The sequence below is a fragment of the Mesorhizobium sp. Mes31 genome, assembly GCF_024519675.1.
GTDB lineage: Bacteria > Pseudomonadota > Alphaproteobacteria > Rhizobiales > Rhizobiaceae > Mesorhizobium.
In genome coordinates this window covers 168139-225377 of record NZ_JALJRL010000002.1, presented here as the reverse complement: position 1 = coordinate 225377, position 57239 = coordinate 168139, and the positions used below count along the sequence as shown (strand labels likewise).

53 protein-coding genes (2 of these 53 only partly in view) are annotated in these 57239 nt (G+C 63.0%); 34 read left to right on the top strand and 19 right to left on the bottom strand.

The features are described 5' to 3' along the window. Together NR193_RS03715 and NR193_RS03710 are read right to left on the bottom strand one after the other, a co-directional pair. A protein-coding gene (locus tag NR193_RS03715) for an ABC transporter ATP-binding protein (protein ID WP_256749529.1) crosses the window boundary here: on the bottom strand, window positions 1–510 show its 5' portion. 585 nt of this gene lie to the left of the window's left edge; only the first 510 of its 1095 coding nucleotides appear in the window; it begins with the start codon at window positions 508–510; its stop codon lies beyond the left edge, outside the window. Between the two features lie 152 nt (window positions 511–662). Further along, the gene (locus NR193_RS03710; protein WP_256749528.1) at window positions 663–1559 is read right to left on the bottom strand and encodes a LysR substrate-binding domain-containing protein; all 897 of its coding nucleotides are present in this window, start codon (window positions 1557–1559) and stop codon (window positions 663–665) included. 83 nt (window positions 1560–1642) lie between these two features. On the opposite strand from NR193_RS03710, the gene NR193_RS03705 reads away from it, so the two are divergent. From NR193_RS03705 to NR193_RS03640, 14 genes are all read left to right on the top strand, one after another. Then, window positions 1643–3289 (top strand): amidohydrolase, encoded by a 1647-nt coding sequence (locus tag NR193_RS03705; protein WP_256749824.1) that lies wholly within the window; start codon window positions 1643–1645, stop codon window positions 3287–3289. Further along, a complete protein-coding gene (locus NR193_RS03700) occupies window positions 3276–4208 on the top strand; it encodes a dimethylarginine dimethylaminohydrolase family protein (RefSeq protein ID WP_256749527.1) in 933 nt (310 codons plus the stop codon). Before NR193_RS03705 ends, NR193_RS03700 begins: the two co-directional genes overlap by 14 nt. 159 nt (window positions 4209–4367) lie before the next feature. Continuing rightward, on the top strand, window positions 4368–4982 hold the full coding sequence (locus NR193_RS03695) for a cupin domain-containing protein (protein ID WP_256749526.1): 615 nt from the start codon (window positions 4368–4370) through the stop codon (window positions 4980–4982). A gap of 140 nt (window positions 4983–5122) precedes the next feature. Beyond that, window positions 5123–6064, top strand: a complete 942-nt coding sequence (locus tag NR193_RS03690) for a substrate-binding domain-containing protein (protein WP_256749525.1) — start codon at window positions 5123–5125, stop codon at window positions 6062–6064. Window positions 6065–6158: 94 nt separating this feature from the next. After that, window positions 6159–6959, top strand: a complete 801-nt coding sequence (locus tag NR193_RS03685; RefSeq protein WP_375162681.1) for an ATP-binding cassette domain-containing protein — start codon at window positions 6159–6161, stop codon at window positions 6957–6959. After that, window positions 6956–7975, top strand: coding sequence for an ABC transporter permease (locus NR193_RS03680; protein WP_256749523.1), 1020 nt, complete (start codon window positions 6956–6958; stop codon window positions 7973–7975). Before NR193_RS03685 ends, NR193_RS03680 begins: the two co-directional genes overlap by 4 nt. Before the next feature lies 1 nt (window position 7976). Beyond that, the gene (locus tag NR193_RS03675) at window positions 7977–9065 is read left to right on the top strand and encodes a phosphotriesterase (RefSeq protein WP_256749522.1); all 1089 of its coding nucleotides are present in this window, start codon (window positions 7977–7979) and stop codon (window positions 9063–9065) included. A gap of 32 nt (window positions 9066–9097) precedes the next feature. Beyond that, complete coding sequence (locus NR193_RS03670) at window positions 9098–9868, top strand: glutamine amidotransferase (protein WP_256749521.1); 771 nt, start codon at window positions 9098–9100, stop codon at window positions 9866–9868. Window positions 9869–9870: 2 nt separating this feature from the next. After that, a complete protein-coding gene (locus NR193_RS03665) occupies window positions 9871–10782 on the top strand; it encodes a ribokinase (protein WP_256749520.1) in 912 nt (303 codons plus the stop codon). Beyond that, on the top strand, window positions 10779–11627 hold the full coding sequence (locus NR193_RS03660) for a BtpA/SgcQ family protein (protein ID WP_256749519.1): 849 nt from the start codon (window positions 10779–10781) through the stop codon (window positions 11625–11627). The genes NR193_RS03665 and NR193_RS03660 overlap by 4 nt, the downstream gene beginning before the upstream one ends. Next, window positions 11624–12868, top strand: a complete 1245-nt coding sequence (locus NR193_RS03655) for a Zn-dependent hydrolase (RefSeq protein WP_256749518.1) — start codon at window positions 11624–11626, stop codon at window positions 12866–12868. Before NR193_RS03660 ends, NR193_RS03655 begins: the two co-directional genes overlap by 4 nt. A 247-nt stretch (window positions 12869–13115) precedes the next feature. Then, on the top strand, window positions 13116–15269 hold the full coding sequence (locus NR193_RS03650; RefSeq protein ID WP_256749517.1) for a transglycosylase domain-containing protein: 2154 nt from the start codon (window positions 13116–13118) through the stop codon (window positions 15267–15269). 109 nt (window positions 15270–15378) lie between these two features. After that, the gene (locus tag NR193_RS03645) at window positions 15379–15963 is read left to right on the top strand and encodes a DUF1214 domain-containing protein (RefSeq protein WP_256749516.1); all 585 of its coding nucleotides are present in this window, start codon (window positions 15379–15381) and stop codon (window positions 15961–15963) included. Then, the gene (locus NR193_RS03640) at window positions 15956–16525 is read left to right on the top strand and encodes a DUF1254 domain-containing protein (RefSeq protein WP_256749515.1); all 570 of its coding nucleotides are present in this window, start codon (window positions 15956–15958) and stop codon (window positions 16523–16525) included. The genes NR193_RS03645 and NR193_RS03640 overlap by 8 nt, the downstream gene beginning before the upstream one ends. Window positions 16526–16622: 97 nt before the next feature. On the opposite strand, the gene NR193_RS03635 is transcribed toward NR193_RS03640, so the two are convergent. Further along, entirely contained in the window at window positions 16623–16811 is a 189-nt protein-coding gene (locus tag NR193_RS03635) for a hypothetical protein (protein ID WP_091577000.1), read from the bottom strand. A 189-nt stretch (window positions 16812–17000) separates the two neighbouring features. Here NR193_RS03635 and NR193_RS03630 point away from each other — a divergent pair, with 189 nt between their 5' ends. Continuing rightward, window positions 17001–18032, top strand: a complete 1032-nt coding sequence (locus NR193_RS03630) for a hypothetical protein (RefSeq protein ID WP_256749514.1) — start codon at window positions 17001–17003, stop codon at window positions 18030–18032. On the opposite strand, the gene NR193_RS03625 is transcribed toward NR193_RS03630, so the two are convergent. The 3 genes from NR193_RS03625 to NR193_RS03615 all read right to left on the bottom strand — a co-directional run bounded on the left by NR193_RS03625 (window position 18010) and on the right by NR193_RS03615 (window position 20943). After that, window positions 18010–18357, bottom strand: coding sequence for a DUF1491 family protein (locus NR193_RS03625; RefSeq protein WP_256749513.1), 348 nt, complete (start codon window positions 18355–18357; stop codon window positions 18010–18012). The genes NR193_RS03630 and NR193_RS03625 overlap by 23 nt on opposite strands. 71 nt (window positions 18358–18428) lie before the next feature. Continuing rightward, window positions 18429–19235 (bottom strand): peptidoglycan-binding protein, encoded by an 807-nt coding sequence (locus tag NR193_RS03620; RefSeq protein ID WP_256749512.1) that lies wholly within the window; start codon window positions 19233–19235, stop codon window positions 18429–18431. Beyond that, window positions 19210–20943: a PAS domain-containing sensor histidine kinase gene (locus tag NR193_RS03615; protein ID WP_256749511.1), complete on the bottom strand. Its 1734-nt coding sequence runs from the start codon at window positions 20941–20943 to the stop codon at window positions 19210–19212. The genes NR193_RS03620 and NR193_RS03615 overlap by 26 nt, the downstream gene beginning before the upstream one ends. Window positions 20944–21476: 533 nt before the next feature. Here NR193_RS03615 and NR193_RS03610 point away from each other — a divergent pair. Further along, window positions 21477–21827 carry a DUF5330 domain-containing protein gene (locus NR193_RS03610; RefSeq protein WP_256749510.1) on the top strand — a complete coding sequence of 117 codons (351 nt, stop codon included), beginning with the start codon at window positions 21477–21479 and terminating at the stop codon, window positions 21825–21827. 100 nt (window positions 21828–21927) lie between these two features. After that, window positions 21928–22356: a SufE family protein gene (locus tag NR193_RS03605; protein WP_256749509.1), complete on the top strand. Its 429-nt coding sequence runs from the start codon at window positions 21928–21930 to the stop codon at window positions 22354–22356. 105 nt (window positions 22357–22461) lie between these two features. Here the strand turns inward: NR193_RS03605 and NR193_RS03600 are convergent, their stop codons facing one another. Both NR193_RS03600 and NR193_RS03595 read right to left on the bottom strand, forming a co-directional pair. After that, window positions 22462–22887 carry a MucR family transcriptional regulator gene (locus NR193_RS03600; RefSeq protein ID WP_256749508.1) on the bottom strand — a complete coding sequence of 142 codons (426 nt, stop codon included), beginning with the start codon at window positions 22885–22887 and terminating at the stop codon, window positions 22462–22464. Between the two features lie 428 nt (window positions 22888–23315). After that, window positions 23316–23684, bottom strand: a complete 369-nt coding sequence (locus NR193_RS03595; protein ID WP_256749823.1) for an SH3 domain-containing protein — start codon at window positions 23682–23684, stop codon at window positions 23316–23318. Window positions 23685–23800: 116 nt separating this feature from the next. Here NR193_RS03595 and NR193_RS03590 point away from each other — a divergent pair, with 116 nt between their 5' ends. The 3 genes from NR193_RS03590 to NR193_RS03580 all read left to right on the top strand — a co-directional run bounded on the left by NR193_RS03590 (window position 23801) and on the right by NR193_RS03580 (window position 27185). Then, on the top strand, window positions 23801–25924 hold the full coding sequence (locus NR193_RS03590) for a S9 family peptidase (protein WP_256749507.1): 2124 nt from the start codon (window positions 23801–23803) through the stop codon (window positions 25922–25924). After that, window positions 25921–26547, top strand: coding sequence for a LysE family translocator (locus tag NR193_RS03585; protein WP_256749506.1), 627 nt, complete (start codon window positions 25921–25923; stop codon window positions 26545–26547). Before NR193_RS03590 ends, NR193_RS03585 begins: the two co-directional genes overlap by 4 nt. 248 nt (window positions 26548–26795) lie before the next feature. After that, a complete protein-coding gene (locus tag NR193_RS03580; protein ID WP_256749505.1) occupies window positions 26796–27185 on the top strand; it encodes an SET domain-containing protein in 390 nt (129 codons plus the stop codon). 7 nt (window positions 27186–27192) lie between these two features. On the opposite strand, the gene NR193_RS03575 is transcribed toward NR193_RS03580, so the two are convergent. The 4 genes from NR193_RS03575 to NR193_RS03560 all read right to left on the bottom strand — a co-directional run bounded on the left by NR193_RS03575 (window position 27193) and on the right by NR193_RS03560 (window position 30405). After that, window positions 27193–28143, bottom strand: coding sequence for a cytochrome c (locus NR193_RS03575; protein WP_256749504.1), 951 nt, complete (start codon window positions 28141–28143; stop codon window positions 27193–27195). Window positions 28144–28152: 9 nt separating this feature from the next. Further along, window positions 28153–28590, bottom strand: coding sequence for a cytochrome c (locus NR193_RS03570; protein WP_256749503.1), 438 nt, complete (start codon window positions 28588–28590; stop codon window positions 28153–28155). 158 nt (window positions 28591–28748) lie between these two features. Beyond that, the gene (locus NR193_RS03565) at window positions 28749–29351 is read right to left on the bottom strand and encodes a superoxide dismutase (protein WP_256749502.1); all 603 of its coding nucleotides are present in this window, start codon (window positions 29349–29351) and stop codon (window positions 28749–28751) included. Window positions 29352–29526: 175 nt separating this feature from the next. Further along, window positions 29527–30405, bottom strand: coding sequence for a branched-chain amino acid aminotransferase (locus NR193_RS03560; protein ID WP_256749501.1), 879 nt, complete (start codon window positions 30403–30405; stop codon window positions 29527–29529). 156 nt (window positions 30406–30561) lie between these two features. Between NR193_RS03560 and NR193_RS03555 the strand changes: the two genes are divergently transcribed. The 4 genes from NR193_RS03555 (at window position 30562) to NR193_RS03540 (ending at window position 34747) form a co-directional block, all read left to right on the top strand. After that, a complete protein-coding gene (locus tag NR193_RS03555; protein WP_256749500.1) occupies window positions 30562–31224 on the top strand; it encodes a haloacid dehalogenase type II in 663 nt (220 codons plus the stop codon). A gap of 165 nt (window positions 31225–31389) precedes the next feature. Further along, on the top strand, window positions 31390–32214 hold the full coding sequence (locus tag NR193_RS03550) for a L,D-transpeptidase (RefSeq protein ID WP_256749499.1): 825 nt from the start codon (window positions 31390–31392) through the stop codon (window positions 32212–32214). Between the two features lie 245 nt (window positions 32215–32459). Beyond that, on the top strand, window positions 32460–33542 hold the full coding sequence (locus tag NR193_RS03545) for an alpha/beta fold hydrolase (RefSeq protein WP_256749498.1): 1083 nt from the start codon (window positions 32460–32462) through the stop codon (window positions 33540–33542). A gap of 155 nt (window positions 33543–33697) precedes the next feature. Then, window positions 33698–34747, top strand: coding sequence for a class I SAM-dependent methyltransferase (locus tag NR193_RS03540; RefSeq protein WP_256749497.1), 1050 nt, complete (start codon window positions 33698–33700; stop codon window positions 34745–34747). 175 nt (window positions 34748–34922) lie between these two features. Here the strand turns inward: NR193_RS03540 and NR193_RS03535 are convergent, their stop codons facing one another. Then, a complete protein-coding gene (locus NR193_RS03535) occupies window positions 34923–36470 on the bottom strand; it encodes a helicase HerA-like C-terminal domain-containing protein (protein WP_256749496.1) in 1548 nt (515 codons plus the stop codon). A 337-nt stretch (window positions 36471–36807) separates the two neighbouring features. On the opposite strand from NR193_RS03535, the gene NR193_RS03530 reads away from it, so the two are divergent. From NR193_RS03530 to NR193_RS03520, 3 genes are all read left to right on the top strand, one after another. Further along, on the top strand, window positions 36808–38250 hold the full coding sequence (locus tag NR193_RS03530) for a methylmalonyl-CoA mutase family protein (protein ID WP_256749495.1): 1443 nt from the start codon (window positions 36808–36810) through the stop codon (window positions 38248–38250). Beyond that, window positions 38247–40367, top strand: coding sequence for a methylmalonyl-CoA mutase (gene scpA, locus NR193_RS03525; RefSeq protein WP_256749494.1), 2121 nt, complete (start codon window positions 38247–38249; stop codon window positions 40365–40367). The genes NR193_RS03530 and scpA overlap by 4 nt, the downstream gene beginning before the upstream one ends. 66 nt (window positions 40368–40433) lie before the next feature. Continuing rightward, on the top strand, window positions 40434–40661 hold the full coding sequence (locus tag NR193_RS03520; RefSeq protein WP_256749493.1) for an AbrB/MazE/SpoVT family DNA-binding domain-containing protein: 228 nt from the start codon (window positions 40434–40436) through the stop codon (window positions 40659–40661). A gap of 16 nt (window positions 40662–40677) precedes the next feature. Here NR193_RS03520 and greA read toward each other — a convergent pair whose 3' ends face one another. Further along, entirely contained in the window at window positions 40678–41151 is a 474-nt protein-coding gene (gene greA / locus NR193_RS03515; protein WP_256749492.1) for a transcription elongation factor GreA, read from the bottom strand. A gap of 118 nt (window positions 41152–41269) precedes the next feature. Here greA and NR193_RS03510 point away from each other — a divergent pair, with 118 nt between their 5' ends. Beyond that, window positions 41270–42646: a TIGR03808 family TAT-translocated repetitive protein gene (locus NR193_RS03510; protein WP_256749491.1), complete on the top strand. Its 1377-nt coding sequence runs from the start codon at window positions 41270–41272 to the stop codon at window positions 42644–42646. Window positions 42647–42658: 12 nt separating this feature from the next. Here NR193_RS03510 and NR193_RS03505 read toward each other — a convergent pair whose 3' ends face one another. Both NR193_RS03505 and NR193_RS03500 read right to left on the bottom strand, forming a co-directional pair. Further along, the gene (locus NR193_RS03505) at window positions 42659–43663 is read right to left on the bottom strand and encodes an asparaginase (RefSeq protein WP_256749490.1); all 1005 of its coding nucleotides are present in this window, start codon (window positions 43661–43663) and stop codon (window positions 42659–42661) included. Between the two features lie 122 nt (window positions 43664–43785). Beyond that, window positions 43786–44952, bottom strand: coding sequence for an acetyl-CoA acetyltransferase (locus NR193_RS03500; RefSeq protein WP_256749489.1), 1167 nt, complete (start codon window positions 44950–44952; stop codon window positions 43786–43788). Between the two features lie 200 nt (window positions 44953–45152). Here NR193_RS03500 and betI point away from each other — a divergent pair, with 200 nt between their 5' ends. The 5 genes from betI to betB are packed head-to-tail and all read left to right on the top strand — an operon-like array spanning window position 45153 to window position 51432. Further along, complete coding sequence (gene betI / locus NR193_RS03495) at window positions 45153–45743, top strand: choline-responsive transcriptional repressor BetI (protein WP_256749488.1); 591 nt, start codon at window positions 45153–45155, stop codon at window positions 45741–45743. Next, entirely contained in the window at window positions 45740–47269 is a 1530-nt protein-coding gene (gene betC / locus NR193_RS03490; protein ID WP_256749487.1) for a choline-sulfatase, read from the top strand. Before betI ends, betC begins: the two co-directional genes overlap by 4 nt. Next, window positions 47269–48270 (top strand): threonine/serine dehydratase, encoded by a 1002-nt coding sequence (locus tag NR193_RS03485; protein ID WP_375162680.1) that lies wholly within the window; start codon window positions 47269–47271, stop codon window positions 48268–48270. The genes betC and NR193_RS03485 overlap by 1 nt, the downstream gene beginning before the upstream one ends. Then, complete coding sequence (betA, locus tag NR193_RS03480) at window positions 48263–49915, top strand: choline dehydrogenase (RefSeq protein WP_256749485.1); 1653 nt, start codon at window positions 48263–48265, stop codon at window positions 49913–49915. Before NR193_RS03485 ends, betA begins: the two co-directional genes overlap by 8 nt. Window positions 49916–49968: 53 nt before the next feature. Then, window positions 49969–51432: a betaine-aldehyde dehydrogenase gene (betB, locus tag NR193_RS03475; protein WP_256749484.1), complete on the top strand. Its 1464-nt coding sequence runs from the start codon at window positions 49969–49971 to the stop codon at window positions 51430–51432. 4 nt (window positions 51433–51436) lie between these two features. On the opposite strand, the gene NR193_RS03470 is transcribed toward betB, so the two are convergent. Both NR193_RS03470 and NR193_RS03465 read right to left on the bottom strand, forming a co-directional pair. Then, the gene (locus NR193_RS03470; protein ID WP_256749483.1) at window positions 51437–53677 is read right to left on the bottom strand and encodes a mannose-1-phosphate guanylyltransferase/mannose-6-phosphate isomerase; all 2241 of its coding nucleotides are present in this window, start codon (window positions 53675–53677) and stop codon (window positions 51437–51439) included. A 53-nt stretch (window positions 53678–53730) separates the two neighbouring features. Then, on the bottom strand, window positions 53731–54630 hold the full coding sequence (locus NR193_RS03465; RefSeq protein WP_256749482.1) for a LysR family transcriptional regulator: 900 nt from the start codon (window positions 54628–54630) through the stop codon (window positions 53731–53733). Window positions 54631–54731: 101 nt separating this feature from the next. Between NR193_RS03465 and NR193_RS03460 the strand changes: the two genes are divergently transcribed. Beyond that, on the top strand, window positions 54732–55625 hold the full coding sequence (locus NR193_RS03460; RefSeq protein ID WP_256749481.1) for an NmrA/HSCARG family protein: 894 nt from the start codon (window positions 54732–54734) through the stop codon (window positions 55623–55625). A gap of 169 nt (window positions 55626–55794) precedes the next feature. Here the strand turns inward: NR193_RS03460 and NR193_RS03455 are convergent, their stop codons facing one another. Then, window positions 55795–57239: the 3' portion of a phosphomannomutase/phosphoglucomutase gene (locus NR193_RS03455; protein ID WP_256749480.1), read on the bottom strand. Its footprint extends 76 nt past the window's final position; 1445 of the gene's 1521 nt are visible here — the last part of the coding sequence; the start codon falls outside the window, past its right edge; it ends in the stop codon at window positions 55795–55797.

The following is a 57239-nucleotide window of genomic DNA, read 5'->3' as shown; positions in this document are numbered from 1 at the left end:
GAGCGCCGAAAACGGCTCGTCGAGCAACAGCACGCCCGGTTCGAACACCAGCGCGCGGGCGAGCGCGACGCGCTGCTGCTGGCCACCTGAAAGCTGCGCCGGGAGTTTCTTCTCGTGGCCGTTCAGCCCGACGCGCTCGATCATCTCGCCGACACGGCGCTTGATGTCGGCCGCCGATTTCTTGCGCACCTTGAGCGGAAAGGCGATGTTGGCTTCGACGCTCATATGCGGGAACAGCGCATAACCCTGGAACACCATGCCGGCTGCACGCTGTTCTGCCGGACGCTCGGTGATGTCGACGCCATCGCTGAAAAGCCGGCCCTCGGTCGGCTGTACGAAGCCAGCAAGGATCATCAGGAAGGTCGTCTTGCCCGAGCCGGACGGCCCGAGCAGTGTCAGGAACTCGCCACGGCCAATATCGAGGCTCAGATTGTCCAGCGCACGGAAGGAGCCGAAGCTCTTGCCGATCCCGATTGCCTTGATCTCCGCGGCTCGTCCGGGTTGTCGCATCCTGCCCTTTCCCTAACGCTCTGCGAAATCGTAGGCAGGGCGTCAGCTCACCGCAACCGAATAGTTTTCGCCGGATCGGCAAATTCCATTCATCTATCGATGCCCGCCGCCGCACAACGTATCCTACATCAACCCACACCGCGCAGCCTACATCAATAAGGGCTGGCCTGGTTCTCCGAGAGTTTGGAGCGGAGCCAGCCGGCAAAGGCTTCGAGCACGGGATGCGTGGCCTTGGCATGCTCGGAAACCAGGAAATAGGAGCGCGGCGATTTGATCGCGATGTCGAAAGGGCGCACCAGCCGGCCTTCGCTCAACGCGCGGCGGCTGGTCAGCTCGTCGCCCATGGCGATGCCCTGGCCGGCGATCGCCGCCGAAAAGACCAGGTTCATGTCGGAAAAGAAGATGCCGCCCTCGGTGTCGGGGTTTTCCACCTTCGACAGGGCCAGCCAGCGCGCCCAGTCCTCGGTGTCGCCGAGATGGAGGAGATTGGCGCGCAAAACGTCGGCGGGCTTCGAAAATCCGCCGACCTTGTTGAGCAACGTCGGACTGCACAGCGGCGTGAAGGAGATTTCGCACAGAAGCTCGACCGCGCGGTTCGGCCAGTTGCCGACGCCAAACGCGATGAACGCGTCGGCCTCGGCATTGCTGACGTCGTCGAGGCGCCGCGGCGTCAGGATACGCAATGCGACATCTGGGTACATCTGCCGGAATTCGCCGATATGGGTGCACAGGAACAGCGAGGCGAAGCCCGGCGTACAGCTGACGCTGAAAGAACCGCCAACGCCGGTGCCGGCATGGCGCGTCACAGCATCGCCAAGCACGGTGAGCGCCTTGCGCACGTCGCTGGCGTAGCGCTGGCCGCGTGGCGTCAGCGCCACGCCCTTGCCAATGCGTTCGAGCAGGTCGAAGCCGAGGTCGCGTTCCAGCAGGCGAAGCTGGTGGCTGACGGCGCTGCGGGTCAGGTGCAGTTCGTCGGCGGCGCGCCAGACGCTGCCATGGCGAGCGAAGCTGTCGAGGGCGCGCAACGCTTGGGTGGACGGTATTCGCAAGAGGCCTCAGGTGAACCGAATTTGCACGAGCCGGGAAAACATATCACTTTTTGGCAAGCCGCTTCACTGCTTTCTTCTCTGCCATGGAGAAAGCGGCCACCACTTCGGCGCAAGCAACCGCACTTGCCTGTCTCGACGGCATCCAGCCGCTACTGTCGGCGTGGACGCGCACCATTTTCGATTTCGGCGAAACCGCATGGCGCGAGTATCAATCCGCTGCCTGGTATGTGGAGCGACTGAAGCGCGAGGGCTTTTCCGTCGAGGAAGGCTCGGGAGGCATGCCAACGGCATTCTGCGCGCATTGGACCAATGGCCCCGGCCCGACCGTTGGCATGTACGCCGAATACGACGCGGTACCGGGCAATTGCCAGGATGCCGCGACGGTCAAGCGTCCGCGCCCAGGTCTCTCCGAACATGCCGGCGGTCATACCGACCCGCATTCCGGACTGGGCATTTCGAGCCTCGGCGGGCTGCTGGCGACCAAGGCGGCCATGCAGCGCCACGGCATATCAGGCACGCTGCGCTTCACCGGTGAGCCGGCGGAAAAGGTGCGCGGGTCAAAGCCGATCCATGCCGCCAAGGGTTATTATGACGACCTTGCCGGCATGATCTCCTTCCACCCCTTCTACATGCTGCCGCTCTGCAACACGGCGCGCTGGGACACGCATTGCGGCGCGGCTTACGCGATGATCTATCGCTTCATCTGCGACGAGCCCGAACACTGGGCACGGGCTGGCGGCGACGGCGCACCGATCCCGCAGGCGCATTCGGCGGTCAGGGCGCCCGGTGCCAATGATGCGCTGATGACGATGTACATGGCCTCCAAGGCGCTGCGCGATTCCATGCTGCCACATCAGGGCGGCTGGTCGATCAGCGAGGCGATCCTCACCGCCGGCCAGGCGACCGCCGACAATCTGCCGGCGGGACTGGCTGAAATCCAGTACATGATCCGCGTGCCGACGCTTGCCATGGCCGAACAGGTCACCGCCGTGCTCGACCGCAATGCCCAGGCCGCTGCCAGCATGAGCGGCTGCCGCACCGAGCGGCACTGGGTGTCGAAGTCACGGCCGGGGCTGGCCAACCACGCCATGGCAACGATCGCCTATGAGGCGCTGTGCACCGTCGGGCCGCCGCGCTGGGACGAGGCGGCGAAAGCAGTCGCCCGCGAAATCCAGGTCAATGCCGGCGGAGCAGCAACCGACGAGCCGTTCCTTGCCGAGATGGAGCAGCTGATCGCGCCGCAAGAGGCCGAAGCCATGCTGCGCCGCGACCTGCCGCCGTCACAGCTCAATTCGACCTCGGACGACTATACCGACATGTCCTGGCATACGCCGACGGCACGGTTCTACGTCGCCCGTCCGGCACTTCGTTCCGGAAATGGCCACGTCTATCCGTCCTGGGTGATGAATGCGTTGGGCGGCATTCCCGCCACCATCGACCCGATGGTGGTCTGCGCCTCCCGCACGATCGCGCTCGCCGCCCTTCGCCTGCTGGAAGACAAGACCGCCCGTGATGCGGCGATGGATGAATTCGTTGCCCGTACCGGTGGCGGTGTCGGCGGCGCGAACTGGATCGCGCCGCTCTGCGACTACGAACCGCCGATCGGATTTCGCTGGCCCGAATATGTCACCACCGCGCGCGGGCGCGACTGGTGGATCCCCAGCCTTCAATCATCAAGCAATCAATCACCCCAAGCCGCGCCATCAGGAGAACCCCATGACCGTTCATGACCGCATTGTCGCCGAGCCGTTTTCGCTGCAGCGCCGCACCCCCGCCGGCGGCACCAATCCGCTGACCGCCTGGGGCTTCGCCAACGAGACCGATGTCTTGACCGACGTGCTGCTCGGCTCGCCCAATTTCCTGCGTCATCTGTCGACCAGTTCGCTGTCGCGCAAGCATCTGCGCGAGGCGCCCTGCAACGTCCAGATCGCGCAGGCGCAGCACAAGGACCTTGTCGCCGCCTACGAGCATTTCGGCGTCAACATCCATTGGCACGAGCCGACGCCGGAACTGCCGATGCAGGTCTACTCGCGCGATTCCAGCGTCATGACGCCGTATGGCGCCATCATCACCGCGATGGCCAACTGGTGGCGGCGCGGTGAGAACTACGCGGCGATCCGCACCTATGAGAAACTAGGCATCCCGATCTACGACATGGTCACGGCCGGCACCTTCGAGGGCGGCGACTTCAACGTCATCGAGGACGGCGTCGTGCTGATCGGCTGCGGCGGTGCCCGCACCCAGGAAGAAGGCGCCCGCCAGGTGCAGGCCTGGTTCGACAAGGAGGGCTGGGAGACCCGCATCGCCTTCATCGACGAATATTACGTCCATATCGACCTGATGGTGGTGCCGATCGCAGAAAAGCTGACCGCCGTCTGCCTCGCCTGCACCGAGCCCGGCATCGTCGACTGGCTGAAGGGCAAAGGCCATGAGATCATCGATGTGCCGTTCCAGGACACGATGGCGCTCGGCTGCAACTTCATGTCGCTCGGCAAGGACCGGGTGATCGCGCCGACCTCCAGCCAGACGCTGATCGGCCAGCTCAAGGCGCGCGGTTTCGAGGTCGCGGCCGTCGACATGAGCGAGATCTCCAAGACCGGCGGCGGCATCCACTGCATGGCGCAGGCGTTGAAGCGCGAACCGGCGTGAGGGCCTGCCGCTCTCGCTAGTGTTGAAAAGGCGGGCGCGGCGCCCCGGACTGGGTCCGTGGTTCCGATCCGAAGCGTTGTCCGATTTTCATGAGGATGGACAACGCTAAGGATCGGTTTTACGAGTCAGCCCAGCCAGCGGAGATGTTCGCGCCCACCAATGAACAAGATCGATACCCACAACAGGAAGGGCGACGAGCGCTCGACCGCCACCAGCCTCTTGCGGCTCGGCACGAGGTTGAAGCTCTCCCGGCAGACGCGGGGCCTGACCCTGAAGGCGCTCGCCGCCGCCGCCAACTGCTCTGAAAGCCTGCTTTCCAAGGTCGAGAACGGCAAGGTCTCGCCCTCGCTTCCCATGCTTCACCGACTTGTCGAGGTGCTCGGAACCAATATCGGCTGGATGTTCGAGGAGGCCGATGGCGAGGAAGGCATCGTCTTTCGGGCTGGAGCGCGGCCGTTGATCGCGCTCGATCCGCTGCGGCGCGGCGAAGGCATTTCGCTCGAGCGCGTCATCCCTTATTCGCCGGGCCATCTCCTGCAGTGCAACATCCACCATATCGAGGCGGGCGGCGAAAGCGCCGGCCCGATCCGGCATGCGGGCGAGGAGGTCGGCTATCTCCTGGAAGGCGCCATCGAACTGATGGTGGGTGAAAAGACGTTTCGCCTGTCCGCCGGCGATTCCTTCGTTTTCAACTCCGAACTGCCGCACTGGTACCGCAATGTCGGCGACGAACGCGCCAGCATTTTCTGGGTGAATACGCCGGCGACATTCTGATCTGGCCAGCCCTCGTTTCCTCTCGTTGACGCTAATTCAAGTCACTTGACAAGAAATCAAGTATCTTGAATTATGCCCGTGCGCTCAGCGCCAGGTGAGCCCGATCAAGGGCCTTTTCCGCAAAACCAAGGGGAACCGGAATGCGTCTTACCAAGATCCTTTCAGGCTGCGCCGCAGCCATCGCCATGACCCTCGCGCTCGGCTCTGCCTCCGCCATGGCCGAGACCTACGCGCTCGTCACCATCAACCAGCAGGCTCTGTTCTTCAACCAGATCAATGACGGTGCCACCGCAGCGGCAAAGGCTGCCGGCGTCGATCTCGTCATCTTCAACGCCAACAACGTGCCGAGCGCGCAGAACGACGCGATCGAGAACTACATCACCCAGAAGGTCGACGGCATCATTCTCGTCGCCATCGATGTCAACGGTGTGAAGCCGGCGATCACCGCGGCCAAGGCCGCCGGCATTCCGGTCATTGCCATTGATGCGCAGATCCCCAATGGCGACAACGTCGCTTTCGTCGGTGTCGACAACACCAAGGCCGGCGAGGATATCGGGAAGTTCTACGCCGAATACGTCAAGACCAAGATGAACGGAACCGCCAAGATCGGCGTCGTCGGCGCGCTCAATTCGTTCATCCAGAACCAGCGCCTCGACGGCTTCAAGAAGGCCGTTACCGATAGCGGCCAGAAAGTCACTTTCCTCGACACGGTCGATGGCCAGAACGTACAGGACGTCGCCCTGTCCGCTTCCGAGAACCTGATGACCGCCAATGCCGACATGACGACGCTTTATGCGACCGGCGAGCCGGCTCTGCTCGGCGCGGTTTCCGCCGTCACCAGCCAGGGCCGCACCGGCGACGTCAAGGTGTTCGGCTGGGACCTGACCAAGTCGGCGGTGCAAGGTCTCGAAGAGGGCTGGGTTGTCGCCGTCGTCCAGCAGGATCCGGCTGGTGAAGGCAAGGCTGCGATCGAAGCCTTCGGCAAGCTCAAGAAGGGCGAGAAGATCGATCCGATCATCAATGTCCCGATCACCATCGTGACCAAGGAAAATGTCGGCCAGTTCAAGGACATGTTCAAGTAATATCCTCCCCAGACCGCCGGGCCGCGCGTTGACCTGATGGGTCGACTGCGCGGCCCGGCGACCGACTGAACATGTCGCCTAGAGAACTGGAACCATGATGAGCGATGGCGAAACCTACCGCGTCAGGATGACCGGTATTTCCAAACGATACGGCCCTATCCAGACGTTGGACGATGTTTCGCTGAACCTGAAGCCTGGCGAGGTGCTCGGCCTGGTCGGCGACAATGGCGCCGGCAAATCCACCCTGAGCAAGGTTCTGTCCGGTGCGGTCATTCCGGATTCCGGGACGATCGAGATCGACGGCAAGGCCGTTACCTTTTCATCGCCGGCGGATGCCCGCGCCGCACGGGTGGAGATGGTCTACCAGGACCTTTCGCTCTGCGACACGGTGGATGTGGCGGGCAATCTCTTCCTCGGCCGCGAACCGCGCCGCCACGTTCTCGGCGTCCCCTTTCTAGACAACAGGCGCATGCATGACGAGACGCGCAATATGCTCGACCGTCTCGGCATCGTCATCGCCGACACCAGGCTCAAGGTCGAAAACCTATCCGGCGGACAGCGCCAGTCCATCGCCATCGGCCGCGCCGCCTCCTTCGATCCGTCGGTGCTGATCATGGACGAACCGACGGCGGCCCTTGCGGTGGCGGAAGTCGAAGCGGTCCTGGAGCTTATCCGCGCCGTCAGCGCCCGTGGCGTCAGCGTCATCCTCATCACCCATCGGCTGCAGGATCTGTTCCTGGTCTGCGACCGCATCCAGGTCATGTACGAAGGCCGCAATGTCGCCGAACGCAGGATCGGCGACACCAGCATCGAGGAGGTCGTGAACCTGATCGTCGGCCGGAAATTCAACGCGCGTTCGGCGCGCGCCAGCCGCGATGAGGGGGTACAGCCATGAACGTCACCTCACCGTCGGCCGATATTGGCGCCTCGCCGTCCAGACGCGCCCGCAAGAGCAGTTGGAGGGATGTAGCGATAGCCAATGGCAGCGTCGTCTCCATTGCGCTGTTCTTCATCGTCGTCTGCGTGGTCTTCTCGCTGATCACCGGTTCCTTCCTGACAACACCCAATCTGCTCAACATCGTGCGCCAGTCGGCGCCGCTGCTGATCGTCGCGGCAGCCATGACCTTCGTCATCACCACCGGCGGCATCGATCTCTCGGTCGGCTCCGTGCTGGCGCTGACGGCGACGCTGTCGGCCGTCCTGCTGCAGGCTGGCCTGCCGTGGCCGCTGGTCGTCATCGCCATGCTGGCGCTTGGGGCCGCGATCGGCGCATTGCAGGGCTTCTTCATCGCCTATGAGCGCATACCGGCCTTCATCGTCACGCTTGCCGGTCTCTCCGTCATCCGCGGCGTGGCGCTGCTGATTACCGGCGGCTATTCGATCCCGGTGGAACCGACGAGCTTCTTCGTCAACATCGGAAGGGCATGGTTCCTCGGGGTACCGGTGCCGGCGCTGCTCGCCCTTGCCGTCCTGATTATCGCCTATCTCGCTTTCAACCAGACGCCGTTCGGCCGCTATGTGACCGGCATCGGCGCTAACGCCGAGGCCGTGCGCCGCGCCGGTGTCGATACGCGCTTCATGACACTCTTCGTCTATATCCTGTCGGGCATGGCGGCTGCGTCGGCCGGCATCATTCTCGCGGCCCGGCTCGGTTCCGGCTCATCCAATGCCGGCCAGGGCTTCGAACTCGATGTCATAGCCGCCGTGGTGCTTGGCGGCACCAGCCTTTTCGGCGGGCGCGGCACGATCATCGGCACCGTGCTCGGCGCGTTGACCGTCGCGGTCATCGGCAACGGCCTGATCCTGGCGCATATGTCGCCCTTCCTGACGCCGATCGTCACCGGCACAATTATCCTCGTTGCCATCTGGCTGAATTTCCGCCTGTTCAAGGGCGCAACGCGGAGCCGCTGACATGGATCATCTGTTCGACGACAAGCCAAGGGAACGGGCGCCGATCGGTGTTCGCTCCGGCACCGTGATGACCGTGACCGGCCCGGTCGCGATCGCCGACATGGGCGTGACGCTTATGCACGAGCATATCCTGCTCGACGGCGCGACATCGTGGAAATGCCCCTGTCATCCCGACGACAGGAAAATCGCCGAGCAGCCTGTCAGCATGGAGATCATCGGCGAGCTGCGGATGAACCCCTACATGAACCGCGACAACGTCTCGCTCGACGACAGCGACCTGGCGCTTTCGGAACTGGCGAAATACCGCGCGCTCGGCGGCCATACCGTGGTCGATGCGACCAACATCGGCATCGGCCGCGATCCGGTGAAGCTGGCGCGCATTGCCCGCGCCTCCGGATTGCGCATCGTCATGGGCACGGGTTTCTACCTGCAGCACACCCATCCCGACTGGCTGAAGGCGATGGACGTCGACGACGTCACCGAATTCCTGGTCAACGATGTCGGCGGCGGGACGACGCAGCCCGAAATCATGGCCGGAATCATCGGCGAGGTCGGCGTCAGCAAGGATTTCACCGACGAGGAGCGCAAGTCGCTGCGGGCTTCGGCGCGCGCGGCCAAAATCACCGGCGTGCCGCTGACCATCCATCTGCCCGGCTGGGAACGGCTGGCACATGACGTGCTTGACGTGGTGGAGGCGGAAGGCGCCGATCTCCGCCATACGGTGCTGTGCCATATGAACCCGAGCCACAACGATCTGGCCTACCAGAGAAGCCTTGCCGAGCGCGGCGCCTTCCTGGAATACGACATGATCGGCATGGATTTCTATTATGCCGACCAGGACGCGCAATCGCCTTCCGACGAACAGAATGCGCAGGCGATCCGCTCGCTGATCGACATGGGGCTGGTCGACCGGATTCTGCTGTCGCAGGACGTCTTCTTGAAGATCATGCTGACGCGCTTCGGCGGCTTTGGCTACGGCTTCATCCTCAAGCATTTCGTGCCGAGGCTGAAGCGCCATGGTGTCGAGCAGTCGGCAATCGACCGCATGCTCATCGACAACCCAAAGACCGTGTTTGCCAAGGGCCTCTGAGCCGCGGCTTCAAGAGCAACAAGGGAGTTTACATGTCCAGGAAGAAGGTTCTTCTCGCAGGCGAGTCCTGGGTCTCGACCGCGACCCACATCAAGGGCTTCGACCAGTTTCCGACCGTGACCTATCACACCGGGGCCGATGAACTGCTGGCCGCGCTGAAGGACAGTCCGTTCGACGTCACTTTCATGCCGGCGCATGAGGCGCAGCGGAGTTTCCCCCAGACCATGGAGACGCTTTCGGCCTATGACGCCGTCGTGCTTTCCGATCTTGGCGCCAACACGCTGCTGCTTCACCCCGACACCTGGGTCCACTCCAAACCGACGCCGAACCGGCTGCGCCTGTTGCGCGACTATGTCGGCAATGGCGGCGGCCTGTTGATGTTCGGCGGCTATTACAGCTTCCAGGGCATCAATGGCGGCGCGCGCTATCACAAGACGCCGGTCGAGGACGTGCTACCGGTCACGTGCCTGCCGGTGGACGACCGCGTCGAGGTTCCGGAGGGCTATGCGCCGGTCGTTGTCGGTCCGCAGAACCATCCAATCCTCAAGGGCCTGGGCAAGGATTGGCCGATCCTGCTCGGCTTCAACGAAGTTATGGTCAAGGACGGTGCGGAAGTTCTCGCCACCGTATCTTCCGACTACCGTTCCCTGCCACTGCTGGTGACCGGCAAATATGGCAAGGGCCGTACCGTCGCCTGGACCTCGGATGTCGGCCCGCACTGGCTGCCGCCGGGCTTCATCGCCTGGAATGGCTACAAGACACTGTTCGAACAGATGCTGGGCTGGGCAACGGCCAGGGATTAGCCATGCGCGTCCATGTCGTCGGCAATGTCTGCGTCGATACGACGTTTCGGCTGGACCGGTTTCCGCAGCCAGGCGAGACGCTGAACGCATCGGAACATGCCGACGGACTTGGCGGCAAGGGTGCGAACCAGGCGGTGGCGGCCGCGCGTACCGGAGCCGATGTCCGCTTCCATGCGGCGATCGGCAACGATGCCGCCGGAGCATGGATAAGGGAGCAGTTGAGCCGCGACCTCGACGCCAGCCATCTGACGATGCTGCCGCTGCCAAGCGACCGGTCGACGGTCATGGTCGATGCGCGGGGCGAGAACCTCATCGTCACCGGCGCCAGTTGCGCCGCCGCCTTCGATCCGCTGGCAGACGGTGGCTTTGTCCGATCAGTCGAACACGGCGACATCGTGGTGATGCAGGGCAACCTTCCTCCCGAGATGACGACGGCCTGCCTCAGCGCGGCGCGCGACGCGGGAGCCGTCACTATCTTCAATCCGAGCCCGCTTGCTGCCGGCCGTGTACCCAGTTTGAGCGCCGTCAGCCTCGCTATCGTCAATGCAGGCGAAGCCGAGCAGCTGACCGGAGCCCGCGATCCTGCCGCGGCAGCTCGCGAATTGATCCGTCAAGGCGCCGGCGCAGCGATCGTGACGCTTGGCGCGCTGGGCTGCCTGGTGGCCAAGGACGAAGGACACGTCGAACGGATCGCTGCGCCCAGGGTGACCGTGCTAGACACCAGCGGCGCGGGCGATGTGTTTTGCGGCTTCCTCGCCGGTTGCCTTGCGGCCGGCATCGGCCTCGCCACGGCGGCGCGGATCGCGGTACGCGCCGCCGCCATCTCGGTCGGACGCGCCGGCACGCTCGGTTCCTGCCCCGACAGGCGGGAGATGAAAACGCTCATGGAAACGACGGAAGCGGAAACCGCATGACAAAATCCCCCAACTCCATCGGCTCCAAACAGGTTGCGAATGACGCGCTGCAGTCGATCTTCGGCAGAAGCAAGGTGGTGATCGGCGTCGTTCACCTGGCCCCCCTGCCGGGCGCGCCGCGCTACGATGGCGAGGCGGTCGAGGCTATCTACCAGCGCGGCCTCGACGACGCCAAGGCCTATCTCAATGGCGGTTGCGACGGCGTGATCGTCGAAAACCACGGCGACGTGCCGTTTGCCAAACCGGATGACATCGGTCCTGAAACCTCCGCCTACATGTCAGTCGTCTCCGACCGTATCCGCAGGGAGCTCGGCCGGCCGATCGGCATCAACGTGCTTGCCAATGCCTCCATCCCGGCGCTGTCGATCGCCAGTGCCTCCGGTGCTTCTTTCGTCCGTGTCAATCAGTGGGCCAACGCCTATGTCGCCAATGAGGGCTTTATCGAAGGCGAAGCGGCGCGCGCCATGCGGTTCCGTGCAAAACTTCGGGCCAACGGCATCCGCGTCTTCGCCGATGCGCATGTCAAGCATGGCGCCCACGCGATCGTCGGCGACCGGCCGATCGAGGAACAGGTCAAGGACCTGGTGTTCTTCGACGCCGATGCGGTGATCGCCACCGGCCAACGCACCGGCCACGCCGCCGACCTCGGCTATATCAGGATGATCAAGGACGCCGCCGGACTGCCAACGCTTGTCGGCAGCGGGGTGACGCCCGACAACGCCAACGACATTCTAGACATCGTCGACGGCGTCATCGTCGCCAGTTCGCTGAAACATGACGGCGTCTGGTGGAACCAGGTCGATCCGCAACGGGTGAAGGCCTTCATACGCGGCCTCAAGCGGTGACTTTGGTGTCGGAGATCAATGGCGAGCGGCTGCTTGGACGGCTCGACGCGTTCGCCCGGATCGGCGCGACGCCCGCCGGGGGGGTCAACCGGCAGGCATTCAGCGTCGAGGATCGTGACGCCCGGCGCCTGCTGGCGGAACTGGCGCTGGAGCGCGGCTTCACGGTTTTTCAGGACGGCATCGCGAACCTCTTCATCCGCCGCGAGGGCACGGATGCCACGCTGCCGCCGCTCCTGATCGGCAGCCACCTCGACAGCCAGCCGAGCGGCGGGCGCTTCGACGGCGCGCTTGGCACGCTTTGCGCCTTCGAGGCGCTCGAATCGCTCGAGGACGCGAGGGCTGAAACCAAAGCACCGATCGAGGTCGTTGCCTGGGCCAATGAAGAAGGCAGCCGCTTCGCGCCCGGTGTCATGGGCTCGATGGCCTTCACTGGCGCCGATACCGCCGCGTGGAAATCGATTGTCGGCAGCGACGGCGCATCCTTCGCAACGGAGCTCGAGGCGACGATCGCCGCCTTGCCGGAGGCAGGCTTTCGTCCAACCGGCATGCCGATATCAGGCTATATCGAGCTGCATATCGAACAGGGACCCTCGCTCGAAAAGGAGCGGGTGCCGATCGGCGTCGTCACCGCCGTTCAGGGCACGCGCTGGCTGGAAGTTTCCATCGAGGGCACTGCTGGTCACGCCGGCACGACGGACCTTGCCTACCGCAGGGATCCGATGGTCGCCGCGATTGCGGCGATACACAGGCTGCAGACGACGATCATGCCGCTCGACCCCAGCGCTCGACTGACGGTCGGGCGGATCGCCGCTCAGCCGGGATCGATCAACGCCATACCGCAATCCGTGAGCTTCACGGTAGACCTGCGGCATCCACAGCCGGAGCGGGTCGATGCCATCGAGGCCGAGGTGCGCGCGGTCTGCGCGGCGGAGGCGGCGGGCCAGCATTGCTCTGCAATGATCAGACGTTCGTTCGACATGCCCGGGGCAGCATTCTCCGCCAATATGGTCAAAATCATCGAGGACGCCGTCAGTTCCCTGCGGCTATCGCACAAACAGATGATATCGGGCGCATTCCATGACGCGCTCTTCATCGCCCGCGTCGCGCCTGCCGCGATGATCTTCGTGCCGTGCCGTGACGGGTTGAGCCACAACGAGGCGGAATATGTGGAGACCGCGGACGCGATCACTGGCGCGCGGGTCCTGTTGCAGGCGGCCATCGCGGCGGCCTCGCCGCGATGATCCTTTAAAAGCGCCGCTCCGGACAGGGCGATCGCGCCGACTTCAAGCCGCCAGCTCAAGGCGCATTGTTGTGGTGGCGGTCGCCATTCATGCTTCCCCCTGCCCTGCCCGCCAACAAACCGTGCAGCTGTGTCCTCGCCGCCCTTGTGGGTGTCCGCAAAATGGATGAATAGTCGTGACGGCGCGCCGCCGTGAAATTGCCGACTTGCGGTTTTCAGGTGGGGCGCCTTGCTCGCCGGGTGTTTGAATGGCCAGTCCTGAACCGCGCAAGAGAAGAGGTCCGATCGCCGCTTGGCTGCTGGCGATCGACGCATGGATCGATTCCTCGCTCTACGAGATCGGTTTCAAGGCGCGCCAGTTCTGGGAAGCCGCGACGATCTTCTCGCGGCGCTTCCGCGTCGCCGGCTGGCGTCGCGGCATCATCGAATTGTTGAGCGAAGGCTTTACGCTGGGCGCCGGCGGCATTGTGGTCATGCTGGCGCTGGCCATCCCGGCCTTCCAGGACACGGCGGGCGACTGGCGCGCCCAGGGAGACTTCGCCGTCACCTTCCTTGACCGCTACGGCAACGAAATCGGCCAGCGCGGCATCATCCAGCGCGATTCGGTGCCGGTCGACGAGATGCCCGATCACGTCATCAAGGCGGTGCTCGCCACTGAGGATCGCCGCTTCTTCGATCACTACGGCATCGATGTTCTGGGGCTTTCACGCGCGATATTCGAGAATGTGCGGGCCAACTCGGTCGTCCAGGGCGGATCGAGCATCACCCAGCAGCTGGCCAAGAACCTGTTCCTCACCAATGAACGCACGTTCGAGCGCAAGATCAAGGAAGCGTTCCTGTCGCTGTGGCTCGAGGCCAATCTGTCGAAAAAGGAAATCCTGCAGCTCTATCTCGACCGCGCCTATATGGGCGGCGGCACGTTCGGCATCGAGGCGGCCGCCGATTTCTATTTCGGCAAGAGCGTCAAGGACCTGAACCTTGCCGAAGCGGCGATGCTGGCCGGCCTGTTCAAGGCGCCGACCAAATACGCCCCCCACATCAACCTGCCGGCCGCGCGTGCCCGCGCCAATGTGGTGCTGTCCAATCTTGTCGATTCCGGCTTCATGACGGAAGGCCAGGTGCTGCAGGCCCGGCTGCATCCGGCCGATGTCGTTGATCGCGGCGAGCAGAAGAGTCCCGACTACTTCCTCGATTGGGCGTTCGACGAGGTCAAGAAGATCGCCAAACCGGGACAGCACTCGCTCGTTGCCCACACCACTTTCGATGCTAACATCCAGAAGGCGGCGGAAGAATCGGTGGAGTTCCACCTGCGCCAGTTCGGCAAGGAGTACAACGTCACCGAGGGCGCGGTCGTCGTCATCGAGACCAACGGCGCCGTCAGGGCCATCGTCGGCGGCCGCGACTACGGCGCCAGCCAGTTCAACCGTGCCACCAAGGCGTTGCGCCAGACCGGCTCGTCGTTCAAACCCTATGTCTATGCAACCGCGATGGAACACGGCTTCACGCCCAACTCCATCATTTCCGGCGGCCCGATCAGCTGGGGCAACTGGTCGCCCCACAATTACAGCGGCGAATCGGCGGGCAACATCACCCTGATCATGGCGATGGCCAAATCGATCAACACCGTGCCGGTGCGGCTGGCCAAGGACCATCTCGGTATCGCGCCGATCAAGGCGATGGCCGAGGCGATGGGCGTGGAGTCACCGCTCGAAGCACACAAGACGATGGTGCTCGGCACCTCGGGCATGACCGTGATGGATCAGGCGACGGGCTACAGCGTGTTCGCCCAGAACGGTTTCGTCGGCTCCCGGCACGGCATCACGCAGCTCGTCACCCGCACCGGCGACGTGGTCTACGACTTCGCCAAGGATGCGCCGCCGCCGCACCGGGTGCTGTCCGAGCAGGCGCTCAAATCGATGAATACCATGCTCGCCGCGGTGCCGGTGATGGGCACCGCGCGGCGGGCTCAAATTCCCAACATCGTCGTCGCCGGCAAGACCGGCACGACGCAGTCCTACCGCGACGCCTGGTTTGTCGGCTTCACCGGCAACTATACGGCGGCCGTATGGCTGGGTAATGACGATTTCACGCCGACCAAGAACATGACCGGCGGCTCGCTGCCGGCGATGGTGTGGCAGCGCCTGATGGTCTACGCGCACCAGAACATAGACCTCAAGCCGATCCCAGGCATCGACAAACCCTTCGTCGACGAGGAGGTCGCTGCCAAGGCCGAGGAAGCGCAGAAGAAGAGCGACGCGCAGGCGGCGGCCGATGCGGCCGCGGAACGGCCAGCGGTGCTGTCCAGCCGGACCACGCAGACATTGAGGGACATGACCAGGCTGTTCCAGTCGGCACCCGTCCTCGCTGCACCGACATCGCCGGAGACGCTGTCGGCGCTGTGACATTGCCCGACGAGCCTCGGGGGATTTGGGCAAATCCATCGGGCCGCTTGCCACAAGGCCCCGCGCCGCGATATCCCCGGGCGGCAACTTTTCGTGTCCCTGGCCCTTCATGCTCAAGAATGCTTTGCTGACGCTGCTTTCGCTTGCCATAGCCATCGGCGGCGGTGGCGGCAGCGTCTGGTATGCGCTCAAAATCCAGGATGGCGTCGGCGCAATCAGGATCGGCCAATGGACGGCCTTTCCCGACATCGGCACGCCGTCCGCCGACCCCTATTCGAAGGCTCGCGTGGCGCGCGAAGGCGTGCTTGCGCTCGGCCGTGCCGAGGGGCTGTCCTTCGTCGCGGAGCACGACGCGAGCGGCGGCGAACTCAAGCGCGAATGCACCTACAAGATCGAGGGCGGATTTCCGACGGCGCGGTTCTGGACACTCTATGCCGCCGACCAGTCGCTCGGCGTGGTCGAAACCGGCAAACCGCGGCTTGCGGCGCTGCAGTCCTACGGGGTGCTGCGCCAACCCGACAATTCGGTGATCATTTTCGCCAGCCATCACCCGATGCCGGGCAACTGGCTGCTGACCGACGGTTTTGGCAGGATGTATTTCGTGCTGACATTCTATGACACGCCGATCGCCAGCAGCACCGGCCTGTCGGACGTTTCGCTGCCGCGTATCGTGAAGGTCGGCTGCGATGCGTAGTTTCCATGCCGCGATGCGCAGGCTTCTGCATGCCGTCCTGCTCGGCCTCGTCGGCGCAGGCATCGTACATATCATCGTGCTGCTGCTGGTGCCTGAATTCTCCGAACGCGACGCCTGGTCGCGCCTGTCCATGGCCTCGGACCTCTACAAGATGACGCGGCTCGATGCCGAAGCCGGCGGCGCGCCGGTGGTGAAATCCGTCGACCCGCTGTTTTATGCCACGGCTTGCCGGTTCGACCTGGGCGAAGGGATGGTCCGGATCAAGGCGCCGGGACACGTCCCATTCTGGTCGGTGTCCGTCTATGACCGCAGCGGCCACAACATCTATTCCTTCAACGACCATACGGCGAACGGCGGCGTGCTGGATGCCGTCGTGCTGACGCCGGCGCAGATGATCGACGTGCGCAAGAACCTTCCCGAGGACCTGCAGGGAGCGATCTTCGTCGAAGCGCCGATCGAGGAAGGCATCTTCGTCATCCGCGCTTTCGTGCCGGACGACAGCTGGAAGCCGATCGTGTCGCGCTTTTTCGAGCAGAGTTCCTGCGAACTGCAGGACTTCTAGTGCGTGCCGCCCGAAGGTGGCCCCGGTTTTGGGGCCTCACATGCGCGAAACAAGCATCCAAAGCGCGGCGCCCGAATCCGTTCGAACGCGACGCGCTTCAATGATGCGGGACCGGCTTCGTCCGCGGCGGGCCCGGCTTGTCGGGATCGACCGGCCGCACTTCGCCGGCATGAGACCGCTCGTAGCGGATGCCGGGAAAGATGATCACCGCCGCCGGCATTTCGGCGGTTTGCTTTATGCGATTGCTTGGTGCCGTTCGCGGCACGAAAGACAGTACCATGCCCATGATTCGCGCATTCCTCTCGGTTTCCCCGGAGCACAACGCAACGCCTCCAAATGTCATTAAGGAGGGCAGAGGGTTAACGGAGCGCTAACGGATCGTCGCTAACTTGATCTTTGTTCTTGGCAATCGCTCGACCGACATAGTCCCGGTCGAGCATGGCCAGGTCTGTGTCTAGTATCGGGCGTATCCTTCGTGTCATCTTCGGACTTCAGGCAAATCGCGGTACGAACGGAATCGGGAAAGGCCGAAAGGCTGTTTCGCGCCGCGGTGTCGGCGTTCTGCTCGCTCACCCGCCCGTCACGCCGAGAGATCGGCCAACTCGAAGACCTGACGCTGCCGCTGTTCGACAATGTGTCCGTCGAATCACGCCGTTATGTCGCAGCCGCCCTTTCCGAATGCGAATACGCTCCCGCCGCGCTGGTGCGTCGTCTCTGCGAGGAACCGGTCGACATTGCCGCCCCCCTGCTCATTCGCTCGCGCGCGGTCAGCGACATCGATCTCATCGCGTTGATCGGTCGGCATGGCCTGCCCCACGCACGCGCCATTGCGCGCCGCAAGGATCTGAACCCGACCATTGCCGATCTGATCAGGGTGCTCGAACGGCCAACCCTGGTGCGGGTGCGGGATCCGGACGCGAACGCCACGAACCAGATCGCGCCGGCGATCACGGAGGCCGCCTCCGGCAGCGCCACGAGAGAACAGTTGCCTGGCATTGCCGCCGAAAATGCACGGCGTAGGCTGCGGTCCATGATGCGCATTGGCGACGAGGCGGCGGCGCCAAAGTCCGACCCTTTCACAGGAACGGACACTTATATGAAATTGCGCGAAACAGCGCTGACGGGAAACGCAGCGTTCTTCCAGACCGCGCTCGCCGACGCGCTCGACATCGATTTCTCGACCGCGCGATCGCTTACCGCCAACCAGAACTACGCGTCGCTGCTCGCGGCACTGCGCTCGCTCGATCTCAGCGAGGACCGGGCATTTCTGATCACGGTTGCCGTCTATCCCAGCCAGTTCCCGCATCCGCAAGCGATCCGCACCTTCCTTGACCGCTACCGCCTGCTGCATCGCGATGCGGCCGTCGACAAGGTTCGGCTCTGGAAGGCCGAAATCCTTTCGAAGGTGGTTCGAGAGGCCGCGCCGGCAAACAACGATAGCCGCAAGTCATCGAACAATGACGATGAGGCGGCCTTGTCCGGCCTCAGGGCGTCTTTACGGAAATAAGCTCCTCGACGGGAACGGCACCGGCCTCGATCTCGACCACCCAGATATCGGGGTCGAACTTCTTTTCCTTTTCCAGTCGAGCGTCGAACACGACGGCATCATCGCCGGTGCCGAGAAGGCTGAAGAAGCGGTCGTCGGGCTTCGCTGAATCGTAACTCGTCTGCGGCGCCGGCCCGAACAGGGCAATGTCTCCCGACCTGCCGCGCGCCAGGACAAAAACAGCGCCGGCCTCGGTTGCGCCGCGTTTGACCACGGCGGCAAATCCGCCGGCGCCGAAAACCCGGCGCAACAGGGCCGAGACCCACAGATCGGATGTGACGCGCATGAGATAACTCCGGAAGGCGTGCGGGCTATCTATCGGTATTTCCGACGCTCGGCGAGCCGTCGTTTCGGCCGTCAGTTGGTCAGGCCGATCTCGCGCATCTTGACGTACACGATCTCATCGGGCTCGCCGGTCTGCGGCAGCCCGAACAGCGACTGGAATTCCTTGATCGCCGCCTTGGTGCGGGCGCCGACGACGCCATCAAGCTGCATGTCGTCATTGCCGAATGCCTTGAGTCCGGCCTGGATCTTGACGATGCGGGGATCGGGTCCCTGCGTTGAGGCATTCGCCTGGGCGGCATTCGTCTGCCCTGTCTGCCCGGTATTCGTCTGCAGGGACACCGGAACGGCGGCCGGCGTATCCGGGCGTGGTTGCGGTCTCGGCACGACGGAAGCAGTTTTCGGCGTCGCGCCCAGTTGATCCAGCAGCAGCGCGTCGATCTCGCCGGACGCGTTGAGCCCGACCTTCTGCTGATAGGCCTGGATGGCCTTGCGCGTGTTGGGTCCGGAAATGCCGTCGACCGTGCCGGAATAGAAATCGAGATCCTTCAGTATGCCCTGCACCTGCTCGACCACCGGATCAGCCTTGACCGGCGCCGGCGAAGCACCTGGCCGCACGATGTTGAATGTCGTCTCCGGTTCGTCGGCAACCGCATGCGGAAAACCCTGGATGCTGCGCGTCGCGAAGAACGCGCCGGCATGCGGGAAAGGCTGGTACCACAACGCATTCGCGGAAACGTAGAACAGCGTCACCAGGAATGCCGTCGACCCGCCCACCAGGACAGGATTGCGCGAAATCATGCCACCGACCGCGACCGCGCCATCCTGAAAGGCGTTGCTGCGGCGCTTGACCGCCTTAGGCTGTTTTGCGGAGCGAGCCATTTCTGTCCTCTTTCCCCATGGCCAACGGCATCGTCAGCACTCCGGCCTTCTCCGCCGGGCGCCCCTTCGGTCCGTTGACCGGCAGGCTGATGGTGACCGTGGTGCCCTCGCCCGGCATGCTCTCGATGGACATCGTGCCGTCGTGCAGCGCCACCAGGCCCTTCACCAACGAAAGGCCGAGACCCGTCCCCTCGAAACGGCGGGTATAGTCGTTCTGGATCTGCATGAACGGCTTGCCGAGATTGGCGAAATCCTCTTCGGCGATGCCGATGCCGGTGTCCCTGACCCAGAAATGCAGACGCGAGCCGATCCGCTTGGCGCCTATGACGACATCGCCGCCCTCGGGAGTGAACTTGATCGCATTGGAGACGAGGTTGATGAGCATCTGCTGCACGGCACGCCGATCAGCATTGATGTCGCCCGCATCCGGCGCGATCTGCGCTTGCAGATCGATGTTTTTGGCCTGCGCCTGCAGCCGCATCATGGACTGGCACATGTCGACCGCTTCCGAGAACCGGAATGGCTCCGGCTCGGTCGCGTAGACGCCCGATTCGATCCTGGACACGTCGAGTATCGAGGTCACGACAGCAAGCAGGTGCTGGCCCGAATCCCTCACCAGGCCGACATATTCCTTCTGGCGCGGATCCTTGAAGGCACCGAACATCTCGTGCAGCAGCATATCCGAGAAGCCGATGATGGCATTCAGCGGCGTGCGCAATTCATGGCTGACCACCGCCAGGAAGCGTCCCTTCGCCACCTCGGCGGACGCGGCCGCCTCATTGGCCGCCGCGAAATCCTCACGCAGCCGGGCGATCTCGTCATTCTCGCGCAGCACAAGCGTGAAGACGTCGACCTCCTCGTCGCCCCGCACCAGTTCAAGCGAGAACGGCCGATAGTTGTCGGCCGCCTGGCCGTTGCCATTCTGAGGCAGCCTGATGCGCAATTCGAGCCGGCGCGACAACGCACCATCGCGCATATCGGCCAATGCGCTGAGATAGGAAACGCGATCCGACAGGTGGATGCGGTCGAAGAGGCCGTTTCCCGACAGCAGTTCAGGCGGCAGCTTCAAGAGCGTGCGCGCCTTCGCGGAAGCGTCCAGCACTTCACCATGACGGGCGACGCGCAGGACCACCGCATCGATGATGTCTTCGAGCCGGTCGGCCGTGTCCACGACATCCGCCGCGCCAGCCGTGTCGCGAAGCGCCGAAATGCGCGGGACCAGCGTGAGCGCCCAGGCCAACGGCACCAGCCAGTGCCATGGGGCGATCTGCGCCCCCGCGAACGGGAACACGGCAACGGCCAGAGGCTGAACCAGAATGGCGACCGCCGCCGACACGGCTCCCCACAGCGCCGCGCGCCGCGAGGCGCCAATCCACCAGGCTTCGAACGGCAGCGCCACGACAAGCATGGCGACAGGAGAGCTCAGTCCACCGGCGGCGGCGATCAGGCTGCCAAGAGCAAGGCCGGCAATCGCCAGGGCGACCTGAGCCGCCACAGCCATCTTGCCGGTCGCCGCCACCAGCAAGGCGATGAACCAGCATAGACCAAAGGCCGCAAAGATGGCGGCTACGGTGACAGCGGCGCCCATGCCCGAAGTGACCAGCGTGACCGCGGCCCCCGCGGCAAAGAAAGGAGAAGCCAGCATGACGCCGATGAAGCGGCGCTGGCGCTCGCGGTCGCTCTGCCCAACAATGGACGGATGGACCATACGTTCGCAACCAGCGGCCATTGCGCCAGGCAATTCAACGTATCTGGCCTTTATTGAACTCAACTCAATGCACTCGCACTCGTCGTGGACAGCTCTGCTTTGCAGATTGTTCTGGTTGGTTCTGAAATTCGCATCCAGCGTTTAAGGAATGGATAAGGCAGGGCCGACCAAGGCCCGGCCTGCGGCAAATATCGGAATGACGGCGGCCGAAAGCCCGGGCAAATGCAGCCATAGTAAACGGAGGGTTATTCGGTGACGCGGCCAGTCCCTCGATGAAAGCTCGCGCCGGCGCCCTGCCATTTTGCAGAAAACCATTATGAAACAGATGGATAGATGGTTTCTGACAGGTGAAGAAGATCATTCGGATCTGAATCAAATCGATTGCAAAACGGTTCGTTTCGAATTTGCCTAAAATTTGAGGAAAATTCTCGCTTTGCCTGCAAGCCGTCCTTTGCGGCTGTGTGCCAATATCCCGCCTACAAAAGAGGTCATGCCATATGGATGCATGATCCGGTCACGACGAGAGGCAAGGCATGTTCTTCCTGATAAGAATGGCTTTCTGGTTTTCGCTGGTGTTGCTGGCGCTGCCACTGAGTGTCGGTTCCGACGAGTCGGGACACGAAAGCGTTGGGCCGATCCAGGCCTTGTTCGCGGCACGTGAGGCAGTTGGCGACATCGCCGGCATTTGCGAGCGCAAGCCCGATGTCTGTGAAACCGGCAAGTCGGCGATGCACACCATCACCGCCCGCGCCAAGGAAACAGCCAAGATCGCGGCCGCGATGCTGGACGACAAATCCGCCGCGGGTCCTGACACGACGACGACCGGCAGCGTGCCGGAGGAAATCGTCCTGCCCGAGACAGTCAACTTGCCTGCGCAGAATTGAGCCGTCTCGACGGCGCACCGCGGGTTGTCTGCCCTCTCGACACCCGCGGTGTTCTTGTTTTTTCCGTGACGCGGCACTGCTGCGTGACTATATCCGAGTGATGACGACCACGATCCAGACGATCCGCGACGACTTCTCGTTCCTTGAGGATTGGGAAGACCGCTACCGCTATGTGATCGAGTTGGGCGAGGCGCTGCCGCCATTTCCGGACGAGGAGCGCAACGCCGCCAACAAGGTGCCGGGCTGCGTCAGCCAGGTCTGGCTGACCACCGAACAGGGGCCGGGAACCGATCCCGTCATCACCTTCACCGGCGATTCCGACGCCCATATCGTGCGCGGACTGGTCGCGATCATGCTGGCGCTGTTTTCCGGAAGGACCGCCAGCGAGATAGAGAAAACCGACGCGGAAGCCACATTGAGGGAACTCGGCCTCGACGAACACCTTTCGCCGCAGCGCGCCAATGGTCTTCGCTCGATGGTCAAGCGCATCAAGCGTGACGCCGAGGCAGCGCTCAAGCAGACCGCCTGACCACCCGCCGGGTTCGGCCCCTTCACCCCGTCCTGCCGACCGCCTTGCAAAATCAAACGGCGCCCGAAGGCGCCGTTGCGATCGATCCTATCTGGCAAGCAGCGATCAGCGCGCTTTGCGCTTGCGGCCGAGACCCATCTTCTTGGCAAGCTGGGACCGGGCTGCGGCGTAATTGGGAGCAACCATCGGATAGGTCGGTTCGAGATTCCACTTCTCGCGATACTGGTCGGGCGTCAGGTCATAGTGGGTCATCAGATGGCGCTTCAGCGACTTGAACTTCTTGCCGTCTTCGAGGCAAACGATGTAGTCGTCATGAACCGAGCGCTTCGGGTTGACGGCCGGCTTTTGCTTGTCGGCAGGCGGCTGTTCGGCGGTTCCGCCCACGCGCCCAAGCGCGGCATGGACATCGGCTATCAGGTTCGGCAATTCTCCGACCGGCACGGGATTGTTGCTGACATAGGCGGCCACCACATCGGCGGTCAACTCGATCAGCGCATCGCTGTTTCTGGACGGTGTTTCGACAATATCCATGGTCTTCAGGCCCCAACAGGAGTTACTTTGGTCCGCGCCCTTTTTTAACAGACAGGGCATAGCACGAATTTTGTGCAGATAGAATTTCTGCGATTCGTGTCGCGGGCACATCAATGAGCCCGCGGACCAAGTAAGTCAATTCTCCTGTTACGATATATTGCACGATGTAGATCAATTATTCGCGGATCAGCTTCAATCTTTCGTGCACCATGTAATTTCTCGATATTTCCCCCGCCAAACGAGCAACGGCTGACGTTAGGTCAGCTATGCGTTACATTCGCGATAACTCACTAAGCAAGTTTCAATGCTTGATTTTGCTTGGTCATCGCGCGGGCAACCTTGGTTGCTCGCAACTCTCGACAAAACCACAGGTTGCCGCACGTCCGTCGCAGGCAGCAACCAGGCGACATGCCTGCGGGGCCAATCAATCAATAAGGGGCGATGTACTTGCCATAGGCCCAGCCGGTCACGAAGTCACCGTTCTTGGCCGGATCATGCCAGACTTCGCACCAGCGATAGCGAACCTTCTGTTCCTGCTGCCACGCGGGTTGATTGGCGATGTCGAGCAGATTTACCCCACCGGTGCATCGTCCAGTCATCTGCAGAACGGTCCCGTTCGGGTATGCCGCCTGTTTCTGGGATGTCCCCGAGGGATATTTGCGCACATTGAGCGTGTCGCCGAACGGCACATTGGCCACTTGCCAACCCGCGAATACGGTCGCATGAGACTGGCCGACAGAAGCCAGAGTCAGCGAAGCAACGGCGAGAGCCGCAGCAATCCGAGAACAAATCGTCATCATCTCTCCTCCCGGCCCATCTCCTGGAGCCTACACGACCGATAGGCTGCGGCTCTTGAACCCGCGCTGATCGACGTGTTCATTCGCCATTCAAGATACTTCCAAAGCGAGACGCAATGACCAAGACTTCCGCATTTCCGATCGTCAGCCCGCCAGCACCCGAGAAACGGCCGGTGTCCGACACCCACCACGGCATCACGCGAACCGATGACTATGCCTGGCTGCGGGCCGACAACTGGCAGGAGATGTTCCGCGATCCGTCCTTGCTCGATGCCGGGATTCGCGCAGAACTCGAGGCCGAGAACGCCTACCAGTCGAAGCTGATGGCCGACACGGTCGAACTGCAAAAGCAGCTTTTCAAGGAAATGAAGGGCCGCATCAAGGAAGACGATTCTTCCGTACCGATGAAGGATGGCCCCTATGCCTATGGTTCATCCTTCAAGCTCGGCGGCGAGCAGCCGCGTTATTTCCGCATGCCGCGCGATGGCGGTGTCGAACAGATCCTGCTCGACGGCGACGCCGAGGCCGAGGGCAAGGCGTATTTCCGTCTCGGTGGCGTCGATCATTCAGCCGACCATCGCAAGCTGCTATGGGCATTCGACGACAAGGGCTCAGAGTTCTACACGCTGCGTGTGCGCGACCTTGCCGCCGGAAAGGAACTTGCGGATCAGATCCCCGACACAGGCGGCTCAGGCGTCTGGAATGCCGGCGATAACGGCTTCTTCTACACCCGCCTCGATCCCAATCATCGCCCGTCAAAGGTGCTGTTCCATGCGCTTGGCGACAGCCCCGACCGCGACCGGCTGATCTACGAGGAGACCGACCCCGGCTTCTTCATGAATGTCGGCGGCACGCGTTCCAACGAATGGATCATGATCGGCATCAACGATCACGAGACTTCGGAATATCGCCTGTTGAGCGCCAGCGATCCGTTTGCGGAACCCAAGCTGGTCTCGCCGCGCGAGATTGGGCTTCAGTACGACCTGGAAGAAGGCGGCGACATCTTCTTCATCCTGACCAATGCCGACGGCGCCAAGGATTTCAAGATCATGACGGCGCCGGCGAGCGATCCGGTCCGCGCCAACTGGCAGGAGCTGGTGCCGCACGAGCCGGGCCGACTGATCCTGTCGGTGATCGGCTTCAGGGACCACATGGTGCGGCTCGAACGCAAGGAGGGCCTGCCGCGCATCGTCGTGCATGACCGCAAAAGCGGCGAGGAGCATCATCTGTCTCTCGACGAGGAGGCCTTCTCGCTCGGCCTGTCGGGCTCCTATGAGTACGACACCGACATCATGCGCTTCTCCTACTCGTCGATGACGACGCCGGCGCAGGTGTTCGACTACAATATGCGCACCCGCGAGCGGGTGCTGCTGAAGACCCAGGAAGTGCCGTCCGGCCACGACCCGGACCACTACGTCACGAGGCGGCTGATGGCGCCTGCCGCCGATGGCGAACTGGTGCCGATCTCGCTTTTGCACCACCGCGACACGCCGCTGGATGGATCCGCCCCTTGCCTGCTCTACGGCTACGGCTCCTATGGCATCACCGTGCCGGCCGCGTTCAACACCAACTGGTTCTCGCTGGTCGACCGTGGTTTTGTCTTTGCCATCGCGCACGTCCGCGGCGGCAAGGACAAGGGCTATGGCTGGTACGACGACGGCAAGCGGGAGAACAAGATGAACACGTTCACCGATTTCATCGCTGTCGCGCGCCATCTGGTCATGGAACGCTACACGTCCCACGACCGCATCATCGCACAAGGCGGTTCGGCCGGCGGCATGCTGATGGGCGCCATCGCCAACATGGCGCCGGAAAGCTTTGGCGGCATCGTCGCCGAGGTGCCCTTCGTCGACGTGCTGACCACCATGCTTGACGCCAGCCTGCCGCTGACGCCGCCGGAATGGCCGGAGTGGGGCAATCCGATCGCGTCAGCCGATGACTACCGGACGATCGCCGCCTATTCGCCCTATGACAATGTCGCGGCGCTCGACTATCCGCCGATCCTGGCGCTGGCTGGCCTCACCGACCCGCGTGTCACCTATTGGGAACCGGCCAAATGGGTAGCGCGGCTGCGCGAGCGCAAAAGCGGCAGCAATCCGGTGCTGTTCAAGATCAACATGGATTCCGGCCATGCCGGCGCATCCGGCCGGTTTTCCAGGCTGGAGGAAATCGCCTATACTTATGCCTTCGCGCTGAAGGTTGCAGGCAGGGCGCATCTTGCAGGAGAAACCCGGAAATGATCGATCTGGCCACCTTGATTGCCTACATCGCCGTTGTGCTTGGCTTTGTCTTCATTCCAGGTCCGGCCACGCTGCTGACGATCGCCCGGGCAACGAGTTCGGGAACGAAGGTGGGGATCGCGACCGGTGCCGGGATCGCCGCCGGCGACGTGTTTCACACCGTCATGGCAATGGTCGGCATCTCGGCGGTCATCGCCACGTCGGCGACGCTGTTCGGCATCATAAAGTACATCGGCGCGGCCTACCTCGTGTATCTCGGCATCCGGGCGATCATCGAGAAAGCGCCGGTCGATCCGGCTGCTGGGTCCCTTGCGATATCCGCGGGCAAGGCATTTCAACAAGCCGTCCTTACCGAGATACTCAACCCCAAGACCGCGCTTTTCTTCCTCGCTTTCCTGCCGCAGTTCGTGCGACCTGAGAACGGATCGGTGATGCTCCAGTTGATGACATTGGGGGCGATCTTCGTTCTGCTGGGTCTTTTCAGCACGGTCGTTTTTGCGATGAGCGCGGGTAGGCTCGGCACGTTCCTGCGTCGAAATCCGACCGTGCTGAAGTGGCAAGGCAAGGTTGTCGGCGGCATCTATTGCGCGTTGGGTGTCCGTCTGGCGCTGCAACAACGCTGATCCGCCGTTTCCTGTCCAAGGTCGCATGGCTGCCGGTCCGGTAGAATGGTTGCAAAGCCGTCCCGCCGTGTTCTTCAGAGGATATATGAGGTCATGAAGTTTTGATTTGCGCATGATCGTTTCCGAAGCTTCAGTTCGGGCCATGCGCCGTGATTTTCCGCTCGCAATTGCGATAGTCGCGCGCTACCCAATGCGCGGTTTTTTTCAAAAGCCGCGCCGCCCAATCATCAATCTCGCAAGGGTCTGCCATGCTGCTCGTCGACGTCTATCTCGACAAATCGCCCATCCAGGGCATCGGTGTCTTTGCCAAGAACCGCATTGCCCGCGGCACGCTGATCTGGAAGCTCGATCCCAGGTTCGACCGGCTCATCAAGGTCGAGACCTACGAAGGCGAGACCGGGCCGGTGAAGGGCTATCTTGACCGCTATTCCTATCCCGACCGGCGCGACCCGAACTACATCGTCTTCGAAGCCGACGATGCGCGTTACATGAACCACGACGACGATCCGAATTGCGATGTCTCCTCGCCCGAGGAGACTTATGCATTGCGCGACATCTTGCCCGGCGAGGAATTGACCTGCGACTACAATCATTTCTTCGAAACCGGCTTCGATTTCCTCGGCGACCGTCACCCGTAATCGAAAATCAGTTCGCCGTCTTCTTGCGAGCCGGGTAGCCGTTGGGATGCGGCGGTATGGCCTTCAGATAGGCGGCGATCGCCGCGCGATCGTCCGGAGTTAGCTCGGCCATGTTCTTTTGCACATCGACCATGGCACCGCTCGCGGAATCGAACTCCGGCGTAAAGCCGGTTTCGAGATAGTTGGCGATGTCGGCTTCAGACCATTTTCCGATGCCGCCCTCGCCCGAAGTGATGTTCGACACGATACCGTTGCCTTCAGCCGCCGCCGCGCCAGCCAGCCACTCGCTCTTCCTGGTGCCGCCGGTGAAGGCGCGCGGCGTGTGGCATTCGCCGCAGTGGCCCGGTCCCTCGACCAGGTAGCGGCCGGCCATCACCGGATCCGGCGTGCCATCAGAGAAAGCGATCACCGGCTCCTTGCTCAAATAGAGCCGTTTCCACAAGCCGAGACCGCGACGGATGTTGAAGGGAAAACTCAACGAGTGACTTGGCGCCTTGCCGGCAACCGCCGGAAGCGTCTTCAGGAAGGCGTAGAGATCGGCAATGTCGGCGGGCCTCATGCGTGCGTAGGACGGGTAGGGAAACGCCGGGTAGAAATGCTCGCCTGAAGGCGAGACGCCCTTCAGCATGGCATTGGCAAGGTCTTCCACCGACCAGGCGCCGATGCCATCCTTGGCGTCCTGCGAAATGTTGGGCGGCACGAAGGTGCCGAACGGCGTCTTGAGTTCGAGGCCGCCGACCAGCTGAAGTCGGGCATCACCCTGGGAACCAGGCTTGGCATGACATGACGTACAGCCGCCGGCATTGAAAATGCGCTTGCCCCTGGCGGCATCGCCGGGGCCGAGTTGCGCCAGGGTTTCAGCGTCGAGCTTGACCGGCGCCGACAGCAGCCATCCGGCAACAGCACCGACGCCACCCAGGATGAGGGCGGCGCCGACGAGTTTTTTCAGCAGGGGCATAGCCCGCGATCAGCCTTTTTTGATCCTGTAGGTCTGATGGCAGGTGCCGCAATCGGAGCCAATGGTGTCGAACTGCGTCTTCAAGGCGTCGACATTCGCTGGCGCGGCAGCGACCGCAGCCTTGACGTCAGCGAGATACTTGGCGTGAACCGTCTTGAAGCCTGCCATGTCTTCCCAGATCTTGGGAGCGGCCGTGGTGTCGCCAGCGTCGCTGCCAGCCGGGAAAAGAGCGTCAATATCCAACTTCTCGGCATTCGCCTGAAGCGCCTGCAACGCCGTCAGCACCGCCGCTGCCTCGAAGGGCTCCTGGCCGTTGACCACTTTCGACAATCCGCCGGCAATCTTTCCACGTTCCTTCATCAGAGCCTGCCGATCGAGGATCGGGTCGGCAAAAGCCGCCGAACCGAAGAGGCCGAGCATAGAGATGGCGATGACAAGCTTTCTCATTCAATTGGCTCCATGATGAAGGGGACAGAACGATAACGGCCAGGACGGCGTGAATATTCCCTATTGATTGCCGGATTTTGCCGGGCGCGATTTTGCGGCGACCGCCCCGACGCTGAAAAAGAAAAGCCCCGGCGTGCCGGGGCTTTTCCGCAAATCGATCAGGCCTTGGCCTTTTCGTAAAGCTCGAGGACATGGTCCCAGTTGATCAGGCTGTCGACGAACGCTTCGAGATATTTCGGGCGGGCGTTGCGATAGTCGATGTAGTAGGAATGTTCCCAGACATCGACGCCGAGGATCGGCGACGCGCCATGAACGAGCGGGTTTTCGCCATTCGGCGTCTTCGAGATCGCCAGCTTGCCGTCCTTGACCGAAACCCAGGCCCAGCCTGAACCGAACTGCGTCGTGCCGGCGGCGATGAAATCGGCTTTGAACTTGTCGTAGCCGCCGAGATCGCTGTCGACCGCCTTCTGCAGGGCACCCGGCAATTTGTTGCCGCCGCCGCCCTTCTTCATCCACTTCCAGAAATGGATATGGTTGTAGTGCTGGGCGGCATTGTTGAACAGGCCGGCATTCTTGCCGAACGACTGCTTGACCACCTCTTCGACCGACAGGTCGCCCATGCCAGCCTCGGCGGCCAGCTTGTTGCCGTTGTCGACATAGGCCTTGTGGTGCTTGTCGTGGTGGTATTCCAGCGTCTCTTTCGACATGTAAGGCTGCAAGGCCTCGTAGTCGTAAGGCAGAGCGGGCAATTCAAAAGCCATGGATGGTACTCCCTCGTGGAAAAATCCGGTGTCGATACCGGATTAAGATAGGTCTGGATTGAGCTGGAACAACTCCGGAATGAAGCGCCGGTTCCCTTTCTAAGCGGGTTGCGGAAAACTGTCACACGGTTTTCCGCAACGAAGCACGCAGCGACAAAAGGCCCAGCCGGACGCGTCAGCCAGTCGGCGTCGAATGCGCCCAATCCCAATAGAGCTCGCGCGCCTTCTTGGCCACCGGCCCCGGCTGCAGATTACGATCCTCGATACGCGTGATCGGCACCACCTTGGAATGGTTTCCGGTCGAAAAAATCTCGTCCGCTTCGAGGAAATCGCGCACCGACAGCGTCTTTTCAGTCGTCTTGAACCCATACTCGCCAAGCAGCGTCATCGTTCGCGAGCGGGTGATGCCCGACAGGAAGGTGCCGTTCGGCGCCGGCGTGAAGACATGGCTGTCCTTGACCAGGAAGATGTTCGAAGTCCCGGTCTCGGCGACGTTGCCCAGCATGTCGAGCACCAATGCATTGTCAAAACCACGCATCTTGGCTTCGAGAATGGCACGGCCGTTGTTGGGATAGAGGCAGCCGGCCTTGGCGTTGGTCGGCATGGTTTCGATGGTCGGGCGCCGGAACGGCGATACGGTCACCGAAAAGCCGGTGGGTGGGATCATCGGCGATTCATAGAGGCAAAGGCAAAAGCGGGTCGATGCGGGATCGGCCGGCACGCCCATGTAGCCGCCATGCTCGGCCCAGTACATCGGCCTGATGTAGACGGCTGTCTTGCCCTCGAACTTCTTCAACCCATCCCACGTCAGCCCGACGATCTTGTCGGCGGTCATGGACGGCTTGAGGCCGAGCGCAATCGCCGAAGAATTCACCCTGGCGGCATGGAGCTCGAGGTCCGGCGCCACGCCTTCGAACCAGCGGCCGCCGTCGAACACGCTGGTGCCAAGCCACATGGCGTGGCTGCGCGGCCCAAGAATGGCGACATTGCCCTCGTACCAATCACCATCGACGAAAGTCCATGTCGCGGATTGTGCCGCTGTCGCCAGTGTCATCGCGTTGTCCCGTCTCAATCGGTCTCGTATGACAGCCATTGGAAGATGCTTTGGCGGGCGGCGTCAACCGGCATCGAGGAGTTTTGTTGAGGCCAGCGACAGGCACGGCACAATCAAGGCTTGCACCTCGCCTCACCTCGCCCCAAAACTGTTGCCATGCAATACGCCACCTATGTTTTCGACGCTTACGGCACTTTGTTCGACGTGCATGCGGCCGTGCGCCGCCATGCCGATCAGATCGGACCAGACGGCCAGTTGCTGTCCGAGATCTGGCGCGCCAAGCAGCTCGAATATTCCTGGGTGAGGACGCTGATGGGCGCCTATGCCGATTTCTGGCAACTGACCGAGCAGGCGCTCGATTTCGCCTTGCGCAAGGTCCCCTCGGCCGATCCCAGCCTCAAGGCAAAACTGCTGGACGCTTACTGGCGGCTGGATTGCTATCCCGAGGTGCCGGCCGTCCTCAAGGCGCTCAAGGCTTCTGGAGCAAGACTGGCGATCCTCTCCAACGGCTCGCCGGAAATGCTCGAGGCAGCGGTGAGGTCCGCCGCGCTCGACCAGGTCTTGGACGATGTCTATTCCGTCGATGCGGTGCGGCGGTTCAAGACCGACCCCTCGGTCTACGACATGGTCACCACCAGCCAGCGCCTCTACCCGGGCGCGGTGTCCTTCCAGTCCTCCAATCGCTGGGACATCGCAGGCGCCACCAAGTTCGGCTTCCGCACGGTATGGATCAACCGTTCCAACCAGCCCGAGGAATACCGGGATTTTCCACCAGCCTTGATCCTTCCAACCCTCGAAGCTCTGGTGTCCGGCAGTTAGCTGTGGCCCCGGCGCCACAGTGGCGGCTCAGTCACAGCTTCGCCTTTCTTTGTCCACCTTCAGGCCAGAATCGGAACGGCCTATCGCGCCGGGTGTTGTAAGGCACCCGCGCGGCAGCCAGCGTATTCACGCTTTGTTGCGATTTGAGACCTAAAGAAGGCAACCATGTCCACAACCGAAATCGAATCCTATCGCCTGAGCCGTCGCGGCTTCCTGAACGCCGCTGCATTGGGCGCCGCTTCGATCGCGGTTTCCGCATGCGCCACCACCGGACCGGGACCAGTCGAGCCGCCGCCGCCAACCTATGTCGAGCCGCCGCTGCCCGACTATGCGACGATGTACGCGGCCGTCAGCGATGGCGGTTTCGACCTTCCGGCCATACCGTTCGAGAAGATCGATCCACAGTACCTGCGTCAGATCGTTCCCGATCCGACGGGACAGAAGCCAGGCACGCTTATCGTCGACACGACCGGGCACCACCTCTATCTCGTGCGCCCAGGCGGCCAGGCCATCCGCTATGGTGTCGGTCTCGGCCGCGCCGGCTTCGAATGGTCCGGCGACGCCGTGGTCCAGTGGAAGCAGAAATGGCCGAAATGGACACCGCCGGATGAAATGATCGCTCGGCAGCCGGAACTGAAGCCGTACAGCGCCGACAATGGCGGCATGCCCGGCGGGCTGAAGAATCCGCTCGGTGCGCGGGCGCTCTATCTTTTCCAGGGCAACGTGGACACGCTCTATCGCCTGCATGGCTCGCCGGAATGGAAATCGATCGGCAAATCGGTCTCGTCCGGCTGCGTTCGCTTCATGAACCAGGACATCATCGATCTCTATGATCGCGTGCCCTCCAAGAGCCCGGTCATCGTCACCGCCGACATCGGTCAGGCCATGGTGGCGACGGCCAACCGCAAGGCCATCCCGATCGATGCCGGCGTGCCGGAGGGATCGGTGCTTCTCGGGCCGCTAAAAGAGGTCACCAACTCGATCTTCTGATCTGGTTGAAGCAAGAGCGGCCTCTTGCCGCTCCTTCATCGGATTGTTTCTGAAACGGTGTCGATTTTCCGTCAGGCGCGCGCCTGCGCACCTGGTTTTGGCGCGCCATGCGGCTGGAATGCCATAACCCGTAGCGCCCCCAAACTGTGCCTGCCATTGCGAGCCGGACCTAACGGACATCGTGAAACCAGCCGGCCTCGGAGGCCGGTCTGTCGCGTGACGCCCCACTACGATATTCTCGGGCGATGAAACTCAGCCAGAGTATACGGTTCTGCACGTCCGAGGACGGTACCCGCATCGCTGTCGCATCATGCGGGGAGGGAAAGGTGATCGTGCGGGCGGCGCACTGGTTGAGCCATGTCGACTATGACCTCGAAAGTCCGGTTTGGCGGCCGTGGCTCCAGGCCCTTTCGGCCCGCAACCAGTTCGTGCGCTACGATCCACGCGGCTGCGGTTTATCGGATCGCCATGTCGCCGACCTCTCGATCGAAGCGTGGCACGCGGACCTGGACGCCGTGACGGCGACCATCGAGCAGCCAAGCTTCGTTCTGCTGGGTCTATCGCAAGGCGGCGCTCTCAGCATCGCATACGCACTCCGGCATCCTGAACGGGTGTCGCATCTGGTGCTCCTGAACGCCTATGGTCAGGGTGCGAGGGTTCGAGCGCGGACCGAGGCCGAACGGTTGGAAGCCGAAACACTTGTCAATTTCGTTCGCATTGGCTGGGGGCGCGAAAATCCTGCGTTCTGCCGGTTCTTCACCAATCTCTTCATCCCGGACGGAACACCCGAACAGCATCGCTGGTGGGGCGATCTGGAGCGCGTGACGGCAAGCGCTGACGTAGCCGCCCGCCTGCTCTGGCAGATGCAGGGGATCGATGTCCTGGACTTCGCGGCAAAACTCCGCGTGCCGACGTTGATCGCGCATAGCCGCGGGGACATGCGCGTGCCGTTCGATGAAGGCTGCAAGCTTGCTGCAGCGATCCCTGGAGCGCGCTTCCTACCGCTTGAAAGCAAGAATCACGTTCTCCTGCCGACCGAGCCAGCCTGGTCTGTGTTCCAGGACGAACTTGATGATTTCCTCGGACACGCCCGGCCCAGGCAGCCGCGCGCAATCCGCGAGGCCGCCCTGACACCAGCCGAGGCGGCGCTTCTGGATCTTGTCAAAGAAGGGCTCGACAACCGTGCGATCGCGCAACGCCTTTGCAAAAGCGTGAAGACCGTGCGCAACCAATTGTCGATGATCTTCAGTAAGCTCGGCGTGCATAGCCGATCGCAGGCGATCGTGATGACGCTGTCCGACAGAGAGCGAGCGCCTCGGCCCGATTGAGATCGTCGCAGGCCACAGATGCGGGACATCTGTCCCTGCTTTTTGCTCGATTTCCTTGCCTGCGCGGGACCATCGCATCATGCCCATCCCCACCGGGTGTCTCATCCTTGGATCGACGGGACTACAAGCCGTCCGAAGATCCGGAGGAACCCAACATGACACAACTCGATGAAACCACGCTCAATGAACTGGTAGGACGCATCCTGGGCGACCTTGGCGGTGCAGTCAGTGTACCGTTGGTTCGAATCGGAGATGCGCTGGGCCTGTACAAGACGCTCAAGGAGATCGGGCCGGCGAAGGCCGACGAACTTGCCGATGCCGCAGGATGCGCGCGCCGCTATGTTCGCGAATGGCTGTCGGCGCAGACAGCGTCAGGCTATGTGCACCATGAACATGGGCGGTTCTCGCTGACGCCCGAGCAGTCATTCGTATTCGCGGAACCCGACAGCCCGGTCAATCTGATTGGCGGGTTCGAGACCGCGGCCGCCATGGTCGAGAACCAGCCAAAGGTGCAATCGGCCTTCAAGACCGGGCGTGGCGTTGCCTGGGGCGATCAAGCAGGTTGTCTGTTCTGCGCCGTGTCACGCCTGTTCCGGCCGGGCTATGTCAATGCGCTGGTGAAAGAGTGGCTGCCTGCGCTTGACGGCGTCATCGATAAATTGAAGGCGGGTGCGTCGGTGGCCGACGTCGGGTGCGGGCACGGGGTATCGACGGTCCTGATGGCGCAGGCATTTCCCGACTCCCGATTCATAGGTTACGACTTCCATCCTGCCTCGATTGCCGCCGCGACCGCGCACGCCCGGTCGCACGGGCTGACGAACCTGGATTTTGAGGTCGGCCGGGCGCAGGACTTTGGCGGGCGCGACTTCGATCTGGTCACTTGCTTCGACTGCTTGCACGATATGGGCGATCCAAAGGCCGCGGCGGCGCATATCCGCAATTCGCTGAAAGACGGCGGCACCTGGATGGTCGTCGAGCCCATGGCAGGAGACACTCTGGAGGAAAATATCAATCCGGTCGGGCGGCTTTATTACTCGGCCTCGACCATGATCTGCGTTCCCACATCGCTGGCACAGGAAACGGGCCTCGCGCTTGGCGCACAAGCGGGGGAGAATCAGCTGGCCGAGGTGATCCGGTCAGGTGGTTTCTCTCATGTCCGGCGGGCTGCCCAGACCCCGCTCAACATGGTGCTCGAAGCGACCTGACGAAGAAAGGGCCGGTTCGGGTCCCTGCCTCGAACCGGCCCTGCGAACCAGCTGTCCCAATACCTCAACGGCCGGATTGGCGCAGAGCGCCTTGCGCAGCCGCCTATCCGGCCGGCGGCACCGCTCCCAGCCACGGCATTTCGCCAGAGCGATACCCCTACCTCAGGTGACCCCCTCACCTGCCCCTGGACAGGCTGCCCAGTATCCCGCGCACGATGGCGCGTCCGACAGACGAGCCAACCGAGCGCACCACCGACTTGATCGCCGCCTCGGCCACGGTCTGGCGATTGGACGGCCTTGCCGCCGGCGCGCGCCTGCCACCTGATTGAGGCGCCGGATCGTCGTTGCCGAATCCGGGAATGGTCCAGCGCGAGCCGCCGCTGCCGGCCTGCTGCGCCTGTTCTTCGGCGTCCTGCGCCTCCTTGGCCTTTTTCTGCAGCATCTCGAAAGCCGATTCGCGATCGACGACCTGGTCATACTGGCCGGCAACCGGGCTTTCCTGGATAAGCTTGCGACGCTCGTCGGGCGTGATCGGCCCCAGGCGCGAGGACGGCGGGCGGATCAGCGTCCGCTGCACCATGGACGGAACGCCCTTGGCCTCGAGTGTCGAGACCAGCGCCTCGCCGGTGGCGAGCTGGGTGATGGCGGTCATGCAGTCGAAATCGGGATTTGGCCGGAACGTCTCGGCCGCGGTCCTCACCGCCTGCTGCTCACGCGGCGTATAGGCGCGCAGCGCGTGCTGCACACGGTTGCCGAGCTGGGCCAGAACCTTTTCAGGGATATCCAACGGGTTTTGCGTGACGAAATAGACGCCGACGCCCTTCGAACGGATCAGGCGGACGACCTGTTCGACGCGGTCGACCAGCACCTTCGGCGCTTCGTCGAACAGAAGGTGCGCCTCGTCGAAGAAGAACACCAGCTTCGGCTTGCCCGGGTCGCCGACTTCCGGCAGCACTTCGAACAGCTCCGACATCAGCCACAGAAGGAAAGTCGCGTAGAGCCGCGGATTCATCATCAGCTTGTCGGCGGCAAGCACGCTGATGGCGCCGCGTCCGTCGCGCGTGGTGCGCATGATGTCGGAGATCCGCAGGGCCGGCTCGCCGAAGAAGTGCGCGGCACCCTGCTGCTCGAGGACCAACAGCGTGCGCTGGATGGCCCCCACTGAAGGCTTCGTCACATTGCCGTAGCGCGAACCGATCTCGTCGGCGCGCTCGGCGATGTTGGCCAAGAGCGCCTGCAGGTCCTTCATGTCGAGCAGCAGCATGCCTTCCTCGTCCGCCAGGCGAAAGGCGATGTTCATGATGCCTTCCTGCGCCTCGGTCAGGTTCATCAGGCGCGACAAAAGCAACGGCCCCATTTCCGAGACGGTGGCGCGGATCGGATGGCCCTGCTCCCCGAACAGGTCCCAGAAGATCACTGGAAATTCCTGAAAATCATAGGGGTCTAGCTTGATCTGTTCGGCGCGCTTGACGAGGAAATCCTGTGCCGTGCCCATCATGGCGATGCCGGACAGGTCGCCCTTGATGTCGGCGCAGAACACCGGCACGCCGGCATTGGAAAAACCTTCAGCCAGGATCTGCAAGGTAACGGTCTTGCCGGTACCTGTAGCGCCGGTCACCAGGCCGTGGCGGTTCCCGTACTGCAGCAACAGCTGCTCGGCACGCTGGTAACTGTCGTCCGGCTTGCGACTGGCGCCGATGAAAATACTGGTGTCGTCAGCCATATGTCCGGTCTCCACAAAGTGATGTCTTTAAAGCCAGTGGCCCTGTCGCTGGTATAGTGAGGCCGTTGCGCAGCGACAATGCCTTCGTTCAAACCGGGCCATTCGTCCAAACCGGGGCCAATCGTCCAAACCGGGGCCAATCGTCGAAATCGGGTTTTTGGAGCTTGCGGATCTTGCCGGTGTTTGGCAATCGTTCATGGTTCGTGCCCGCGGGTCGACCTATATCCGATGGATCGAATTCAGCCCCCTGGAAGGGCATTGGATTGCGATATCGGACCGGGGGCCGTAGACTGAATTGCTCCAGGTTGGTGCGGCCGCATTAAAGCGAGGAATACGGATGGGCGCCGGAGCCTTGATCCAGAATGTTGAACCCGCGAACGCCGAGCGCCAGCGATGGCTGGCCATGGCGGAAAAGGCGCTTGCCGGCGCTTCCTTCGAGGAAAAACTGGTCTCGCATACAGACGACAACATCCGCATCGAACCGCTCTACGACCGCAGCATGGCGGCGGAACCGATGGTGCGCACAAACCCCACCTCGCCCTGGATCGTCAGCCAGCGGGTCGACGATCCCGACATAGACCGCGCAAAGGCGCAGGTGCTGGAGGACGTGGCGCAGGGGGCCACTGGTTTGTCGCTTGTTTTCGAAGGTGCCCCGAATGCATTCGGCTATGGCCTGCCGAGGACGGCGCAGGCACTGGAGACGGTGCTGGACGGCGTGCCCCTCAACCGCGTGCAGGTCCGCATCGACGCCCATCCCTGGAGCCGCGCCGTGGCCGACTGGCTGGTGGCGTTCCTGAGCAAGCGCCGGTCCGATCCGACAAAGCTCAACCTCTCCTTCGGCATCGATCCGGCAGCTATTTTTGCCGGAACCGGTCGGTTGCGCATGTCGATCGAGGCCCTGCAGGCATCGATGCCGCAATCGCTGGCACATTTCTTCTCGATGGGCGTTCCGGGTGTGCTTCTGGAGGCGGACGGGCGCGTGTTCCACAATGCCGGCGCGACGGAAGCACAGGAACTCGGCATCATGCTCGCTTCCGCGGTGTCCTATCTCAGAATGTTCGAGAAGGCGCGGCAGCCGCTTGTCTATGCCGCGCCCCATATTGGTTTCGCGCTGAGCGCCGACCAGGACCAGTTCCTGTCGATGGCAAAGGTCCGGGCCCTGCGCAGGCTTTGGGCGCGTGTACAGGAGGCGTGCTCGATCCCGAATTCCACGGCCAATGTCCATGCCGAGACATCGTTTCGCATGATGACGGCGATGGATTGCGAGACGAACATCCTGCGTACCGCCATTGCCGGCTTCGCCGCGGCGGCGGGCGGCGCGGATTCCATCTCCATCCTGCCGCACACGATCGTGCACGGCCTGCCGGCGGGCTTCGCCCGCCGCGTCGCCCGCAACGCGCAACTGATCATGGCCCATGAAAGCCATATCGATCATGTCGCCGATCCTGCCTGTGGTTCAGGCGCTGTCGAAGCGCTGACCGAGGAACTGTGCGAGGTGGCCTGGGCGGAATTGCAGAAGATCGAGGCCGAGGGCGGCGTGTTGTCCAGCCTCCAGGACGGACATATCCAGGGACGCGTTCACGCCGCGGCGGCGCGGCGCAACGCGGCCTACAAGGCAGGCGAACGAACCATCATCGGCACCACACTTTATCCCCTGAAAAGCGATCGGCCGGTCGAGACACTGGCGGCGGAACGGCGACCTGCCTTCACCGAAGGCGTTGCCGTCTGCGAGCCCCTGTTTCCCGCCCGCATCGACCAGTCGATCGGAGCCGTCTCTTGATCCCGGATTTCGGCCAGATCGGCTGGGTGCCGCCACGCCGCGTTGCCGTCGAGGTCAAGGGCCAGCGGACGACGCCGGAAGGTCTGGTCGTCAAGCATCTGTACAATCAGGGCGACCTCAAGGGCTTGTCGCATCTCGACACCTATCCGGGCCTGCCGCCCTTCGTGCGAGGCCCTTATCCGACCATGTATGTCCAGCAACCCTGGACGATCCGGCAATATGCCGGCTTCTCGACGGCGGAGGAGTCCAACGCCTTTTATCGGCGCAACCTTGCCGCCGGCCAGAAGGGCCTGTCGGTCGCCTTCGATCTCGCCACGCACCGGGGCTATGACAGCGACCATCCGCGCGTCGCCGGCGATGTCGGCATGGCGGGCGTCGCCATCGATTCCATCCTCGACATGCGGCAACTCTTCGACGAGATTCCGCTCGGCGACATGACGGTGTCGATGACGATGAACGGCGCGGTGCTGCCGATCATGGCGCTCTACATCGTGGCGGCGGAAGAACAGGGCGTTGCGCAGAAGGACCTCGCGGGAACGATTCAGAACGACATTCTGAAGGAGTTCATGGTCCGCAACACCTACATCTACCCGCCGAAACCCTCGATGCGGATCGTTTCGGACATCTTCTCCTATACGTCGAAGAACATGCCGAAGTTCAATTCGATCTCGATCTCGGGCTATCACATGCAGGAGGCCGGTGCGACGGCCGACCTCGAGCTCGCCTATACGATCGCCGACGGCATCGAATATGCCCGCGCCGGCGTTGCGGCGGGCCTTGATATCGACCGCTTTGCGCCGCGCCTGTCCTTCTTCTGGGCGATCGGCATGAACTTCTTCATGGAGGTGGCCAAGCTGAGGGCGGCGCGCCTGTTGTGGGCGACGTTGATGGCGAAGAACTTTGCGCCGAAGGACGAACGCTCGCTGTCGTTGCGCACCCATTGCCAGACCTCGGGCTGGTCGCTGACGGCGCAGGACCCCTACAACAACATCATCCGCACCATGATCGAGGCAATGGCGGCGACGCAGGGTCACACGCAGTCGCTGCACACCAATTCCTTCGACGAGGCGATGGCCCTGCCAACCGACCACTCGGCCCGCATCGCCCGCAACACGCAACTCATCCTGCAGAAGGAATCCGGCACCACGCGCATCATCGATCCCTGGGGCGGTTCTGCCTATCTCGAACGGCTCACGCATGACCTGGCGGCGCGCGCACTTGCCCATATCGAGGAGGTCGAGGCGCTCGGCGGCATGGCCGCCGCGACGGAAAAGGGCATCCCAAAGCTGCGCATCGAAGAGGCCGCGGCGCGCACGCAGGCGCGCATCGATTCCGGCGAACAGATGCTGGTCGGCGTCAACGCCCATCGTCCAGGGACCGACATTGAGGTCGACGTGCTGAAGATCGACAATGCCGAAGTCAGGGCCCGGCAACTGTCGAAGCTGCAACGGCTGAAAGGCACGCGCGATGTCGCCGCCGTCGAAAGCGCGCTCGATGCACTGACCCGTGCCGCACAGGGTGATGAAAACCTGCTGGAGTTCGCCATCCGCGCCGCGCGCGCCAATGCCACCGTCGGCGAGATCTCGTTCGCGTTGGAAAAAGCCTTTGGCCGCCACGTTGCAACGGTCCAGACCATTTCCGGCGTCTACCGCAAGGCGCTCGGCGACAATCCGGTGGTCGACCGGCTGCAGGACAAGCTTGAAGCCTTTGCAAAGAAATTCGGCGGCAAGCCGCGCATCCTCGTCGCCAAGATGGGACAGGACGGCCACGACCGTGGGCAGAAGGTCATCGCCACGGCTTTCGCCGATCTCGGTTTCGACGTCACTGTCGGCGCGATGTTCCAGACGCCGGAGGAAATTGCGAAGCTGGCGATCGAACATGACGTCCATATCGTCGGCGCCTCGTCGCTGGCAGCAGGACATCTGACATTGATCCCCGAGTTGCGCGACGCGCTGAAAAAGCTCGGACGAAGTGACATGCTGATCGTGGCCGGCGGCGTCATTCCGCCACAGGATTACGACGCGGTGTTGCAAGCCGGCGCGGCGGAAATCTTTCCGCCGGGTACTGTTATTCCGGAGGCGGCGGATCGGTTGATGGATCGGCTGTTGGCGGGCTGAGCGAACATTGCTGTATTGCCGGTAAAGGTTGTGCCAAACTGACAGACGCAACCAAGGGTAACGACCGTGAAGACTGTCATCCACAAGCTCGAAGACGGATCAGGCGCCGTGATCTTGCCACGGGAAATGCTCAACAGCCTGAACCTGCAAGTGGGCGATCAACTCCAGATTGTCGAAACCGATGACCGCGTCATTCTAAGACCGGTGGAGAGTGACGACGTCGAACGGCAGATGCGCGCTGCTCGCGATGTCATGGACAAGTATGAGGTCACATTGCAAAGGCTGGCCAAATAGATGACGCCAACTGGCGTCAGCCATCCGAGAGCTTGACGATTTCCCATTCCTTGCCGTTGACCGCAACGACCTCGCCAACCTTCTTGCCGAACAAGGCGACGGCCATCGGCGAGACATGGGAAATTGTGCCTTTGGCCGGATCGGCCTCGTCCTCGCCGACGATCTTCCAGTGTACCTTCTTGCCGTCACCGCCTTCAAGCGTGACGCCCATGCCGAAGCGCACCAGATCGCTGCCTGGCTCGGGCACGGACAGTTCGGCGCTTTCGCGCCGGGCCGTCCAGTAACGCAAATCTCGTGACACGACCGCGATGCGCTCGCGGTCTGCCTTCTTTTCGGCTTTCGCCAGTATATCGCGCAGATCGGCGAGGTTTTCCTCGATCTGCGCCAAACCGTGCTCCGTCACCAGGTTGCGGTGCGGGCTGATCGGCCGCTCGCCGATGCCGGCGATGGCATTTTCGCTGTCTTCCTCGCGGGTGAAAGCTCTACTCATTGCCTGAGCTTAGGCGCGGAGAGGCTGCTCGACAAGCCATAGCCTTTATCTTCGAGAGAGACAAAACGTCTGGCACGATTCCTGCGGTGTCTGGGTTGAACGCTGGGGTTCTGTGCCGATGTTGAACAGACGAACGCTGCTTGTTGGAACCGCCGGCTTTGCCGTTGTCGGCCTGTCGCTCGGCAGAGCAGCGGCCGCAGGCCTGACCGGCATCGAGAAAGCGTCCATGCGCGGTTCGATCAACGCCACCGAACTTGGCGTGCAGCCAGGCACTTTTGACGATCAGAGCAAGGCCTTTGCCAAGCTGCTGCGCGACGCAAACGACCGCGATATGCCGGTGTTCCTGCCGCCGGGCACTTATGTCGTCTCCAACCTCTCGCTGCCCAACCGCGTGCGTCTTTCCGGCGTGCCGGGCGCAACGCGGATCGTCTATGGCGGCGACGGGCACCTCTTCATGGCCGAACAGGCCGATCATATCGAACTGAGCGGGCTGGTCTTCGATGGCACAAACCGCTCGATGGACGACTACGCGCAGGGGCTGCTCGATCTGCGCCGGGTCGCTCACCTCGTCGTCGACAATTGCCAGGTCACCGGCAGCGGCAAGAACGGACTGGCGCTGGAACGCGCGGCGGGCCGGGTCGAACGCTCGGACATATCGGGCGCTGCCGATGCCGGCATCTATTCGGTCGAGGCCAGCGGACTGGCGATTTCAGGCAACACCGTCTCCGACTGCGCCAATGGCGGTATCCTCGTGCATCGCTGGCAGGCGGCGGAAGACGGCACCATGGTCACCGGCAACCGCGTCGAACGCATCCAGGCGCGCAGTGGCGGGACTGGCCAGAACGGCAATGGCATCAACGCGTTCCGTGCCGGCAATGTCGTCATCTCCGGTAATATCGTCTCGGACTGCGCGTTCTCGGCGATCCGGGCCAACAGCGCCAGCAATCTGCAGATATCAGGCAACACCTGCTCGCGTTCGGGTGAGACAGCGGTCTATTCCGAATTCTCCTTCGAAGGCGCCGTCATCAGCAACAATATCGTCGACGGCGCCGCCAACGGCATCTCGATCGTCAACTTCAACGAAGGCGGCCGCCTGGGAGTCTGCACGGGCAACATCGTGCGCAACCTGTCGACCACTGGCCCCTACCCCGCCGATCCGCCCGGGTTTGGCGTCGGCATCAGCGTCGAGGCCGACACGACCGTCTCCAACAATGTCATCGAGAACGCACCGCTCTATGGCATGCAGATCGGCTGGGGACCGTATCTGCGCAATGTCGTCGCCACAGGGAACGTCATCCGCAAGGCCGGCACCGGCATTGTCGTCAGCGTGGTCGAAGGTGCGGGCACGGCGGTCATCTCCGACAACGTCATCGACGGGTCGCTGAAAGGCGCCGTTATCGGCCAGCGCTGGGCCGACCCTGCGACGGGCGACCTGACGTCATCCGACAAGACCGGCTATGCGCACCTAACCGTCGAGCGCAATCACGTCAGCTAAGTGCTCATTGCCTCAGGCCAAGGCCGCAGTCGGCCGAAGCGCACCTACTTTGGCGCCGATCCGGCTTTCGATTGGCGCGTTCGCCAATTCGAGCAACTTCGCCGCCAAGGGCTCGTCCGCGAAGAGCAGCTTAGCGAGGACGGCGGCAGCCATGGCCTCGCCGGCGCGGCCTGCCCCGTCATCGCATTTGATCGCTATGCCGAAGCCAAGTTCGGGTATGGCGCTACAGTGCACACCTTCGGCGCCGCCTTTCGCAAAAATCCGGCCAGGGGCAGCTTCCATCAAAGCGACGTCGGCGCGGCCGGTGCCGGCAACGAAGAATGGCTCTGCCATGCAGGCCGAAAACAGACGTTTTGCGGCCTTGGCCCGTTCAGGGCCAAAACCATTTGTCGTCGCCATGCGAGCAAAGCCGAGCGCGAAACTCCTGAGCGGCACCGCGTAGGTCGGGATCGAGCAGCCATCGGTCGCTCGCTCATCGGCGCCGTGGGCAGCACCCGTCACCGCCTGCATGGCATCGCGCACCATTTCCTGCAAGCCGTGCCCCGGCTTGACATAGCCGCGGTGCGCAATACCCGCGTGGACGCAGGTGCAGAGGAAGCCGGAATGCTTGCCGGAGCAGTTGTTGTGCAACGCGTTCGGCGTTCCGCCGGCGCGGGCGAGTGAAATCTCCGCGTCATGGTTGGAGGGCCAATGCGCGCCGCATTCGAGCGCCGACCCGTCAAGCCCGGCCTTGGCCAGCATGGATCGCGCCAGTTCGACATGCGCCGGTTCGCCCGAATGGGACGCACAGGCGAGTGCCAGTTCGCGGTTGCCGAAGCCATAGGCATCGGCCGCCCCACTTTCGACCAGCGGCAGCGCCTGGATCGCCTTGACCGCCGAGCGCGGAAACACCGGCTTCGACGTGTCGCCGATCTCCAGGACTGGCTTGCCGTCGGCGTCGAAGACCGCGACTGCACCGCGATGAGCGCTCTCGACGATCGCGCCGCGCAAGACTTCGACCAGAACCGGATTTGCCATGTCACCTCCCGCTAGCGAAGGCCTCGAAAATCGATTCCGATTTTCGAGGCCTTCGCTCAATCACAGTGTTACAGCGCCCTGTGCGCGCCCCAACGGGCGCGCGGCGCTGTAATGCGGGCGGTTTATCTGATCCGGTCGAGAATGGAAACGTAGTTGGCGACCGCGGCACCACCCATGTTGAAGATGCCGCCAAGTTTTGCGCCCGGCACCTGGATGCCACCCGCCTCGCCGACCAGTTGCATCGCGGTCAGGACATGCATGGAGACACCGGTGGCGCCGATCGGATGGCCCTTGGCTTTCAGCCCGCCGGACGGGTTGACCGGCAGGCGGCCGTCCTTCGCCGTCTCTCCGCTCATGGCCAGCTTCGCCCCCTCACCCGGCTTCGCCAGACCCATGGCCTCATATTCGATCAGCTCGGCGATGGTGAAGCAGTCATGGGTCTCGACGAAGGAGAGATCGTCGAGCGTCACGCCGGCGTTCTTCAGCGCCTGGTTCCAGGCGTGCTCGCAGCCCTCGAAGGCGAGGATGTCGCGCTTCGACATCGGCAGGAAGTCCTGCACATGCTCGTTGGCACGGAAGGCGACGGCACGGCGCATCTTCAGCGCCGTCCCGGTGTCGGCAAGGATAAGGGCGGCGGCGCCGTCTGAGACCAGCGAGCAGTCGGTGCGCTTGAGCGGGCCGGCAACGAACGGGTTCTTCTCGCTCTCCTGGCGGCAGAACTCATAGCCGAAGTCCTTGCGCATCTGCGCATAGGGATTGTCGACACCGTTCTTGTGGTTCTTGGCGGCGATCATCGCCAGCGCGTCGGACTGGTCGCCATAGCGCTGGAAATAGGCCTGCGCGATCTTGCCGAAGACGCCGGCGAAACCGGCCGGCGTGTCGCCGTCCTCGGGCAGATAGGAAGCCTTGAGCAGGTTCTTGCCGATCTCGGGACCAGGTGTCGTCGTCATCTGCTCGGCGCCGACCACCAGCACGATACGGGCGGCGTTGGCATCGATGGCGCGAATGCCTTGCCTGACCGCCGCCGATCCCGTGGCGCAAGCGTTCTCGACGCGCGTCGCCGGCTTGAAGCGCAGCCGATCGTCAGCCTGAAGGACCAGGCTGGCGGTGAAATCCTGCGCCGAAAAGCCGGCGTTGAAGTGGCCGAGCACGATCTCGTCGACCTCGTGCGGACCGATGCCGGCATGGTCGAGCGCGTCCGTTGCCACCTTGACGATCAGGCCCTCCAGCGTCTCGCCTTCGAGCTTGCCGAAGCGCGAATGCGCCCAGCCAACGATGCATGCGGTCATGGCGGTCTCCATCCTTGGCGCCAGCCTAGCATGTGGGCTCATGGCGCACTTCGCGTTTATTGTTCAAATGTAAACAATCTTGCCCGCTTCGGGAAGGGCCGGAACCAGACAATCGCTTGGTACAGGCCGAGCCACCGCCAATTTTTTTGTTGATTGACCCGTCAATAAAAAATAATCCTGCTTCAAAGGACCATAGCGAAATGCCGAAAGTCGGAATGGAACCCCTGCGCCGCAAGGCGCTCATCGACGCGACGATCTCGGCGATCGGCGAGCGCGGCTCGCTGGACGTGACCATGTCCGAAATCGCCGGGCGCGCCGGCGTTTCATCGGCCCTTGCGCATCACTATTTCGGCGCCAAGGACGAATTGCTGCTGGCGACGATGCGGTACATCCTGGCCGAGCTGACCGCCGACACGTTGCGCGCCCTTGGTTCGGCCAGCACCCCGCGCGAACGTGTCTCGGCCGTGGTGGCCGTCAATTTCTCCGATATCCAGTTCCAGCCGGAAACCATCGCTGCATGGCTCGCCTTCTATGTCGAGGCGCAGAAGTCTTCCTCGCTGCGACGGCTGCTCAGGGTCTACGCGCGGCGGCTGCATTCGAACCTGATGAGCGGCCTGACCGGCATCATGCCCCGAGCCGAAGCCGACCGCGTCGCCGAAGCGACAGCGGCAATGATCGACGGGCTCTACATCAGGCGCGCTCTGAAGGACGGCGTGCCCGACGCCGCGACCGCGATCGCGCTGGTCGAGGACTATCTCGAAATCAAACTCGGCGAGCGGCACAAACAGTGACAACCAAGCGACCCAATTTCCTGATCATCATGGTCGATCAGCTCAACGGGACTTTTTTTCCCGATGGGCCGGCCGCGTTTCTTCACGCTCCAAATTTGAAAGCGCTGGCCGCGCGTTCGGCTCGATTTGCCAACAACTACACGGCGTCGCCACTGTGCGCCCCGGGGCGCGCCTCGTTCATGAGCGGCCAGTTGCCGTCGCGCACCGAGGTCTATGACAACGCCGCCGAGTTCGCCTCGTCGATCCCGACCTTTGCCCATCATCTGCGCGCCGACGGCTATCACACCTGCCTGTCGGGCAAGATGCATTTTGTCGGACCGGACCAGTTGCACGGCTTCGAGGAACGGCTGACCACCGACATCTATCCCGCCGATTTCGGCTGGACGCCCGACTATCGCAAACCCGGCGAACGCATCGACTGGTGGTATCACAATCTGGGCTCGGTGACCGGCGCCGGTGTCGCCGAGATCAGCAACCAGATGGAGTATGACGACGAGGTTGCGTTCCACGCTGTGCAGAAGCTCTATGATTTCGCCCGCGTTTCCGACGATGCGTCGCACCGGCCCTGGTGCCTGACCGTTTCCTTCACGCATCCGCATGACCCCTACGTGGCGCGGCGGCAGTACTGGGATCTCTACGAGGACTGCCCTGCGCTCGAGCCCGAAGTGGGCTTCATCCCCTATGACAAGCAGGACCCGCATTCGCAGCGGCTCTACAAAGCGTCCGACTACGACAGTTTCGACATCACGGCCGAGCAGATCCGGCGCTCGCGGCGCGGCTATTTCGCCAACATCTCCTATCTCGACGACAAGGTCGGTGAGTTGCTGTCGGTGCTGGAACGCACCCGCATGCTCGACGACACCATCATCCTGTTCTGCTCCGATCACGGCGACATGCTCGGCGAGCGCGGCCTGTGGTTCAAGATGTGCTTCTTCGAGGGTTCGGCGCGGGTGCCGCTGATGATCGCCGGCAAGGGTGTGCCGGCTGGCCTGGTCGAGGCGCCGGTCTCCAATCTCGACGTGACGCCAACGCTGTGCGATCTCGCCGGCATCGACATGAGCGCGATTGCGCCCTGGACCGACGGCCAGTCGCTGCTGCCGCTGCTCGATGGCAAGCAACGCACCGCACCGGTGCTGATGGAATATGCGGCCGAAGGCTCCAACGCGCCCCTCGTGGCGATCCGCGACGGCCGTTACAAATTCGTCCATTGCGAAATCGATCCGCCACAACTCCATGACGTCGAAGCCGACCCGCATGAGTTGAGCAATCTCGCCACCGATCCAGCGCATGCCGATCTGGTGGCGGCTTTCATGGCAAAGGTCCGGGCGCGCTGGGACATGGCTGGCTTCGACGCTGCCGTTCGCGCCAGCCAGGCACGGCGCTGGGTGGTCTATCCGGCGTTGCGCAACGGCACGCACTACCCCTGGGAGTTCCAGCCGCTGCAGAAGGCCTCGGAACGCTACATGCGCAATCATATGGATCTCAACGTGATCGAAGAGCAGAAGCGGTTTCCGCGAGGCGAATGATGACCGACCTTCTCGTCCCCTCCCTGGACCATCTCAAGCAGGCCTATGCCGTCACCTCCCGGGCGACGCAGATCACGCCGCTGCTGGAATCGGCAGCCTTGGCCAGCGAGACCGGCGCGGCCCGCGTGTTCATCAAGCCGGAATCGCTGCAATGGGCGGGCTCCTTCAAGGTTCGCGGCGCCTACTGGCGCCTGAAGCAGCTTTCGCCTGACGAAGCACAGAAGGGCGTCGTTGCCTATTCCTCCGGCAATTTCGCGCAAGGGCTGGCGGCTGCCGGCCAGGCGCTTGGCATTCCCGTTACCATCGTCATGCCGATCGACGCACCGGCCGCCAAGCGCGACGCCACGGCAGGTTATGGCGCCCGCGTCGTGGTCACCGACCATGGCGAGCGCGCGCGTGAGGAAGTCGCTGCCGCCAAGGCACGCGAGATCGCGGAGACCGAAGGTCTGGCCTTGCTGCATCCGTTCGACGATCCCGAGATCGTCGCCGGCCAGGCGGGCGCCGGCCTCGAAGCGCTCGACCAGCTTGAAGCCAAGAACGCCACTGCCGACCTGCTGTTCTGCTCGGTTGGCGGCGGCGGGCTGATCGGCGGCGTTTCGCTCGCCTTTCACTATTTGTCACCCGCCACTGAAATCATCGGCGTCGAGCCGGAAGGTTTCAACGGCATGGGCTCGTCGCTCGCGCATGGCAGCATCGAGACGATGCCGATCGGACCGAAGTCGATCTGCGACGGGCTGATGTCGCGACGGCCGGGCGACGCACCGTTCGCCGCGGTCAAGACCGCGGGTGTTCGCGGCATCACCGTCGATGATCAATCGGTGCGGCGCGCCATGCGGATCGCCTTCGAGCGGATGAAGCTGGTGCTCGAGCCGTCGGGCGCGGCGTCGCTGGCGGCGCTGCTCGGCGGCAAGGTGGATGTGAAGGGCAAGACCGTCCTTGTCGTGGCAACCGGCGGCAACGTTTCGCTCGCCGATTTTATGGCGCATATGAACCATGCTTGAAGCGGATTTTGTCATCATCGGCTCTGGCTCGGCCGGCTCGGCCATGGCCTACCGCCTGTCGGAAGACGGTAAGCATTCGGTGATCGTCATCGAATTCGGCGGCTCCGATATCGGGCCGCTGATCCAGATGCCGTCGGCGCTGTCGATCCCGCTCAACATGAGCCTCTACGACTGGGGCTTTGCCAGCGAGCCGGAGCCGCATCTCGGCGGCCGCGTGCTGGCGACGCCGCGCGGCAAGGTGATCGGCGGCTCATCCTCGATCAACGGCATGGTCTATGTGCGCGGCCACGCCCGTGACTTCGACCACTGGGCCGAAGAGGGTGCGACCGGTTGGGGCTTTGCCGACGTGCTCCCCTATTTCAAGCGCATGGAAGATTCGGACGGTGGCGAGGACGGCTGGCGCGGTCACCGCGGCCCGCTGCACGTGCAGCGCGGTTCGCGGCGCAATCCGCTGTATGGCGCCTTCGTCGAGGCCGGCCGCCAGGCCGGGTTCGAACTGACCGACGACTACAATGGCTCCAAGCAGGAAGGCTTCGGGCCGATGGAGCAGACCATCCGCGGCGGCCGCCGCTGGTCGGCGGCGAGCGCCTATCTGAAGCCGGCGCTCGGGCGCAAAAACGTGAGTCTGGTCAAGGGCTTCGCCCGCCGGGTGATCATCGAGAATCAACGCGCCATCGGCGTCGAGATCGAAGCTCACAAACAGATTCAGGTCGTTAAGGCGCGACGTGAGGTGATCGTCGCGGCGTCGTCGATCAACTCGCCCAAGATCCTGATGCTGTCCGGCATCGGACCGGCCGAGCATTTGCGCGAAAACGGCATTGCCGTGGTGGCCGACCGGCCCGGCGTCGGCCGCAACCTGCAGGACCATATGGAGCTCTACATCCAGCAGGAATCGACCCAGCCGATCACGCTGAATTCGGTGCTGAACCCGTTCTCGAAGGCACTGATCGGCGCCCAGTGGCTGTTCTTCAAGTCTGGGCTCGGCGCCACCAACCATTTCGAGGCGGCCGCCTTCGTGCGCTCGCGCGCCGGCGTCGACTACCCTGACATTCAGTACCACTTCATTCCGGCCGCGGTCCGCTATGACGGCAAGGCGGCGGCCAAGTCGCATGGCTTCCAGGCGCATGTCGGGCCGATGCGCTCGAAGTCGCGCGGCTCGGTGACGCTGCGCTCGCCTGACCCGAAATCGAAGCCGGTGATCCGCTTCAACTACATGTCGCATCCGGACGACTGGACGGAGTTCCGCCACTGCATCCGGCTGACCCGGGAGATCTTCGGCCAGAAGGCATTCGACGCCTATCGCGGCCAGGAAATCTCGCCGGGTTCACACGTGCAGTCGGACGACGACCTCGACGTCTTCATTCGCGACCATGCCGAGAGCGCCTACCATCCTTGCGGCACCTGCAAGATGGGCCGTGCCGACGATACGATGAGCGTCGTCGATCCGGAGTGTCGGGTCATCGGTATCCAAGGATTGCGGGTCGCAGACTCCTCGATCTTCCCGCGCGTCACCAACGGCAACCTCAATGCGCCGTCGATCATGACCGGCGAAAAGGCATCCGACCACATTCTTGGCCGCACGCCGCTGGCGCCCTCCAACCAGGAACCATGGATCAATCCGCGCTGGCAGGCGTCAGACAGATAGAGCATGATCCGGCGTACGTTCCCGCCCAAGCGAAGACGATTTGGAGACCTCCCATGCGCGCCCAGCCCACGGCATCGCACTACGTCAACGGACGCTACATCGAGGACGAAGGCGGCGCGCCACTGCCGGTCATCTATCCGGCAACCGGCGAGACCATCGCCATGCTGCGTTCGGCGACGCCAAACGTGCTGGAACTCGCCATCGAGGCCGCGCGGGCGGCACAACCGGCCTGGGCGCGACTGAAGCCGGTCGAACGCGGGCGCATCCTGCGCCGTGCCGCCGACATATTGCGCGCCCGCAATGCCGACCTCGCCCGCATCGAAACGCTCGACACCGGCAAGGCGATCCAGGAGACGCTGGTGGCCGACGCGCCGTCGGCAGCGGACTGCCTTGAGTATTTCGGTGGCGCGGTCGCCACCTACAATGGCGAGGCTGTCGATCTGGGCGGGCCCTTCGCCTACACCCGACGCGAAGCGCTCGGCGTCTGCGTCGGCATCGGTGCCTGGAACTACCCGATCCAGATCGCCGGCTGGAAATCAGCCCCGGCGCTCGCCATGGGCAACGCCATGGTGTTCAAGCCGTCGGAAAACACACCACTGTCGGCGCTGGCGCTGGCCGAGATCTACAGCGAGGCCGGCCTGCCCGATGGGCTGTTCAACGTGGTGCAAGGCTATGGCGATGTCGGCGCCGGGCTTGTCGGACACGATGTCGTCGCCAAGGTCTCGGTGACCGGCTCGGTGCCGACCGGCCGCAAGGTGCTGTCGCTTGCCGGCTCGAAGATGAAGCACGCGACGATGGAACTCGGCGGCAAGTCGCCGCTGATCGTGTTCGACGATGCCGACATCGAGAACGCCATTGGCGGCGCCATGCTCGGCAATTTCTATTCGACCGGCCAGATCTGCTCCAACGGTACGCGCGTCTTCGTGCAGAGCGGCATCCACGACCGCTTCGTCGACCGTTTGATAGAGCGAACCAAGAAAATCCGTATCGGTGATCCGCTCGACCCCGAAACCCAGATGGGGCCGCTGGTGTCGAAAGCGCAGCACGACAAGGTCGTCGGCTATATCGGGATCGGCAAGCAGGATGGAGCGACGCTTGCCTGCGGCGGCAACGTGCCTTCGCTGCAAGGTTTCCAGGGCGGCTTCTTCGTCGAGCCGACGGTGTTCACCGGCGTCACCGACACCATGCGCATCGCTCGCGAGGAGATCTTCGGGCCGGTGATGAGCGTGCTGAAATTCGACGGCGAGGACGAGGTAATCGACCGCGCCAACGACACCGAGTTCGGCCTTGCCGCCGGCGTCTTCACGCGCGACCTGTCGCGCGCCCACCGCGTCATCGCCGAGCTGCAGGCCGGCACCTGCTGGATCAACGCCTACAATCTGACGCCCGTGGAAATCCCGTTCGGCGGCTTCAAACAGTCAGGGATAGGGCGGGAAAATTCGCTCGCGGCGCTGGCGCTTTATTCGCAGATGAAGTCGATCTATGTCGAGACCGGGGATGTGGCCAGCCCCTATTGAGGTCTTACGCCGCCTTGTCAGATGTGCCGTCCAGATACTGGGTCAGCGCGCAGACCAGATGATAGAAGATGCTGGCCGGAACGTCAGTGGCCAGCGAGCGGCCGCGTTCGTCGATGCGGTCGATCCACAGGCCGAGCGGCGCCGGGTCGATATGCCAGCGAAACAGCCGGCCGACGCGCGCCTCGATCTCCGGTTTGAGATCGGGACCGCCCGAACCATCGAGCGCAATCGCCGCCTTGACCGCTTCGGCCTGCGGCCAGCTGCGTGATATCAGGTCGAGCGGCAGGCCCTGCCTGGAGACGGCACCATAGGCAAGGCCGGTAGCGCGGTTGAGCCCGTTGGCAATGGCCGAGGCATAGAGTTTCCTGGCGAAACCGCTCAGTTCGGCCTGGCCGCTGCGCCCGGCGAAATCGACCAGCAGCGAGGCCCATTCGAAATGGTGGCCGGGCTCGGTCCAGGTCCCCTTCTCGCCGGCGGCCGGTTTCCATTCGGCATCGAAATACTCGCCGAGCGTCCAGCTTTCCGGGTCGAAGAAATGGCTGCGGAAGAGGTCGATGATGCGCGCCGCACGGCGCAGGTGGGCGCGGTCGCCGGTCGCCTGATACCAGGCAAGAAAAGCCTCGAGCAAATGCATGTGCGGATTGGAGCGCCGCTCGCCTTCGCCGTCGGACGTTTCCAGGAAGCCGGTCATGCGATGATCCTCGAGATGCGCATCGAGAAAGGCGAAGGTCTCCTCGCCAAGCCGCAAGGCATCGGGATTGCCTGACATATGCGCATGCGCCAACGCCAGCAGCACGCAGGAGTGATCGTAGGCATCCTCGGTGGCGTCGGCGACCGAACCGTCGACATTCAGCGTGCGCACCCAGCCGCCATTGTCGGTGCGGCCCTGCCTGGCCATGAACTCGATGCCATGGCTGATGAGCCTATCGGCCGGACCATCCCAGCCGCGCGCCCTGGCGACGGCGAAGGCATAGACCTGCCTCGCCTGTGTGCGCATGCGCTTGGGCTTCATCAGCGGCGAAGCGTCGAGGCCAAGCGCTTCGTGAAAACCGCCATGGCGTTCATCGACGCCTGATGTCGACCATAGCGGCAAGGTCTCCTGGAACAACCAGTGATGCACGCGCCGCCGCCAGGCGCCGCTTTCGATGACGCGGTCATGCGCCGGTGTGAACCGGGTTTCCAGCCGGCCCGACTTTTCGAGCTGCTCGACGATCTTCTTGACGTGCTGGCTGTGGCTGACCGGTGCGACGAAAGTGGCGTCGGCGGTGGAGACGATGGCGACGTCCTTCATGCCGATCGCCGACAGCAAGCGGCCATCGCTGCGGATGTAGGAGTTCTGGCAATCGATGGCGACGACATCGCCGACAATGACATTGCCCTTGTCATCGGCAGGGCCGACATCGAGCAGCGACTGCCAGGAGCCGAGATCGTTCCAGCGGAAGCTGGCTGGCACCATGGCGATGTCTTCTGCCTGCTCCATGATGGCGTAGTCGATCGAGTTCGACGGGATGGCGGCGTAGAGCTCCAGCGGCATGTAGAGGCCGGAGAGATCCGATGTCGCCGCCTTGTAGGCGGCTTCGGTGGCCTGCCAGATGTCGGGCTGGAAAGCCGCGAAGGCGTCGCGCATGGCGCCGGCCCGAAACAGGAAAATACCCGTGTTCCAGTAGAAATTTCCGGCCTGGAGATAGCTCCGCGCAGTGGCAAGGTCCGGCTTTTCGACAAAGCGCGAGACGTCGAAGGTGCCGTCGCTTTCGGCTGCGACCTCGATATAGCCATAGCCGGTCTCGGGCTGTGTCGGCTTGATGCCGAACACCACCAGCCGGCCGGCGCGCGCCGCCTCGACACCTGCCTCGACGCTCTGCCAGAATTGGCGCGCGGTGGCGATTTCATGATCGGACGGTACCACCAGCACCAGGCTGTCGCCGAATTCGGACAAAGTGCGCAGCGTCGCCAGCGCGACGGCGGCGGCGGTGTTGCGGCCGATCGGTTCGAACAGCGGACCACCGCCGGCGAGATCGAGGCCGGCCAGGTCGGCATGGACACGGTCGGCATGGCGCTCCGAGGCGATCAGGAAGATCGGCGTCTCGCCTTCCGGCCTCGCCGCCAACCGACGCAGCGTCTTGGCCAGCATCGAGCCATCGCCGGAAAAATCATGGAACTGCTTGGGATTATCCTCGCGCGACAGCGGCCAAAGCCGCGAGCCGACGCCGCCGCTCATGACAAAACTGACGATCCGCTCGGTCATTCGGGTCTCGCGCTCACAAGGCAATTGGTGGCCGGTTGCTACCACACAAGCCTTTAAGCGGTGTTTATCCCATTGGAAATGCGCTCGGACGCAAGCTCGATGAATGCCTTGACCAGGGGCGAAAGGTGACGGCTGCTCGGATAGAGAACATGCAGGCCACCAGCCGGTGTCGTGTAGCTCTTGAGAACGTGCTGCAGCTGACCCTCATGGATCAGCCCTTCGGCGATCGCCTGGGGCAATTGGGCGATGCCAAAGCCTGCGTGCGCGGCAGCAACGACCGCCTGCATTTCATTGGCGGCGAAGCGCCCGGCCACGACGACCGTTTCCTGGCCGCCTGGCCCGTCCAGCACCCAATGAGCGCTCGAGGCCGAGGGACCCGCGATGACACATTGATGGTGCGTGAGGTCCGCCGGGCTTTGCGGCATGCCATGCCGTGCCAGATAGTCCTGGCTGGCGCAGAGCAGCCTGTGCGTGGAACCGAGCTTGCGGGCGATCAGCGTCGAATCCTCAAGGACCCCGGTGCGGAAAGCGAGGTCTATGCCGTCCTCCACCAGATTGAGCCTGTCGTCGGTAAGGCGGAGCTCGACGTTGGTTTTCGGATATGTTGCGAGGAAGCTGACCACGGCGTCGATGAGGAAATGGCCGCCAAAGCCGACCGGGGCCGAAATGCGAATCGTGCCCGACGGCTCCGTCCTTGCCTCCGCGAGGCGCAGATTTGCCTCCTCGATCGTCCGCAGCCCCTGGCTACTCTGCTCATAGTAGAGGCGCCCGGCATCCGTCATGTTGAGACTACGGGTCGTCCGCTGCAAAAGGCGAACGCCGACCTCGCGCTCGAGCGCGGCAACGCGGCGGCTGACCGTCGTCTTGGGCATGGCCAGCAGGCGCGCCGCAGCCGTGAAACTGCCAGCTTCGACGACGCGAGCGAACACGACGATATCGTTGAGATCGAGCATTGTATCCAATATTGGGACGATGTTTTCCAATTATAGGCAATTATGCATCAATGCGACAGGTCCTAACTTTGCTCCAGCAGAAACAAGAAGGAGCAGACATCATGACCAGCAAACGAACCATTATGGTGACCGGCGCTACCGGCCAGCAAGGCGGCGCGGTGGCGCGTGCCCTGTTGTCGAGGGGACATCGCGTCAAAGCGCTGACGCGCAAGCCAGACAGCGACGGTGCGCGGCAATTGGCGTCCGCGGGCGCCGATGTCGTGGCCGGCGATCTCGCTGACGCTGCCTCCATCGTGAAGGCCGCAAAAGACGTCGACACCATGTTCCTGATGGGCAACAGCTACGAGGCCGGGCTGGAAGAAGAAACCCGCCAGGGGATCATCGCCGCCGATGCGGCGAAAGCTGCCGGCGTCGGACACCTGATCTATTCATCTGTCGCCGACGCCGACAAGAAGACCGGCATCCCGCATTTCGAAAGCAAATATCTCGTCGAGAAACATGTCGCCGGGCTCGGCATCCCCTACACGATCAGCGCACCGGTCGCCTTCATGGAGAATGTCGTCGCGCCTTGGTCGATCGGCGCGCTCAGACAGGGCACCCATGCCTTCGCGATGCCCCCGAAGCGCGTCCTGCAACTGGTTGCCCTGGCGGACATCGGCGCCTTCGTTGCCGCTTTGGCCGAGCGGCGAGAACAAGTGTTCGGCAAGCGCTTCGATTTCGCTGGAGACGAATTGTCAGGCGAAGAGCAGGCGAAAATCCTGTCCGAGGCCATCGGCCGCCCGATTGGCTATCAGGAAATCCCGATCGCGGCGGCCCGCCAGCAAAGCGAGGATGCGGCACTGATGTTCGAATGGTTCGACCGCGTCGGCTACGACGTCGATATCGCGGCCCTGCACAGGGATTTTCCGGAGGTCCGCTGGCATAGTTTTGCCGACTGGGCGCGAGCATTCGACTGGAGCGCCCTTGGGCGGACAGCTTCAGTGGCTGCCAGCTGATGTTGGAGCGGTTCCCCGTTTCATGGAAACGCAGAACCGCTCTACCTCTTTGTTTTGACGCAATTCCGGACGGAAAACCGCTACGCACTTTTCCTGGAATTGCTCTCTATCTCTTGTTTTGACGCAATTCCGGACGGAAAACCGCTACGCACTTTTCCTGGAATTGCTCTTAGAAAGTCTGGTTGTAGGCGCCTACTTCCGGGCTGCGGCGCAGCAGGGCGTCGACGGCGTCGAACATCTGCCGGCGGCGCTCTGATGAAACCGGGCTTTCGACGACCACGACAAGCTCCGGCTTGTTCGACGAGGCGCGCACCAGCCCCCAGGTGCCGTCCTCGGCGACGACACGCACGCCGTTGACGGTGATGAGGTCTGATATCTTCTGGCCGGCGAAGCTGGCGCCATCCCGTTTCATGGCCTGAAAATCCGAAACCACCCGTTCGACCACGCCATACTTCAAATCGTCCGCGCAATGCGGCGACATCGTCGGCGTGCCGAAGGTCAGCGGCAGCGCGCGGTAGAGGTCAGCCATCGAGCTGCCTGGGTTGCGATCCAGCATCTGGCAGATGGCGATGGCCGTGACCAACCCGTCATCGTAGCCGCGCCCGATCGGCGGGTTGAAGAAAAAATGGCCAGACTTCTCGAATCCGGCGACGGCGCCCAGTTCAGCGACGCGGCGCTTGATGTAGGAGTGGCCGGTCTTCCAATAGTCGGTGACGGCGCCGTTGGCGCGCAGCACACTGTCGGTGTTGAACAGGCCGGTCGACTTGACGTCGACGACGAAGGTCGAGCCCGGAAGCTGGCTGGAGATGTCGCGTGCGAGCATGACGCCGACCTTGTCGGCGAAGATCTCGTTGCCCTCATTGTCGACGACACCGCAGCGATCACCGTCACCGTCAAAACCAAGGCCGACATCGGCCCCGGTTTCCAGCACCTTGTCCCTGATGGCATGCAGCATCTGCATGTCCTCGGGGTTGGGGTTGTAGCGGGGAAAAGTGTGGTCGAGCTCGACATCGAGCGGGACAACTTCGCAGCCGATGCGCTGCAGTACCTCCGGCGCAAAGGCGCCAGCGGTACCATTGCCGCAGGCGGCGACCACCTTCAGCTTTCGCGTGATGCGCTTGCCCCGGATCAGATCGTCGAGATAGGTCGCGCGAAAATCGCGGACGAAGTCATAGGAACCACCACCCGCAAGGTCGAAGTCGCCTTCCAGAACGATCGCCTTCAGCGCGCTCATCTCCTCGGGGCCGAAGGTCAGCGGCCGCGCCGCGCCCATCTTGACGCCGGTCCAGCCATTCTCGTTGTGCGAGGCCGTGACCATCGCCACTGAAGGCGTGTCGAGGGCAAATTGGGCGAAGTAGGCCATCGGCGACAAAGCCAGGCCGATATCCCTCACCCGCGCACCAGCGGCCATCAGCCCGGAGACCAGTGCCAGCTTGATCGAAAGCGAATAGGAACGGAAATCATGCCCGGTGACGATATCGGGCCCGGCGCCGAGACGGCGAATGAGCGTGCCGAGCCCCATGCCGAGGGCTTGGACACCGATCAGATTGAGCTCCGGCGGCTGCGTCGAGCCCGGATGGCCGAACCACCAGCGCGCATCATATTCGCGAAAGC

Bases quoted from the DNA above. Each gene is read 5' to 3' on its own strand.
- NR193_RS03705 (WP_256749824.1), top strand. From the start codon at position 1,643: ATGGAGAAAGCGGCCACCACTTCGGCGCAAGCAACCGCACTTGCCTGT.
- NR193_RS03700 (WP_256749527.1), top strand. From the start codon at position 3,276: ATGACCGTTCATGACCGCATTGTCGCCGAGCCGTTTTCGCTGCAGCGC.
- NR193_RS03695 (WP_256749526.1), top strand. From the start codon at position 4,368: ATGAACAAGATCGATACCCACAACAGGAAGGGCGACGAGCGCTCGACC.
- NR193_RS03690 (WP_256749525.1), top strand. From the start codon at position 5,123: ATGCGTCTTACCAAGATCCTTTCAGGCTGCGCCGCAGCCATCGCCATG.
- NR193_RS03685 (WP_375162681.1), top strand. From the start codon at position 6,159: ATGATGAGCGATGGCGAAACCTACCGCGTCAGGATGACCGGTATTTCC.
- NR193_RS03680 (WP_256749523.1), top strand. From the start codon at position 6,956: ATGAACGTCACCTCACCGTCGGCCGATATTGGCGCCTCGCCGTCCAGA.
- NR193_RS03675 (WP_256749522.1), top strand. From the start codon at position 7,977: ATGGATCATCTGTTCGACGACAAGCCAAGGGAACGGGCGCCGATCGGT.
- NR193_RS03670 (WP_256749521.1), top strand. From the start codon at position 9,098: ATGTCCAGGAAGAAGGTTCTTCTCGCAGGCGAGTCCTGGGTCTCGACC.
- NR193_RS03665 (WP_256749520.1), top strand. From the start codon at position 9,871: ATGCGCGTCCATGTCGTCGGCAATGTCTGCGTCGATACGACGTTTCGG.
- NR193_RS03660 (WP_256749519.1), top strand. From the start codon at position 10,779: ATGACAAAATCCCCCAACTCCATCGGCTCCAAACAGGTTGCGAATGAC.
- NR193_RS03650 (WP_256749517.1), top strand. From the start codon at position 13,116: ATGGCCAGTCCTGAACCGCGCAAGAGAAGAGGTCCGATCGCCGCTTGG.
- NR193_RS03645 (WP_256749516.1), top strand. From the start codon at position 15,379: ATGCTCAAGAATGCTTTGCTGACGCTGCTTTCGCTTGCCATAGCCATC.
- NR193_RS03640 (WP_256749515.1), top strand. From the start codon at position 15,956: ATGCGTAGTTTCCATGCCGCGATGCGCAGGCTTCTGCATGCCGTCCTG.
- NR193_RS03635 (WP_091577000.1), bottom strand. From the start codon at position 16,811: ATGGGCATGGTACTGTCTTTCGTGCCGCGAACGGCACCAAGCAATCGC.
- NR193_RS03625 (WP_256749513.1), bottom strand. From the start codon at position 18,357: ATGCGCGTCACATCCGATCTGTGGGTCTCGGCCCTGTTGCGCCGGGTT.
- NR193_RS03620 (WP_256749512.1), bottom strand. From the start codon at position 19,235: ATGGCTCGCTCCGCAAAACAGCCTAAGGCGGTCAAGCGCCGCAGCAAC.
- NR193_RS03615 (WP_256749511.1), bottom strand. From the start codon at position 20,943: ATGGTCCATCCGTCCATTGTTGGGCAGAGCGACCGCGAGCGCCAGCGC.
- NR193_RS03610 (WP_256749510.1), top strand. From the start codon at position 21,477: ATGTTCTTCCTGATAAGAATGGCTTTCTGGTTTTCGCTGGTGTTGCTG.
- NR193_RS03605 (WP_256749509.1), top strand. From the start codon at position 21,928: ATGACGACCACGATCCAGACGATCCGCGACGACTTCTCGTTCCTTGAG.
- NR193_RS03600 (WP_256749508.1), bottom strand. From the start codon at position 22,887: ATGGATATTGTCGAAACACCGTCCAGAAACAGCGATGCGCTGATCGAG.
- NR193_RS03595 (WP_256749823.1), bottom strand. From the start codon at position 23,684: ATGACGATTTGTTCTCGGATTGCTGCGGCTCTCGCCGTTGCTTCGCTG.
- NR193_RS03590 (WP_256749507.1), top strand. From the start codon at position 23,801: ATGACCAAGACTTCCGCATTTCCGATCGTCAGCCCGCCAGCACCCGAG.
- NR193_RS03585 (WP_256749506.1), top strand. From the start codon at position 25,921: ATGATCGATCTGGCCACCTTGATTGCCTACATCGCCGTTGTGCTTGGC.
- NR193_RS03580 (WP_256749505.1), top strand. From the start codon at position 26,796: ATGCTGCTCGTCGACGTCTATCTCGACAAATCGCCCATCCAGGGCATC.
- NR193_RS03575 (WP_256749504.1), bottom strand. From the start codon at position 28,143: ATGCCCCTGCTGAAAAAACTCGTCGGCGCCGCCCTCATCCTGGGTGGC.
- NR193_RS03570 (WP_256749503.1), bottom strand. From the start codon at position 28,590: ATGAGAAAGCTTGTCATCGCCATCTCTATGCTCGGCCTCTTCGGTTCG.
- NR193_RS03565 (WP_256749502.1), bottom strand. From the start codon at position 29,351: ATGGCTTTTGAATTGCCCGCTCTGCCTTACGACTACGAGGCCTTGCAG.
- NR193_RS03560 (WP_256749501.1), bottom strand. From the start codon at position 30,405: ATGACACTGGCGACAGCGGCACAATCCGCGACATGGACTTTCGTCGAT.
- NR193_RS03555 (WP_256749500.1), top strand. From the start codon at position 30,562: ATGCAATACGCCACCTATGTTTTCGACGCTTACGGCACTTTGTTCGAC.
- NR193_RS03550 (WP_256749499.1), top strand. From the start codon at position 31,390: ATGTCCACAACCGAAATCGAATCCTATCGCCTGAGCCGTCGCGGCTTC.
- NR193_RS03545 (WP_256749498.1), top strand. From the start codon at position 32,460: ATGAAACTCAGCCAGAGTATACGGTTCTGCACGTCCGAGGACGGTACC.
- NR193_RS03540 (WP_256749497.1), top strand. From the start codon at position 33,698: ATGACACAACTCGATGAAACCACGCTCAATGAACTGGTAGGACGCATC.
- NR193_RS03535 (WP_256749496.1), bottom strand. From the start codon at position 36,470: ATGGCTGACGACACCAGTATTTTCATCGGCGCCAGTCGCAAGCCGGAC.
- NR193_RS03530 (WP_256749495.1), top strand. From the start codon at position 36,808: ATGGGCGCCGGAGCCTTGATCCAGAATGTTGAACCCGCGAACGCCGAG.
- greA (WP_256749492.1), bottom strand. From the start codon at position 41,151: ATGAGTAGAGCTTTCACCCGCGAGGAAGACAGCGAAAATGCCATCGCC.
- NR193_RS03510 (WP_256749491.1), top strand. From the start codon at position 41,270: ATGTTGAACAGACGAACGCTGCTTGTTGGAACCGCCGGCTTTGCCGTT.
- NR193_RS03505 (WP_256749490.1), bottom strand. From the start codon at position 43,663: ATGGCAAATCCGGTTCTGGTCGAAGTCTTGCGCGGCGCGATCGTCGAG.
- NR193_RS03500 (WP_256749489.1), bottom strand. From the start codon at position 44,952: ATGACCGCATGCATCGTTGGCTGGGCGCATTCGCGCTTCGGCAAGCTC.
- betI (WP_256749488.1), top strand. From the start codon at position 45,153: ATGCCGAAAGTCGGAATGGAACCCCTGCGCCGCAAGGCGCTCATCGAC.
- NR193_RS03485 (WP_375162680.1), top strand. From the start codon at position 47,269: ATGACCGACCTTCTCGTCCCCTCCCTGGACCATCTCAAGCAGGCCTAT.
- betA (WP_256749485.1), top strand. From the start codon at position 48,263: ATGCTTGAAGCGGATTTTGTCATCATCGGCTCTGGCTCGGCCGGCTCG.
- betB (WP_256749484.1), top strand. From the start codon at position 49,969: ATGCGCGCCCAGCCCACGGCATCGCACTACGTCAACGGACGCTACATC.
- NR193_RS03470 (WP_256749483.1), bottom strand. From the start codon at position 53,677: ATGACCGAGCGGATCGTCAGTTTTGTCATGAGCGGCGGCGTCGGCTCG.
- NR193_RS03465 (WP_256749482.1), bottom strand. From the start codon at position 54,630: ATGCTCGATCTCAACGATATCGTCGTGTTCGCTCGCGTCGTCGAAGCT.
- NR193_RS03460 (WP_256749481.1), top strand. From the start codon at position 54,732: ATGACCAGCAAACGAACCATTATGGTGACCGGCGCTACCGGCCAGCAA.